The sequence below is a fragment of the Micromonospora sp. H33 genome, assembly GCF_052068455.1.
Classification (GTDB): Bacteria; Actinomycetota; Actinomycetes; order Mycobacteriales; family Micromonosporaceae; genus Micromonospora.
The window spans coordinates 1-53729 of the sequence record NZ_JBQHDE010000011.1; the positions used below are offsets into that span (position 1 = coordinate 1).

Genomic DNA, 53729 nt, shown 5'->3' on the forward strand with positions numbered 1-53729 from the left:
GTGGTGGTGTCGTGGTTCAGCGGACCGGCAGCGAGACCACCGGCGACAGCCAGACCAGCGATACCGAGAACGCTCTTACGCAGCATCGTGTTCATCAGAAAAGCTCCATTCGGGGGAAAGGCGCCACCAGCCCAGAAAGGGGGAACGGGCGTGGTGACGCGAGCACCGTCCGGCGCCCAAAGACTTGAGGGATTTCCGTCGTGCCAGGGCCCAGGGGGTGGACCTTCTCGACGGGGTGAATCAAAAGCCGGCGACCAGAAGCCGGGGGGCCACACCCGCGGGGACGGGCTGACCGGGAACCGGGGGCCACACCCGCGGGGCGGGCTGCTCTCGTGGTGCCGGGTCTAGATGTAACGACCGCCGGCCCGCCATCATTCCGGCCAAGCCCGACCGGCCGCATCCCGCCCGCACGGGCGGGGGCCCTGCTCGATCGTCCAGGTGATGTAACGACCCCGTCCCCGCCACGATTCCGACCCTGGGATGCCGCCGGTCACACCCCGAAACCGGACACCCGGCCCGAGACCACCCCGGTGATCCGGACAAAGCGCTCAGCGCACGCACGGCGCGTGGAGATCTTGGAAGATTTGGGCCCCTCGAGGGGCCGTTTGCTTCCAAGATCTGCGCGGGGACGGGGTTGAGTCGGCGCGCCCCGGCGGACCGGGACCAGGTCAGGGGTGTGAGCCGGCACGCCCGGGCGGACCGGGACCAGGTCAGGGGTGTGGCCCGCCGTGACCGGCGCAGGGATCAAGCCTGACCGCCCGGAGCCGGGCACGGCGGGCCACACCCCCCAACCGCAACCACAAAAACACCCCAGGCGACACAGCCCGCCGCAACCAACAGAAACAGCCCAAGCGACACAGCCCACCCGCAACCCCGCGACCAGCCGCGCGAAGACGAAGCGACCGCCAAGCCGCGCCACTTCTACGTCAGGTCGCAGGCGTCCAGGGACTTCTCGTAGCCGCGGAAGAACGCGTCGGTGCGCTGCTCGGCGGTGCCGTGGGAATCCTCGGCGAACCAGGGCTGGTCCGGGTCGTCGCCGACGGCGAGCAGCCCGTCGCGGAACTCCTCCAGGTCGCCGTCGTCCAGGCGCAACGTCCCCGACCGCACCGAGTCTCCGAGGAACGCGCCGGCCATGCAGTCCGCCTGCAGTTCCTGCTGGATGGTGAAGTTGTAGCGGATGCCGAGGCGGGTCTGGATGCCGTGGGCGTACTCGTGGCCGAGCAGGTAGAACACGAACGCGTCACCGATCTGGCGGAAGGCCCCGAAGGACCAGTTGACGTCGTACGCGATGTAGTCGCTGGCCGTGCAGTAGACCGCGTTGTTGCGGGGGATCTCCTGCCCGCCGCAGGTCACTTCGCCGCTGCGCCGGTACGGGATGACCCGGCGGATCGGCTGGAACCCCTGCCCCGAGGCGCGGAACTGCGCCGCCCAGTACCGCTCGGCGATGCTGCGTGCGTCGGCGACGTCCTGCTGGAACTCCTCGACGCTGTTCGTACCGTCGGCGCGGGTGGCGTCCGCACCGGGCGTACCGGATGACGCGGGCTGCTCGGGCGCCGGCGCTCCCCCGGGTTCGGATGCTCCCCCCACCATGCAGCCGGCCGCCGCCACCAGCGCCACCGCCAGGCCCACCAGCGAGGCACCCGGCCGCCGTCCCACCCGCGTCGTCACTTGGCCTCCCCGCCGTCGGCGATGCGGCGTGCAGTACCCCGGCGGTACGCGCGTCATGCCGATCGGAGGTATCTACGCCCCGCGAACCCGTGCGGTTCAGGCGCCCGCCGCGGGCGCTGAACGCCGCCGGGCACCGCCGGGCTGCCGTACGCTCGGCGACCACCGCCTCCGATGTCCGGACCGTGGCGGCGGCTTCGACGTCTCGGGTGAGCGGCGCCGACCGGCGTCGGGACGAGGAGAGACACCGTGAAGTACATGATCCTGCTCCACGGCTCGCAGCAGGACTACGACGCGATGGCCGGTCGGCCGGGCGGCAAGCCGCCGATGTCGCCCGAGCAGGTCGCCGCGATGCACGCCCACATGGTGGCGGTCCACGAGAAGCTGGTCGCCTCCGGCGAGCTGGTCGACGCCCAGGGCCTGGTGGCTCCGGCGCACACCCGCCGCGTCCAGCTGGAGGGCGGCGTGCCGGTGGTGACCGACGGCCCGTACCCGGAGACGCAGGAGGTGCTCGCCGGCTACACCGTGGTCGACTGCGCGAGCGTCGACCGGGCGATCGAGATCGCCGCCCAGTTCGTGAACCCGGACGTCCCCGGGGAGTACGTGGACGTCCGGCCGGTCGCCGAGGGCATCGAGAACCTCGACGGCTGAGGTGGGCGCGGTGACCGGCGAGACCGTCGAGGGCCTGCTGCGCCGCCTGGCGCCGCAGGTTCTCGGCGCGCTCGGTCACCGTGGCCGCGCGGCGGCTGACCGACCTGCTGCGCCGCGAGCAGGCCCGCCGGCGCCGCGAGGAGACGGTGGCCCGGTGGGTGCTGCCGGCCGACCGGCTGGCGTCGCCCGCGGACCGGGACGCCGCCGACGCCGACGACACGCTGGTGCTGCTCCTGCTCTGCTGCCATCCCGCGCTGTCGCCCGCGTCGCAGATCGCGCTCACCCTGCGCGCGGTCGGCGGGCTGACCACCGCCGAGGTCGCCCGGGCGTTCCTGGTGCCGGAGGCGACGATGACCCGGCGGATCAGCCGCGGCAAGCAGCGCATCCGAGACAGCGGTGTGCCGTTCCGGATGCCCGCCGGGCCCGAACGGGACGCCCGACTCGCGGCCGTCCGCCACGTGCTCTACCTGATCTTCAACGAGGGGTACGCGGCGACGACCGGACCGGCCCTGCTGCGGACCGACCTCTGCGCCGAGGCGATCCGGCTGACCCGCCTCCTGCACCGACTCCTGCCCGACGACCCGGAGGTGGCCGGGCTGCTGGCGCTGATGCTGCTGACCGACGCGCGGGCGCCCGCCCGGGTCGACTCGGCGGGCGAGCTGGTGCCGATGGCGGAGCAGGACCGTGGCCGGTGGAAGGCCGACCAGATCACCGAGGGCGTCGCCCTGGTCAGTGCCGCGCTCCCGCGCGGGCCGGTCGGGCCGTACCAGGTGCAGGCCGCGATCGCCGCCCTGCACGACGAGGCGCCGAGTGCCGCCGACACCGACTGGGCGCAGATCACCGCCCTGTACGAGGTGCTGACGGGGATGTCCGACAGCCCGGTGGTGGCGCTGAACCACGCGGTGGCGGTGGCGATGAGCCGCGGCCCGCGGGAGGGACTGTCCCTGGTGGACACGCTGGCCGCGCAGGGACGGCTCGACGCCGACCCGCGGCTGCCCGCCGTCCGCGCGCACCTGCTGGAACTGCTCGGCGACCGCGAGGGCGCGCGATCGGCGTACCTGTCGGCGGCGGAACGGTCGACGAACCTGACGCAGCAGCGCTACCTGCACGCCCGCGCCGGCCGCCTCACGCCCTGATCCCGGGCGGGACTGGTGGGGCATCCCGGGCGCGTGCCCGGTGGGCGTCACGGGCTGGCGGCGAGGAAGACGAACGCCGCGAGCAGCACCAGGTGCACGCCGCCCTGGAGCACGGTGGCGCGGCCGGGCACGACGGTGAGCACACCGGTCACGACGGTGAGCGCGAGCAGGGTCATCTGGGTGCCGCCGAGGCCGAGCAACAGCGGCCCCTCCAGCCAGATCGACGCGAGCGCGATCGCCGGAATCGTCAGGCCGATGCTCGCCATCGCCGAACCCAACGCCAGGTTGAGGCTGATCTGCACCCGGTTCCGCCGGGCGGCGCGCGTCGCGGCGAGCGTCTCCGGGAGCAGGACCAGCAGCGCGATGACCACACCGACGAAGGACTGCGGCAGGTTCACCCGGGCGACGACGGCCTCGATGGTGGGCGAGACGGTCTTGGCGTCCCCGACGACGGCGACCAGGGCGACGAGCAGCAGGCCGAGGCTGATCAGGGCGGTACGGGTGGAGGGCGGCTCGGCGTGCTCCTCGGCTTCGACCGGCCCTCCCTCGGCGGTGACCGGCAGGAAGTAGTCGCGGTGCCGGCCAGTCTGCACCATCACGAACAGCCCGTAGAGCGCCAGGGACGCCACGGCGGCGAACGTGAGCTGAGCCGGGCTGAACTCCGGGCCGGGCCGGCTGGTGGTGAAGCTCGGCACGACGAGACTGAGCACCGCCAGCGTCGCCACCGTCGCCAGGGCCCCGCCCGTGCCCTCGGAGTTGAACACCGCCACCCGGCGGCGCAGCGCGCCGAGCAGCAGCGACAGGCCCAGGATCCCGTTGCACGTGATCATCACGGCAGCGAAGACGGTGTCCCGGGCGAGGGACTGCGTCTCCGCACCACCGCTGATCATCAACGTGACGATCAGGGCGACCTCGATCACGGTCACCGCCACCGCGAGGACCAGCGACCCGAACGGCTCCCCCACCTTGTGGGCGACCACCTCGGCGTGGTGGACGGCCGCGAGCACCGCGCCGGCCAGCAGCACCGCCACCACCACGACGAGCGGGCCCGCGAGCTTCCGGTTCCACGTCAGAGCGAGCACCAGGACCGCGAGCAACGGTACGGCGACGGTCCAGTCGGTCAGGCGGGATCGCAGCGCGGTCATGCCCCCAACACTGCCAGCAAACCTGATCATGTGCCCACTCGTCGGGACGTTCAAATGCCGCAGCACGGGAATGCGATGCCGGCGGACGGCCGCCCGGCTCTACCCTCGACCGGTGACCATCTCCGAGGATCTCGCCCCGGCGCCGCCGGCAGCGGCTACCGACCTGCGGATCGGTGCGCCGGAGCGCGAAGCCGCCCGCGAGGCCCTCGACGAGCACCTGGCCGAGGAACGCCTCGACGCCGACGAGCACGCGCAGCGGTGGGCGGCCTGCCGGGTTGCCCGTACCCAGTCCGAGCTACGGCGGATCTTCCTCGACCTGCCCGCTCCCCACCCCGGCCTCCCCCGACCGCCGGCGCCGCCGACGGATGAGGACGTCGACATCCCACCGCTCGGTGCGGCGGTCTGCGTCGCCCTGATGCTGGGGCTTCCGGTGGCCGTGGTGCTCGGCTTCGTCCACGACACCTGGTGGGGCCTCGCCGTGCCGGTCACGGTCAGCGTGCTCCTGCTGTACGTCGAGCACCTGCTGAGGCGCGGGCGGGCCACCCGCGAGTAGACGGACACCTCGACCCTCGTCCTCGTCGGCTAGAAGGAGCAGCGACGACGTCGATCGAGGCGGGCGCAGCCTTCGTACCAGCGTCAGGGCATCAGGCCGAGCTGCGTCATGACGCCTGCCAGGTCGGGGTGAAGGCTGAGCTCCACGAACCGCCCATCCTTCACCCGAGCGAAGTACGCCCCCCGCCCGACGATCGTCTTGCCGGTCGGCGGCACCTGCCGCGAGCCCACCGCCATGGGACCGGTGTTGGTGCCGGTGAACTCCACCTCGGCGGCGACCCCATCATCATGATCGTCCACGAAGCGGCTGGTACGGCGAATCCGCATGTCCGGGAAGGCGGTCAACCATGCCCGCACGTATTCACGCGCGCCCTCCTTGATGGTGATCGGCGCGCCGATCGTGGTGTCGCGAAGCACGAAGTCATCGGCGAGCAGGCCGACGAAGGCATCGAGACGGTGGGTGTCCCATGCATCGAGCCGGGCGTCATCCAACCTCTTGAGGGCTTCCCTGTCGATCACGAACCTCCAGCTGACAACCTCGCACGCTCCTGGTCCATCCTGCCCGGGCACCGCCGCCCAGCCGTCGCGTATCGATCGTTCCGTACCCGACCACGGCGGTGACGTCGGCCGGCTACGACGTCGACCAGCACAACCTGCGGATCCTCCCGTGACACGGCCAAATCACGGGTAGCGTCCGGCGGTAGGAACAACGACGGCAGGAGTCGCTCCCGGTCCTCGGTCACACGTGGCGTTGATCGCGGCCTTGGTGACCGACAGTCGGCGTGACCCGGTGGTCCCAGGCCAGGACCGGGAGGTTCCCACAGTCGCGACAGACCAGCGGACGCGAAGCAGCGGCGCATTCCCACCGACGGCCGGAGGATCCACGTGAGCGGCACCGACACCTCGACGGAGACGCAGGAAGTGGGAACCGTCGACATGAAGCTCGAGGTCGTGACGTTGCCCGTCTCCGATGTCGATCGGGCGAAGAGCTTCTACCAGAGCCTCGGCTGGCGACTCGACGTCGACTTAGTCTTCAGCGAGGACGTCCGAGCGGTCCAGTTGACGCCCCCTCGCTCGGCCTGCTCGATCGCCTTCGGGAAGGGCCTCACCACAGCCGAGCCGGGCTCTGCGAAGCGCTTGGAGCTGGTGGTCTCCGACATCGAGGCGGCGCGTGAGGATCTCGTCCGCCGCGGCGTCGACGTCAGCGATGTGTTCCACCGGGACGGGGCGAGTCTCCTGCCCGGCCCGGATCCCCAACGTCGCTCCTACCTGTCGTACGCCTCGTTCAGTGATCCGGACGGCAACGAGTGGCTGCTTCAGGAGGTCACGACCCGGCTCCCGGGTCGGGAGTGGGACGACTGAACATGGACATCGACTCGCTCGCAACGCTGCTGCACGAGACAGCCGACCGGCACGGCCCGTTCGAGGCCGCGGCACCGCCGCACGACTGGTGGGACTGGTACGCCGCGTACATGCATGCCCGCGAAGAGGGGAACACGCCGGACGAGGCCTCCGCGGCCGCCGCGCGCTACATGGCGGACGTCAAGCACGTTGACGTCACGTCCGATTGACGCCCGCTGTCGCGCAGCCGTACGACGTTCAACGCCGGCGTCCGGAAGCCCGCGATCCGCGCCGGGGGCGTCATGATTCCGCCGCCCTCAGCGGTGACGAAAGTGCAGGCCAGTGCACCCGCCTTCGTCACTTGGCGTTGAAGTAGCTCGCCTCCGGGTGGTGGACGACGATCGCGTCGGTGGCCTGCTCCGGGACCAGCTGGAACTCCTCGGACAGCTGCACGCCGATCCGCTCCGCCCCCAGCAGGTCCACGATCTTGGCGCGGTCCTCCAGGTCCGGGCAGGCCGGGTAGCCGAACGCGTACCGGCAGCCGCGGTAGTCGGTGCGCAGCAGCCCGGCCAGGTCCGCCGGGTCGTCGGCCGCGACCGTGCGGCCGCCGGGCAGGGTCAGCTCGGCGCGGATCCGCCGGTGCCAGTACTCCGCGAGGGCCTCGGTCAGCTGCACGGACAGGCCGTGCACCTCCAGGTAGTCGCGGTACTCGTTGCGGGCGAACAGCTTCGCCGCGTACTCGCTGATCGGCTGGCCCACGGTGACCAGCTGCAACGCCACCACGTCCAGCTCCTCGCCACGAGGCCGGAAGAAGTCGGCGAGGCAGAGCCGCCGCTCCTGGCGCTGGCGGGGGAACGAGAACCGGGCCCGCTCGGAGTGGCCGTTCTCGTCCAGCACCACCAGGTCGTTGCCCTCCGAGTACGCCGGGAAGTAGCCGTACACGACGGCCGCCTCCAGCACCTGGTCGGCGATGAGCCGGTCCAGCCAGTAGCGCAGCCGCGGCCGGCCCTCGGTCTCCACCAGCTCCTCGTAGGACGGTCCCTGCCCGCCCCGCGCGCCGCGCAGCCCCCACTGCCCGAGGAACGTGGCCCGCTCGTCGAGCAGCGCCGCGTAGTCGGCCAGCGGAACGCCCTTGACGACCCGGGTGCCGAAGAACGGCGGGGTGGGCACCTCCACGTCGGCCGCCACGTCCGAGCGGACCGACGAGTCGTGCAGCTCCGGCAGGGACTCGGTGACGATCGCCCGCTGCCGCTCGCGCCGGGCCCGGCGGGCGGCCAGGGCGGCCTCCCGCTCCGCGTCGACCACGGGCGCGCCGCCCCGCTTGGCGGTCATCACCCGGTCCATGAGGGACAGGCCCTCGAACGCGTCCCGCGCGTAGTACACCTGCCCGGGGAACATCGACCGCAGGTCGTCCTCGACGTACGCCCGGGTCAGCGCCGCACCGCCGAGCAGGACCGGCCAGCGCTCCGCGACCCCGCGCGACGCCATCTCGGCCAGGTTCTCCTTCATGATGACCGTGCTCTTGACCAGCAGCCCGGACATGCCGATCGCGTCGGCGCGGTGCTGCTCGGCGGCGTCGAGGATGGCGTTGATCGGCTGCTTGATGCCGATGTTCACCACCTCGTAGCCGTTGTTGGACAGGATGATGTCCACCAGGTTCTTGCCGATGTCGTGCACGTCGCCCTTCACCGTGGCGAGCACGATGCGGCCCTTGCCGCCGTCGTCGGCCTTCTCCATGTGCGGTTCCAGGTACGCCACCGCGGTCTTCATCACCTCGGCGGACTGGAGCACGAACGGCAGCTGCATCTGGCCGGAGCCGAACAGCTCACCGACGACCTTCATCCCGTCGAGCAGGATGTCGTTGATGATGGACAGCGGCGCCCGGCCCTCGGCCATCGCCGTGTCCAGGTCGGCTTCCAGGCCGTTGCGCTCCCCGTCGATGATCCGCCGCTTGAGCCGCTCGTCCAGCGGCAGCGCCGCCAGTTCCTCGGCCCGGGTGGCGCGGGCCGACGCGGCGTCGACCCCCTCGAACAGCTCGATGTAGCGCTGCACCGGGTCGTACCCCTCGCGACGCCGGTCGTAGATCAGGTCGAGCGCGACCTCCCGCTGCTCCTCGGCGATCTTCGACATCGGCAGGATCTTGCTGGCGTGCACGATCGCCGAGGTCAGCCCGGCCTGCACGCACTCGTGCAGGAACACCGAGTTGAGCACCTGCCGCGCCGCCGGGTTGAGGCCGAACGAGACGTTGGAGATGCCCAGCGTGAAGTTGACCCCCGGGTACCGGGCGGCGATCTCCCGGATGGCCTCGATCGTCTCGATGCCGTCGCGGCGGGTCTCCTCCTGACCGGTGGCGATCGGGAAGGTCAGCGCGTCGATGAGGATGTCCGACCGCGACATCCCCCAGCGGCCGGTCAGGTCATCGATCAGCCGCGAGGCGACGCGGACCTTCCACTCCCGCGTGCGGGCCTGGCCCTCCTCGTCGATGAGCAGCGCGACCACGGCGGCGCCATGCTCCTTGACCACCGGCATCACGCGCCCGTAGCGGGAGTCGGGGCCGTCGCCGTCCTCGAAGTTCACCGAGTTGACCACGCACCGGCCGCCGAGCATCTCCAGCCCGGCCTCGACGACCGCCGGCTCGGTCGAGTCGAGCATGATCGGCAGGGTGGAGGCGGTCGCGAACCGGCCGGCCAGCTCGCGCATGTCCCGGGTGCCGTCGCGACCCACGTAGTCGACGCAGAGGTCCAGCAGGTGCGAGCCGTCGCGGGCCTGGCTCCGGGCGATCTCCACGCACGCCTGCCAGTCAGCGGCGATCATCGCCTCGCGGAACGCCTTGGAGCCGTTGGCGTTGGTCCGCTCCCCCACCATCAGCACGCTCGCGTCCTGCGCGAACGGCACGTGGTGGTAGATCGACGAGACGCCGGGCTCCGGCCGCGGCTCCCGGGCCACCGGCGTACGGCCGCGCAGCCGCTCCACCAGGACCCGGATGTGCTCCGGGGTGCTGCCGCAGCAGCCGCCCACCAGCGAGACGCCGTAGTCGGTGACGAACCGCTCCAGGGCGTCGGCCATCTCGACCGGGGTCAGCGGGAAGTACGCGCCCTCGGACGTCAGCACCGGCAGGCCGGCGTTCGGCATCACCGACAGCGGAACCCGGGCGTGCTGCGACAGGTAGCGCAGGTGCTCGCCCATCTCCGCCGGGCCGGTCGAGCAGTTCAGGCCGATCAGGTCCACGCCGAGCGGCTCGATCGCGGTCAGCGCCGCACCGATCTCGCTGCCCAGCAGCATGGTGCCGGTGGTCTCCACGGCGACGTGGCAGATGATCGGCACCTGCCGGCCCAGCTCCGCCATCGCCCGCTTCGACCCCACCACCGCCGCCTTGACCTGAAGCAGGTCCTGGCAGGTCTCGACGATCAGCGCGTCCGACCCGCCGGCGATCAGACCGGCGGCGTTCTCCTGGTACGCGTCCCGCAACGACGCGTACGCGGCGTGGCCGAGGGTCGGCAGCTTCGTGCCGGGACCGATCGAGCCGAGGACGAAGCGGGGCTGCTCCGGCGTGGCGTACGCGTCGGCGGCCTCGCGGGCCAGCCGGGCGCCCGCCTCGGACAGTTCGCGGATGCGCCCCTCGATGCCGTACTCGGCGAGGTTCGGCAGGTTGGCGCCGAAGGTGTTGGTCTCCACGCAGTCCGCGCCCGCGGCCAGGTACGCCTCGTGCACCCCGCGGACGACGTCCGGCCTGGTCACGTTGAGGATCTCGTTGCAACCCTCAAGGCCGTCGAAGTCGTCGAGGGTCAGGTCCGCCGCGTGCAGCATCGTCCCCATCGCCCCGTCGGCGATCAGGATCCGGTCCGCCAGCGCGTCGAGCAAAGAGATCCGCACGGGTTCAGGTTAGTGCCAGTGGTCGCGGCGTGGTCGACCCCGGCTCGCCGGTCCCACATTCTGTCACCGGGATCACCCTGTCCGGTTCACTGCCGTATGACCGGCCGGCGGCGGGCACGACCGGCGCGGCCGACGGGCCGGCTCCCGTCCCGGCACGTAGGCTGACGGACGTGAGGGACTACAGCGACACCACCGTGCACGGCGGGCGGCCGGTCGGGGACCACTCCGGCGCCGTCCCCGACGGGCAGGGCGAGGTGACGGCATGACCGAGTTCGACGGACTGCCGGTGCTGCGGTCCCCCGTGGCCATCGCCGCCTTCGAGGGCTGGAACGACGCCGCCGACGCGTCGACCGCGGCCGTCGAGCACCTGGAGCAGGTGTGGCAGGCCCGGCCGGTGACCGAGCTGGACCCGGAGGACTTCTACGACTTCCAGGTCAGCCGGCCCACCATCACCATGTCCGACGGGGAGACCCGCCGGGTGGAGTGGCCGACCACCCGCTTCATGGTCGCCAGCCCGGCCGGCACCGAACGGGACGTGGTGCTGATCCGCGGCATCGAGCCCAGCATGCGCTGGCGCACCTTCTGCGAGCAGGTGCTGGAGATCTGCCACAGCCTGGAGGTCGAGCGGGTGGTCCTGCTCGGCGCGCTGCTGGCCGACGTGCCGTACACCCGGCCGCTGCCGATCAGCGGCAGCGCCTCCGACAAGGACGCCGCCGAGCGCTACCAGCTCACCCCCACCCGCTACGACGGGCCGACCGGCATCGTCGGGGTGCTGCACGACGCCTGCGCCCGCGCCGAGGTGGACGCGGTGTCGTTCTGGGTGCACGTGCCGCACTACGCCAACAACCCGCCCTGCCCGAAGGCCACCCTCGCCCTGCTGCACCGGGTCGAGGAGGTGCTCGACCTGCCGGTCCCGATGTCCGACCTCGCCGAGGAGGCCGCCGAGTGGGAGCAGCGGGTGCGCAGCGCGGCCGAGCAGGACGCCGAGCTCGGTGAGTACGTCCGCGAGTTGGAGGAGCGGGTCGGCGACGCCGGCATCACCCCGCTGACCGGGGACGAGATCGCCCAGGAGTTCGAGAAGTACCTGCGCCGCCGCGGCGGCTCCGCCGGTCCCACCGCCGGCTCCTGGTGATTCCCACGCGTTGACCGGTGCCCCGGATCCGATCCGGGGCACCGGTCATCTCTCGCGCTGCGGGCATGCCTCGTGCCGGCGCCGCTCTCCGCGTGTCACGGGTGGCGCAGGCCACACCCTCTAGGGCATCCTAGGAACCTAGCTGTGATCGAGGAGGCGGGCATGCAGATCAACCCCGGCGCGGCCGAGTTCCCGCACCGGCAGATCGCCGCGCAGCTCAAGGCCCAGGTGCGCCGCGGCGACTGGGGGCCGGGCGAGCGGCTGCCGTCCATCCCGGCCATCGCCGAGATGTTCGGCGTCGCGAAGCAGACCGTGCAGCGCGCCGTCGACCAGCTGCGGGTCGAGGGCATCCTGATCACCAAACCCGGCTCGGGTACGTACGTCCGCGGCACCCGGCGCCGCCTCAACCGCCTCTCCCGGGGCCGGTACGGCGGCTTCCGCGGCTACCACACCGACCTCGCCGCCCGGTACCGCCAGCAACTCCTCTCCGTCGGCCGGGCACCCGCCCCGCCCGAGGTCGCCGACGCGTTCGGGGTCGCCGACGGCACCGACCTGCTCTGCCGCCGGCACCTGGTCCGCACCGAGGACTCCCCGGTCGAGGTCGGCGCCTCCTGGTTCCTGCCCGCCGACACCGCCGGGACCTCCCTGGAGCGCGCCGAGGCGTTCGGCCGGCCGCTCTACCAGGAGGCCGAGGAGGCGACCGGCCGGCGGTACGTCACCGCCACCGACACGATCAGCGCCCGCCAGCCCAGCCGGGAGGAGGCGGAGATCCTCCAGATCCGCCCGGACACGCCGGTGCTGCACCTGCTGCACGTCGCGTACGACGGGCACCGCAAGCCCATCGAGGTAGCCCAGGCCACCTGGCCCGGCCCGGTCACCACCCTGACCGAGGAGTACCGCGTCCCCGCCCCGACGCCGGACGCGGACCCGGACGTCGGCCTCGTCCTGGGCTGACCGCCGCCCGCGAACCGGAGGGCGCACTTTCGGCGAAAGAGTGGCTGTCCGAGCGGGAACAGCCACTCCTTCCGTGAAACTGCGCGGATCTTGGCCCGTGGGGCTGGGGTCAGAGGCGGATGCCGAGGAGGGCGTCGATCGTGTCGGTGAAGAGGGTCGGGGCGGCGGGGTCGCCGCCGGTGCCGGCGAGCGCCTGATCGGCCCAGGCGTCGGCCAGGGCGAGCGCGCCCGGAGTGTCGAGATCGTCGGCGAGGCGCTCGCGTACGCCGGCCAGGAAGGCCGCGCCGGACGGGCCGGACGGCGCGGCGGCGGCCCGCCGCCAGCGACCCAGCCGCTCCTGCGCGGCGGCGAGCAGGTCGTCGGTCCACGAGCGGTCGGTGCGGTACTGGCCGCTCATCAGGGCCAGCCGGACCGCCATCGGGTCCACCTTGTCGGCCCGCAGCCGGGAGACGAAGACCAGGTTGCCCCGGGACTTCGACATCTTCTCGCCGTCCAGACCGATCATGCCCGCGTGCACGTAGTGCGCGGCGAACGGCGCCTGCCCGGTCAGCCGTTCGGCGTGCGCGGCGGAGCACTCGTGGTGCGGGAAGAGCAGGTCGTTGCCGCCGCCCTGCACGTCGATCTGGTCGCCCAGCAGGTTGAGCGCGATGACCGCGCACTCGATGTGCCAGCCGGGGCGGCCCGGGCCCAGGTCACCGCCCGGCCACGACGGCTCGCCCTCCCGGGCGCCGCGCCACAGCAGCGGGTCGAGCGGGTCGCGCTTGCCGGCCCGGTCCGGGTCGCCGCCGCGCTCCGGGAAGATCTCCAGCATCTGCTCCCGGGTCAGGTTGGACTCGTACCCGAAGCGGGGCGCGGCGGAGATGTCGAAGTAGATGTCCCCGGTGCCGTCGTCCAGCCGGTACGCGGCGCCCTCCTTGAGCAGCACGAGGACCTTCTCGGCGATGTCCGGGATCGACTCCACCGCACCGACGTAGTGCGCCGGCGGGATGATCCGCAGCGCCTCCATGTCCTCCCGGAACAGGGCGGTCTCCCGCATCGCCAGGACCTTCCAGTCGTCGCCGTCCCGGGCCGCCCGCTCCAGCAGCGGGTCGTCGATGTCGGTGACGTTCTGCACGTACGTCACGTCGAGCCCGGCGTCCCGCCACATCCGCTGCACCAGGTCGAACGTGATCATCGTGGCGGCATGGCCGAGGTGGGTGGCGTCGTACGGGGTGATGCCGCAGACGTACATCGTGCCCGTGCCGGTCGGGGTGCTGGGCGACACTCCCTGCCGCGCCGAGTCGAACAACGTCAGCGGGCCGCCCCTGCCGGGCAGCCGTGGCACCTCATGCCCCACCCAAGACTCCATGACCGCCAGCCTAACCAGCCGCGGGGCGGCCCCGGGCCGCGCCACCGGTGATCAACGTGACAGCCGCTCACATGGGCGGCCAGGGCACCGCCGGCCAGTCCTGCGACGGCTGCGGGAACCGGCCGGTGGCGCGCAGCCGCTCGATCCGGGCGGTCAGCTCGGCGACCTCGCGGAGGGTGAGATGCTCGGCCAGCTCCTCGCCGAGATCACCGGCGACCCGGCCGGCGAGCGCGTCGAGCACCGCCACCGCGTCCGGCGGCAGCGCGCGGCCGGCCCAACCCCACAGGACCGTCCGCAGCTTCTCCTCCACGTGGAAGCTCACGCCGTGGTCCACGCCGTAGATCCGGTCGTCCGGGCCGAGCAGCACGTGCCCGCCCTTGCGGTCGCCGTTGTTGATGACCGCGTCGAGCACGGCGAGCCGGGCCAGCCGCGGGTCGTCGGCGTGAGCGAGGGCGTACGGGACGCCGTCGTCGTCCCGGGCGGCGGCGATCGGGAACCAGCGGGGCGGCAGCGCGTCGACCGGCACGAACCCGACCAGCGCCTCGCCCTCGGCCGGCTCGTCGATCCAGAGCTGGCAGGAACCGGGGCCCAGCGGGCCGTCCCGGAGCACCGTCGGCGGCACCAGGTCCCACCCGGTGGCGCGGGACACCAGGTACGCGGCGACCTCCCGGCCGGCGAGCGTGCCGTCGGGGAAGTCCCAGAGCGGCCGCTCGCCCCGCACCGGCTTGTAGACGCAGCGGGCGGTCACCCCGTCCAGGGTCAGCACCCCCCGCAAGGTGGTGTTCGACGCGTCCACCAGCCGGCCCTCCAGGTCCAGCGTGCCGTCCCGGAGCAGCCGGAGCGCCGCGTCGCCGTCCTGGCGGGGTTGCAGGTCGGACGAGGTCACCGGTGGTAACCGTTGTGGCGCGGGCAGAGGTGACCCGCGGGGTCCAGCGGCTGGCCGCACAGCGGGCAGGGCGGACGGCCGGCGTTGACCACCCGCCGGGCCCGTTCGATGAACTGGCGGGTCGCCTCCGGGGTCAGCCGCACCCGGAGCCGGTCCAAGTCGTCGTCCGGCTCGTCGTCGTCGGACTCCTCGTCGTCCGGCTCGCCGAGCTCGACCTCGGCCTCGGCCTCACCGACGGCGATCGCCTCGATCACCACCGTCTCGGTGTCGACGTCGAAGGCCAGCCCCAGCGTGCCGACGCGGAACTCCTCGTCGACCGGCGTGTCCAGCGGGTCGTTGTCGCCGAGCGTGGCGCTCGGCTCGGGGACCTTCACCCCGAACCGGCGCTGGGCCTCGGAGAGCAGCTCCTCCAGCTTCTCGGCCAGCAGCGAGACCTGGACCTTCTCCAGCGCGACGCTGACCAGCCGGCCGCCACCGCGCGCCTGGAGGAAGAACGTCCGATCCCCTGGCGGCCCGACGGTCCCGGCGACGAACCGCTCCGGCGGCTCGAAGGCGTGCACCTGGTGGGTCATACCACGACCCTATCCGGCGCGCCCACACGGCGCGCACCCCACCGACCCGAATCGCCGCCCGCGCGGCACGCCCGGCCCACCGGTCGGGCAACCGGGCGCGGCGGGCCGCCCACCCGGCCCAGGGTCCCGCCGGCCGGGTCTCACCGAGCGGCCGCTCCCGCGCCGCCGCCGACCGCCGCGTCCGAGTCCGTCACGCCGGGCGCCCGCCGGCGCCGCTTCCGCGGCGGCGGGACCAGCCCCGCCAGGTCACCGCCGGTGTCGTTGAGCCGCAGCAGGAACGGCCGCAGCGGGGTGTAGCGGATCGCCGTGACCGACGCCGGGTCCGCGACGATGCGCTGGAAGAGATCCAGGTGTACGCCGAGCGCGTCCGCCACGATCGCCTTGATCACGTCGCCGTGCGTGCAGGCCAGCCACACCGCCTCGGCGCCGTGCTCGGCGGTCACCCGCGCGTCCCAGCCGCGCACCGCGGCGACCGCCCGCGCCGCCATCGCGGCCATCGCCTCACCCTCGGGAAAGACCGCGGCACTCGGATGCTGCTGGACGACCGGCCACAGCGGCTCCTTCGCCAGCTTCTTCAGCGGCTGCCCCTCCCAGCTGCCGTACCCGCACTCGATCAGCCCCTCCTCCACCACCGGGGTGGCCTCCGGCAGCGCCAGCTCGAGGGTCTGCCGGCAGCGGACCAGCGGGCTGGTCACCACGGCCGCGAGGGGCACCGGCTTGAGCCGCTCCCCGACCGCCGTGGCCTGCGCCCGGCCGGTCTCGTCCAGCTCGACCGGCTGCCGGCCGGCCAGCCCGCCGTCCGCGTTCGCGGTCGTCCGGCCGTGTCGCAGAAGCAGAAGGGTCGCCACGATGACCACCCTAGGCGGTGTCGTGGTGGCGGTGTCGCCCCGCGCCGCCGTGCGGTCGCGGCTGCGAGGCGTGGCCCGCGGGAACGCCGCTGGCCGGCACCCGACCCCGGGTGCCGGCCAGCGGCGTACGTCCTCGTGCCCGGGTCAGGTGGCGGTGATCGTGCCGGTCATCAGCAGGGCGAGCACCAGGGTGCCCAGCGCCACCCGGTACAGCACGAAGACGTACAGGGTGTGGTGGGCGACGTAGCGCAGCAGCCAGGCGATGGCCGCGTAACCGATCGCGAACGCGATGATCGTGGCCACGACCATCTGCGCGACGCTCGGGACCGAGGTGCCCGGTGCCGCCGGTTCGAAGACGTCCCCGAGGCTGAAGATGCCCGACATGACCACCGCCGGGATGGCCAGCAGGAACGAGTAGCGGGCCGCCGTCTCCCGGGTCAGGTTGAGCAGCAGGCCGGCGGTGAGCGTGCCGCCGGAGCGGGACACGCCGGGGATCAGCGCCATCGCCTGCGCGAAGCCCATGACCACGCCGTCGCGCATCCGGAAGTTCTCCAGCGTGCGGGTCTGGCGGCCCCAGTACTCGGCGAACGCCAGCACGAACGCGAACACGATCAGCGTCGTGGCGACCAGCCACAGGTTCCGGCCGGCGGTGCGGATCTGGTCCTTGAACAGGAAGCCGAACAAGCCGATCGGGATCGAGCCGACGATCACGTACCAGGCCATGCGGTAGTCGAGGCTGGAGCGCACGGACCGGTCCCACAGGCCGACGATCCAGGTGCGGCCGATCCGCCAGATGTCCTTGGCGAAGTAGATCAGCACGGCCGCCTCGGTGCCGAGCTGCGTCACCGCGGTGAACGACGCACCGGCATCGCGGTCGAAGAAGATCGCCGACGTGATCCGCAGGTGCCCGGAGGAGCTGACCGGCAGGAACTCGGTGAGCCCCTGAACGATGCCCAGGACGATGGCTTCGACCCAGGTCACTCCCCGACTCCCGAGAGGTCCAGCGCCTCGGCGACCGTACGCAGCGTCTGCACGCCGCTCTCACGGTCGGCGGCGAACAGCGTCACCGACAGGGTGGTGACGCCGGCGGCCGCGTACTCCCGCATCCGCTCGGCGATGCGCTCCTTCGGGCCGAGCAGCGAGGTCCGGTCGATGAACTCCATCGGCACCGCGGCCGCCGCGTCGCGCTGCCGCTTGGCCAGGTAGAGATCCTGCACCTCGCGGGCGGCGTCGCCGTACCCCATCCGGGTGGCGAGCTGGTTGTAGAAGTTCTGCTGCCGGCTGCCCATGCCGCCCACATAGAGGGCCGCGTAGTAGCGGACCAGCTCGGCGCAGGACGCGACGTCGTCGCCGACGACGACCGGCACCGACGGCACCACGTCGAACCCGGCCAGCTCCTTGCCGACCTTCGCCCGGCCGGCGCGGACGCTGGCCAGCTGCTCCTCGGCGAACTCCGGGGCGTAGAAGACGGCCAGCCAGCCGTCGGCGATCTCCCCGGCGAGTTCCAGGTTCTTCGGGCCGACCGCGGCCAGGTAGATCGGGATGTGCTCGCGCGGCGGGTGGAAGCCCAGGCGCAGCGCCTTGCCCGGCCCGTCGGGCAGCGGCAGCGTGTAGAACTCGCCGTCGTAGGCGACCTCCTTGCGGGCCACCGCCAGCTTCACGATGTCGACGAACTCGCGGGTCCGCGCGAGCGGCTTGCCGAACCGTACGCCGTGCCAGCCCTCGGAGACCTGCGGCCCGGACACGCCCAGGCCGAGCCGGAACCGGCCGCCGGACAGCGCGTCGATGGTCGCCGCGGTCATCGCCGTCATCGCCGGCGTCCGCCCGGGGATCTGCATGACCGCGCTGCCCAGGTCGATCCGCTGGGTCTGGCCGGCCATCCAGGCGAGCATGCTCGGCGAGTCGGAGCCGTAGGCCTCCGCCGCCCACACCACCGAGTAGCCGAGCCGGTCCGCCTCCTGGGCCAGCGCCAGGTGGTCGGCCGGCGTGCTCCACGCCGTCTGGTATCCGAGGCTGAGCCCGAGTCGCACTAGTCCTCCCCCATCCGCACCACAGGTCGCACCAGGTTACGCAATGCCGCCGCGACACCCGATCACCGGCTCACGAAAAACCGGCCTGAGCGGGGGTGCGACGACCCGGGCGAGCGGATCCGGGGACGGGCCGGCAGACTTGACGGGAGCGAGGATATCGGTGCGGCCCCGTTGGAAATAAGGTTCACGCATGCAACAGCGACCGCTCGGCCGAAGCGGGCTGGCGGTTTCGCGGCTCGCGCTCGGCACCATGACCTGGGGCCGGGACACCGACGCCGACGATGCGGCCGCCCAGCTGAAGAGCTACCTCGACGCCGGCGGCAACCTGATCGACACCGCCGACGTCTACGGCGACGGCGACGCCGAGTCGGTGATCGGCTCCCTGCTGGGCACCCTGGTCCCCCGCGAGGAGCTGCTGATCGCCACCAAGGCGGGGCTGCGGCCGGGCAGCGGCCGGCGCCGCGACGGCTCCCGCAGGCACCTGCTGCGGACGCTGGACGCGTCGCTGCGCCGGCTCGGCACCGACCACGTCGACCTGTTCCAGGTGCACGGGTACGACCCCGACACGCCGCTGGAGGAGACCCTCTCGGCGCTGGACCACGCGGTGGCCAGCGGGCGCGTCCGCTACGTGGGTGTGTCGAACTTCTCCGGCTGGCAGACCGCCCGCGCCGCCGCGTGGCAGGCCGCCTGGCCCGGCCGCGCCCCGGTGGTCGCCGCACAGGTGGAGTACTCGCTGCTGGAACGCGGCATCGAGCGGGAGGTCCTACCGGCCTGCGCGGCGCTCGGGCTGGGCGTCCTGCCCTGGTCGCCGCTCGGGCGGGGCGTGCTCACCGGCAAGTACCGGCACGGCCGGCCCGCCGACTCCCGGGCCGCCTCGCCGCACTTCGAACGGTTCGTCGCCACCTACCTGGAGCCGCGCTGCTCCAGCATCGTGGAGGCGGTCGCCACCGCCGCGGGCGGCCTCGGGGTCTCCCCGATGGAGGTCGCGCTCGCCTGGGTCCGCGACCGGCCGGGCGTGGTCGCGCCGATCCTGGGCGCGCGGACGGTCGGGCAACTGCTCGGCGCGCTCCAGGTCGAGCGGATGACGCTGCCCGACGAGATCGTGACGGCGCTCGACGACGTCTCGGCGGTGGAGGTCGGGTACCCGGAACGCGACGGCTGACCGGGGCCGGGCGGGGTGTGGCTGCCCTGCCGCGGGTCAGGGCGTCGGACGCTCACCGGGGATGTCGTGGACGGCGGCGAGGAAGCGCGACTGGTCGTCCCGGGTCGCCGGGTTGACGATGCGGATCCACGACCCGTCGTCGAAGACGATGGTCGACGGGAACTGCATGAGCCGGGCGCCGCCCTCGGAGTCGATGCGGGCGATCCGGTGCCGCTCGACGCTCCACAGCACCTGCGGCCGGCGGCGGTCCGGCCGGCCCTCGTCGGGCCGGCGGCCCATCCGCAGCAGGAGCAGGTGGGTGTCGGTCACCGCGAGCGGAGTGCCGGTGTAGCGCTCCAGGAACAGCAGCAGGCTGCCGGCGAGGGTCGCGAGGTCGCCGCTGAAGACGTACCGCCGGCGGTAGGCGATCTCGGCGAGCTGGTCGGCCAGCGGACGGTAGCGGCTGAGCCGGAACAGCGTGCGGAAGGCCTCCTGCTCGGGGGTCAGCGGCAGGGGCTCGCGCGGCTCGGCGGCCTGCGGCGGGGCGGGACGCTCCGGCCGGTCACCGGCGCTCTCGGGCAGCCCGGCGGCGACGGCGGCGGCCTTGCCCGGCAGCAGCAGGAAACCGGCGGCGATCCGGACCGGCGCCAGCACCGCCTCCACCCAGGCCACCGGGTTGACGATGTTGAGCAGCCCGAACAGGGCACGGGGATCGAGAGCCTCGGCGACCTCGGCGCCGACCCGGTCGGCGAGCTGGCTGCCTGCCCGGTGCGTCTCCGGCGTGCGCACCGGCGCCAGGCCGACGTAGCGGAGCTCCTGGTCGGGCACGAGCGGGGCGACCAGGGCTCGTTCCGGTTCGTCGCTGGTGCGGAACTCGTCGCGCAGCTCGCGGGCCTTGTCCCGGGCGGCCCGGGCGCCACCGAGCACCGCGTCGGTCAGCCGACCGAGTCGACCTCGTGCTCCGGTCACGCCGTACCTCCTCGATCGGCCCTCACCGGCCGGCCGGTTGCGTCGCGGGCGGCTGCCCGAACACATTCTGGTCGATCCAGTCCGCGCCGTCCCGCACCGCCTCGTCGATCTGGTCGCCGACCTGCTCAGTGCCCGGTACCGAGAGGCCGCTGACCACGGCGACGCTGCCCCAGGTGACGCCGTGCACCACCGAGTTCGGGACGTTCCACGGCAGGTTGGTGGCCAAGTCCCGGCCGATCATCCGCGCCCCGTCGCTGAGGCCGTGCGCCCGCAGCGCGCCGAGGCGCTCGAAGGTGCTCATGTCGAACGGCGACCCGGACTTGCCGAGCTTCCAGGTGCCCTTCGTCGGGTCGAGGTACTTGTGGAACCACTTGTCGGCCTCGCCGGCGAGGCGCCGCTTGTCGGCGTACTTCAGGCCGGTGCGCAGCGCCTTCTGCTTGTCGACCAGCTTGTCCAGGTGGTTGCGCAGCTTGCGCAGGTGGTAGAGGACCCGTTGCAGCAGCTTGATGACCTTCTGCAGGTGCGCGGCCAGGGGCCGGATCACCTTGAGCATCCGGGCGAGGGCGATCATGCCCCGGGTGACCCCGAGGGCCAGGCCGGCCGCCCAGGACGCGCCGGCGGTGAACGGCGCCATCAGCAGCGCGGTCACCAGCGTGACGAGCAGGAAGTTGACGAACTCGACGCAGATGTCGACCAGCACGTCGTGCACGGTCTGCAGGGCGTCGGCCGTGCCGCGCAGGTACTCCGCCGTGGCGGCGAACTGCTCGGCCACGTCCAGCAGCTGCTGCTCCACCTCGGCCAGCCGCGTGCCGTACGCCTCGCCCGCCGGCGAGCGCCAGCCGGCCTGCTCGGCCTCGCGGACACCGCGGTGGCTCATCGCCAGCTCGCGCACCTCGGCGGCGAGCGCGTCCCACTCGGTGGCCTTGGCGCGCAGCGCGGCCGGCTCACCGTCGACGAGGTCGACGAGCTGGATCAGCGGCCAGGCGAGGGTGCGGCAGACGCTGTCCACCGCGCGGTCCACCCCGGACAGAGCGTTGTCGAGGCCGTTCCACAGCTCGACGGCGGTGCCGGCGGGCCCGCTCACCGGGCCATCCCGCTGCCGATCGCGCGGAAGCCCGCGTCGATGTCCTGCTCGTTGCGCTCGTACGTCTCCGCCGTCGCGCCCAGGGCGGTGCCGACCCGCTCGAACGCGTCCCGGCCGGAGCGGAACAGCTCCATTCCCCCGCTGACCTGCTCGGCGTACTTCGCGCGGAGGATGTCGCTGGCGAACGGCAGGTGGCCGAACGCGTCGTCGGGCAGGTCGCCCGCGGACACGACGCGGCTCTCCAGCGCGCCGAGCGACGCGGCCACCCGTTTCGCTGCCGCCTCCAACCGTCGTACCGCGTGCACGTCGACGTCGATGTCCGCCATGCGTTCCTCCCCCACCCGTTGCGGGCGCTCCGACGATACGATCACGCCGCCGTCGGTCGCCACCCCGCCCGGCGCCGCACAGGGGAAGGTTTCGCATGAGTGACCCGCTGTCCGCGTTCGACGCGCTCGCCGGACGGATCGCCGACATCCAACGCCGCTTCGCCGGGCTCCAGGAGGATCTCGCCGAGCTCAGCGGCACCGCCATGGACGACTCCGGCCTGGTCACGGCCACTGTGGACGCCGCTGGCGAGCTGACCGGCCTGACCTTCGCACCCGCCGCGCTCCGCGCCGGCACGGAGGAGCTGGCGGCGATGGTGCTCGCCGCGTACCGGCAGGCCCGGTTGGCGGCGGCGGAGCGGCTCACCGACCGGACCGAGGGCCTGGAGGCGACGCTCGGCGCAGGTCTCGGCGACCTCTTCGGCGAGCCCGGCGACTTCTCCGCGCAGGGCCGCCGCCTGGAGGAGGCCATCGACCGGCTCGGCCGCCTGGATGGCCGGCTGCCGGGGCCGCCGGCATGACGTCGGGCTGGCCCGACCTGGTCGCCGGGCTGCACGACACGCTGAGCCGGTGCGACCGGGACACCGACCTGGACCTGGCCGCCGGCGACCGCCGGCTGCACCTGATGGTGCGACGGGACACCGTCCGCGGGGTGTGCCCGGGGTACGACGCGGGTCGGCTGGCCGGTCTCGGCTGGCAGGCGCCCGGTACCGGCGGCGGCTGGTGGTTCGAGACGCCGCGCACCCCGCCCGCGCTGCGGTGGTGGAGCGACTTCGCGGTGCGGACCGCGGCGGCGGTGCTGACCGATGACCCGGGTGAGCTCTCGTGCCGGGTGACACCGCCAGCGTCGGACGGGGCGGTCCGGGAGCGCCTGGCGGAGGCCGCCGGACGCCGGGACCTGGCCGGCTACCTGGCGGTGCTCGCCGGGGCGGTGGTGTGCGTGCCGCTGACGGCGGAGCCGTCCCCGGAGCGGGGCTTCCCCTGGGCGGTCGTCACCGACCCCGGCGGGGCGCCGCTGCTGCCGGTGTTCACCTCGCCGGACGCGCTGACCGCGTTCGCCGGTTCGGGGGTGCCGTTCGTGGCCGTACCCGGTGCCGAGCTGCTCGCCGACTGGCCGGACGGGCGGTGGGGGCTGGCGGTGGACGCCGGCGGGCCGACGGCCCTCGCGCTGGCCGCGCCGGCCCTGACCGCGCTGCTGGCGGCGAACGTCCCGACCGCGTAGCGGCGGGTGCGGCGGTCCGCCGGACACAGCGGCGCGGGTCACCCGCCGGGGGGTGGCGCCGGACCGCCGGGCTGGGCAGCATAGATCCCATGGACTACGAGTACGCGCCGCTGCGGTTGCCGCCGAATGTCGACCGGTTGACCGCCGCGGCGCAGCTGGCGATCCAGGCGGAGTTCTCCGGATGGGAATTGGCCCGGGTGCGGCTGTTCCGGGACGGTACGCGGCAGGTGGTGCTGCGCCGTCGGCGGATCAACCAGCCGCAGCCGGGCCTGTCGTACTGAGGGGCCCACCCGCCCCGCCGCGCCCGGGGCCCGCACCGCTCGGTCGGGCCCCGGGGCGTCGCCGCCTGGCCGGTCGCCCGGTCAGTGGGCGTGGTCGTGCTCCTCGTCCTCGAGCTCGAGGAACGGGTGCTCGTCGAGCCGGCCGACGAGGCGGTCGTCGGGGGCCGGCTGGAACGGGCCGACCGGGTCGTCGTCGTCGAAGGACTCCAGGTCGACCGGGGCGGCCACCTCGCTGACCATCACGACGCCGTCGAGCGGCTCCAGCTCCGGGACGTCCAGCGCGGCGAGCGAACCGTCCCCGCTCTGCAGCAGCTCCAGCACGGCCTCGCCGACGCCCTCGACGGGCGCGGGCTCGTCCTCGGCGGGAGTGCCGGCACGGCGGGCCGCCTCGGCGGCGCGGATGAGCGCCGAGACGCTCGGCACCCGGTAGTCGCGCCGCTGGCGCACCGAGATGACCTGGGGGTGCGGGTCGGTCGCCTCGACCGCCTCGAGGCCGCCGAAACGCTGGTCGGCCTCGTTCGGGTCGATCGACTCCACGTCCCAGGGGGTGACCTCGCCGAAGGCGTCCATCATTTGCTCGTCGTAGGCGTACGACGCGTTGTTCAACGCCACGTACGCCTGCCAGACGTCGTCGTCGTCGATGCGGCCCTGCGCGGCGCGTACGGCGGCCAGGTGGTGGCGGGCCGCTTCGATGACGCGTTCGAGGGCGGCGTCCAGCTCACCGTGCTGGTCGGTCATGTGTGGCGTCCCTTCGATGTTCGGGGAGATACCGCGCCGGGAATCGGGCGCGGGTCAGCAGTTGCGGAGGAACCGGTCGAGAACCCGCACGCCGAACTGTAGTCCGTCCACCGGAACCCGCTCGTCGATGCCGTGGAACAGCGCGGAGAAGTTCAGGTCGGCCGGCAGCCGCAGCGGCGCGAAACCGAAGCAGCGGATCCCGAGCTGGGAGAACGCCTTCGCGTCGGTGCCGCCGGAGAGCATGTACGGCACCGGCCGGGCACCCGGGTCCTCGGCGCGCAGCGCGGCGGACATCGCCTCGACCAGGTCGCCGTCGAAGGTGGTCTCCAGCGCCGGCTGGCGCTGGACGTACTCGATGGCGATGTCCGGCCCGACCAGCTCGCGCAGCTGCCGCTCCAGCAGCTCCGACTGGCCGGGCAGGCTGCGGCAGTCGATGGTGGCGGTGGCCCGCCCGGGGATCACGTTGTCCTTGTACCCGGCGGCGAGCCGGGTCGGGTTGGCGGTGTTGCGGATGGTCGCCCCGATGATGTTGGCGATCGGGCCGAGCTTGGCGATGGCGGTTTCCGGGTCGTCCGGGTCCAGCTCGATGCCGAGCACCTCCGACACCTGCTCCAGGAACGCCCGCACCGTGTCGGTGACCACCACCGGGAAGCGGTGCCGACCCACGCGGGCGACGGCCTCGGCGAGCGCCGTGACGGCATTGTCGTCGTGCACCATCGAGCCGTGGCCGGGGCGGCCCTTCGCGTGCAGGCGCAGCCAGTCGATGCCCTTCTGGGCGGTTTCGATCAGGTAGAGCCGCCGGCTGTCGTCCACCGTGTACGAGAAGCCCCCGACCTCGCCGATCGCCTCGGTGCAGCCGTCGAAGAGGTCCGGATGCCGCTCCACCAGGAAGTGCGCGCCGTAGTCGCTGCCGGCCTCCTCGTCGGCGGTGTACGCGAGCACGATGTCCCGGGGCGGGCGGACGCCGGTGCGCTGCCAGTGCCGCACCACGGCGAGCACCATCGCGTCGAAGTCCTTCATGTCGATCGCGCCGCGGCCCCACAGGTAGCCGTCGCGCAGCTCACCGGAGAACGGGTGCACCGACCACTCGTCGGCGTCGGCGGGCACCACGTCCAGGTGGCCGTGCACGAGCAGGGCGGGGCGGCCCGGGTCGGCGCCGGGGATGCGGGCGACCACGTTCGCCCGGCCGGGGGCCGACTCGTGGAGCACCGACTCCACGCCGACCTCGGCGAGCTTCTCCGCCACGTACTCGGCCGCGCGGCGCTCGCCGGCGCTGGTGGCGTTGTCGCCGGTGTTGGTGGTGTCGATGCGCAGCAGGTCCCGACAGAGGTCGACGACCTCGTCGGTGGGCGAGGGGTGGGCGGAGGCGGCGTCGCTCGTCATCGGTTCTTCATACCGCACGACCTGGGCCGGTCGTCCCGGGGGCGGCCGGCCACGCCGGGCCGGACCGGCCCGCCCGGACGGGGCGGGCGGTTTCACGATCACCGCGCTCGGGTACCGGCGGTCGGCGACGGCATCCCCGTGCTTCGCCCGCCGCCCGAAGGAGGGCCCCATGACCGTTCCCCTGCCCCCGCTGCCGCCCACCGGCGAGGACGAGCACTACCGGCCCGGCGGGCGCAGCATCGCCGACATCGTCGACACCGAACACCGGCAGCTGTGCGAGCTGGTGCGGCGGCTGACCGACCCCGACCTGGAGCCGGCCCCCGAGGGCGGTCTGGAGGTGCTCACCGCCGCGCTGTCGCGGCACCTGTCCGCCGAGGAGCAGTACCTGCTGCCGGCCGTCCGGGCCGCCCGCCCGGAGGACACCGAGCGGGTCGACCGGGTGATCGAGGGGGACGCCGCGCTGCTCACCGCGCTCAAGGCGATGACCGCCGACCGGCTCGCCGACGTCGCCGGGCGGGTACGCCGGCACGTCGAGGAGGTGGGCGCGCTGGTGCGGGGCCTGCGGGAGGTGGCCACCACCGAGGAGCTGATCCGGCTGGGCAACCGCCTGGAGATCGCCGAGGAGGCGGCGCCGACGCGGCCCCATCCGGGCACCCCGGCCACCCCGCCGTGGAACCGGATCGTCGAGCCGGCCGTCGGCGTCGTCGACAAGCTGCGCGACGCGGTGACCGGACGGCCCACGTACCTGGGCGACCTGGCGGAGCCGACGCGCGAGTGAGTGGTCCTGCACACATCGCAAATCGTTGATCCGTCCGAACCCTTCCCCCGGCCGCCGCACCGCCCTACCGTCTGTCTATGAACCTGGAGCTCCGCCACCTCCGGGTGGTCTGCGCGATCGCCGAGACGGGCAGCGTGACCAAGGCGGCCTCGACGCTCGGCCTGGCACAGCCGGCGCTCACCGCCCAGCTCCAGCGCATCGAACGCACCCTGGGTGGGCCGCTGTTCGAGCGCGACCGGCGCGGCGCCCGCCCCACCGCGCTGGGCGAGCTGGTGCTCGCCCGGGCCCGGGTGCTGCTGCCGGCGATGAAGGGCCTGCAGGACGAGGCGGCCCGGCTGGCCGGCGCCGGGGACGCGCCGCGCCGGTACCGGTTCGGCGGGGTCAACAGCCCCATCCTCGGCCGGCTGGTGCACCGGCTCGCCGCCGAGCAGCCGCACGCGCAGATCACCACGTACGCCTCGTGGTCGGTGGACGAGCTGGCCCAGCTCGTCGCCGGCGGCCGACTGGACTTCGCGCTCACCGGCGTCTGCGGTGACTCCGCCCCGTCCGGCGAGTTCGGGCTGTGCTGGCGGGAGGTGTCGATCGATCCGGTGCACGTGCTGCTGCCGGAGACGCATCCCCTGGCCGACCGGGACGAGATCCGCCTGGAGGACCTGCGGGACGAGCAGTGGGTGGCCGCGCCGGGCGACGGCTGCTTCGGCGACTGTTTCGCCGCCGCCTGCGCCCGCGCCGGGTTCACCCCGCGGAAGGTGTACGAGGCGGACGTGCGCGGCTGCCTGGACCTGGTGGACGCGGGCGAGGCGATCGCGCTGTGCCAGGCCACCTTCCGCCCGGTGGCCGGCCTGGTGACCCGGCGGCTGGCCAGGATTCCGCTGCGGTGGCGGCTGATGCTCGGCTGGCACCCCGACGCCCCCGCGGCCCTCGTCGCCGACCTGGTGCTGGAGACGGCGCTGGCCGCGTACACCGACTCGCTGGCGGCGCACCCGGCCTATCTGGCCTGGCTGCTGCGCAACCCCGGCTTCGGGACGCGGGGTCCGGCGGCCGCCGGACCGGTCGCGGGGGTGCGAACGGCCTGACGTCGGGTATCAGACGGGCATGACCGACCTGTACCCCGCCGCCGACGACCGCGAGATCCTGCGGCAGGCGGCCGCCGCGCACACCGCCGCCACCAGCGACGTGGAGGCGTTCCTGCGCCGCCTGCCCGAGGTGCCGAGCCCGGCCGACGTCACCGAGTACGCCAACCTGCTCACCCGCGAGCAGGAGACCCGCGCCGACCGGGACGCGGCGACGGACGCCGCCGGCCTGACGATCGCCAGCCTGGAGTCGGACCAGGGCTGAGCACGACGGCGGCGCCCGGTCACCCGGGCGCCGCCGTACCGGCTCAGCGCTCCACGAGGACGTCGTGCCCGAGGTCCAGCAGGGAGTGGCGCCACTCGTCGTCGGCGTTGCCGCGCGGCGGCTTGGCGTCCATCAGATCCTGGATCAGGTCGAGGGTGTCGCGCATCGTCTGGATGTCGTCCGGACTGAGGTCCACCTTGCGCTTGCCCAGGATGCGCAGGATGTGCCGGCCGGGCTCGGGCAGGTCGAGGTCCGGGTCCGGCCCGAACGCCTCCTCGCCGGAGCCCCGGATGAGCAGCCACTGCCGCAGCTGTTCGGACGGCATGTTCACCTGCTCGTGGAAGGCCTCCCAGAGCTCCTCCACCTCGGGTTCGACCCGCTGCTCGCTTACCATCAGCCCTCCTTCCCCCGGTGGTCGGACGCCGCCGGGTCCGGCTCGTCGGTCTGCGGGCCCAGGCCCTCCGGCGGCACCTGCACGCGCGCGGGGTTGGCCGTGGGCGGCGCCACGATCGGTTCGGTCGGTTCGGTGTCTTCCCGGCTCTCCTCCGGTTCGGTCATCTCCGCCTCCGGCTCATCGGGGGTGCGAGGTCGCGGCGGCGGTGTAGCCGCGCTCGCCCGCGGTGACGTCGAAGGTGAGCTGCCCGTCGCGGGCGTCCACCGTGACCTTCTGGCCCGGCGAGATCTCGTTCTCCAGCAGCATCCGGGAGAGCCGGTTGTCCACCTCGCGCTGGATGACCCGGCGCAGCGGCCGGGCGCCGAACTCCGGCTGGTAGCCGTGCTCGGCCAACCAGTCGATGCCGGCGGTGGTGAACTCCAACTGGATGTCCTGCGCGTGCAGCCGCCGGCGGGTCTCCTCCAGCAGCAGCCCGGTGATCTGGCGCAGCTGCGCGGCCTCCAGCCGGCGGAAGATGATGACCTCGTCGATGCGGTTGAGGAACTCCGGGCGGAAGTTCTCCTGGAGCCGGCGCATGAGCCGCTCCCGCAGGTCGTCGCTCTCCCCGCCGCCCGGCTCGCCGGCGCCGAAGCCGACCGCCCGCTGCGCGCCGGTGATCAGCTCCGAGCCGAGGTTGCTGGTCATGATCAGTACGGTGTTCTTGAAGTTCACCGTACGGCCCTGGCTGTCGGTGAGCCGCCCGTCGTCGAGCACCTGGAGCAGGATGTTGAACACGTCCTGGTGCGCCTTCTCGATCTCGTCGAGCAGCACCACCGCGTACGGGCGGCGGCGCACCGCCTCGGTCAACTGCCCGGCCTCCTCGTACCCGACGTAGCCGGGCGGCGCGCCGACGAGCCGGCTGACCGTGTGCCGCTCCTGGAACTCGCTCATGTCGACCCGGACCATCCGGTCGGCCTCCCCGAACAGCGCCTCGGCCAGCGCCCGCGCCAGTTCCGTCTTGCCGACGCCGGTGGGGCCGAGGAACAGGAAGCTGCCCATCGGCCGGTTCGGGTCGGCCAGGCCGGTCCGGGAGCGGCGCACCGCCTCGGCGACGGCGGTGACCGCGTCCTCCTGACCGACCACCTTCTCGTGCAGGAGGCCCTCCAGCCGCAGCAGCCGGTCCCGCTCCTCCTCGGTCAGCTGGTTGACCGGGATGCCGGTGGCCCGGGACACCACCTCGGCGATCTCCTTCGGTCCGACCTCCGGCACCTGGTTGGATTCCCCCTCGTCGCCGCGCGCGCGGCGGATCTGCTGCTCCAGCTCGGCGATCCGGTCGCGCAGCGTGGACGCCTTCTCGTACTGCTCGTCGGTGACGGCCTGCTCCTTGTCCCGGCGTACCTCGTCGAGCTGCTGCTCCAGCTCCCGCACGTCGGCGGCCGGTGTGCGGGTGCGCAGGCGAACCCGGGCGCCGGCCTGGTCGATGAGGTCGATGGCCTTGTCGGGCAGGAAGCGGTCGGTGATGTACCGGTCGGACAGTTCGGCGGCGGCCACCAGGGCCTCGTCGGTGAAGCGGACCTGGTGGTGGGCCTCGTAGCGGTCGCGCAGGCCGCGCAGGATGGCCACGGTGTCCTCGACGGTCGGCTCGGGCACGAAGACCGGCTGGAAGCGGCGGGCCAGCGCGGCGTCCTTCTCGATGCTGCGCCGGTACTCGTCCAGCGTGGTCGCGCCGATCACGCGCAGCTCGCCGCGGGCCAGCGCCGGCTTGAGCATGTTGGACGCGTCCATGCCGCCCTCGCTGCCGGCGCCGCCCGCCCCGACCAGGGTGTGGATCTCGTCCAGGAAGACGATGAGCTCCTCGCGGTGCGCGCGGATCTCGTCGATGACCTTCTTCAGCCGCTCCTCGAAGTCGCCCCGGTACCGGGTGCCGGCGACCAGGCCGGGGAGGTCGAGCTGGATCACCCGCTTGCCGAGCAGGGTCTGCGGCACGTCGCCGTCGCAGATGCGCTCGGCGAGGCCCTCCACGATCGCGGTCTTGCCGACGCCGGCCTCGCCGATCAGCACCGGGTTGTTCTTGGTCCGCCGGGAGAGGATCTCCACCGCCTGCTCGATCTCGTCGGCGCGCCCGATCACCGGGTCGATCTGGTCGTTGCGGGCGAGCTCGGTGAGGTCCTGGCCGTACTGGTCGAGGGTCGGGGTGCCCCGGTCGGGCCGCGGACCGGCCATCGGTCCGCGTTCGGCGTTGGCCGCCTGGAGCGACTCGGGCTGGATCCGGCCGGCGGCGAGCATCCGCCCGGCCGGCGACTCCGGGTTCAGCGGCAACGCCATCAGGATGTGCTCGGGACCGATGTAGTTGGCGCCCATGGCGCGGGAGAGCTGGTGGGCGTCCAGCAGTGCCCGCTTGGCGGCGGGGGTGAGCGAGAGGTTGGCCGGGACCTCGCCGCCGGGCGCCCCGTCCCCGCGCCCGCCGAGTGCGTTGAGCAGGGTGTCCGGGTCGGCGCCGGCCCTCCGGACCAGATCGCGCAGCGACTCGCGTTGCAGGGCGGCCCAGAGCAGGTGGTCGGTGTCCAGGTCGTTGCTGCGCTTCTGGGCCGCCCGCCGGGCGGCGTCGGCGAGCATCTCCCGGGCGTCGGCGGTCATCAGCCGGGTGATGTCGACCCGGTGTGCGGGCCGGCGCCCAGCCTCGCCCCGGCCGAAGTACCGGGCCAGGAACTCGTCCCAGGGGTCGGAGCCGAAGTCACCGGGTCCCATCATCTCTGTCCTCCGCTGGCTCGGGCGCGGCACGGTCGCCAGGGGCTACCCGGCGGTCGCCGGGACAAACTCCGCCGGGTGCCACGCCGGGGGTGCGCGGTGGCGGTGCCGCCGGGTGGCAGGCTGGCGGCATGGACGAGACGCCGCTGCTGATCGTGGACGCCGCCAACGTGGTCGGATCCCGGCCGAACGGGTGGTGGCGGGACCGGGCCGGGGCCACCGCCCGGCTGCGGGACAGCCTCGTTCCGCTGGCCACCTCCGGTGTCCTGCCGGAGCTGCCGCCGCCGGCGGAGGTGGTGCTGGTGGTCGAGGGGGCGGCCCGGGGCGTGCCCTCCGTGCCGGGGGTCCGCGTGGTGGCGGCCGACGGCTCCGGCGACGACGCGGTGGTCGACCTGGTCGCGGCCGCCCCGCAGCGCCGCCGACTGGTCGTCACCGCCGACCGTGAGCTGCGCGAACGCGTCGCGGAGCAGGGTGCGGAGGTGCACGGCCCGCGGTGGCTGACCGACCGGGACACCCGCTCCCGGGAGTCCCGTTAATCGGACTCCCGGAGCTTCCGGGCGGCAACCGGTCAGTAGGGAAGGAACACTGACAGGGCGGATGTTCTCTCCCCGCTGCCGATAGGCTCTAATGGAGACCTCCCCGCCCCCAGGAGGTTCCGCCGTGGCGAGCGTCGCCGAGCTCAAGGCAGCCATCGATGTCGCGCTCCAACAGATCGGCGACGGCCAGAGTGCCGTGCAGGCGGCCGGTGAGAAGCTGGCCGAGGCGCAGCAGACCCTGGCCGGCGCGCTGGAGGGCAGCGGGCACGAGACGGTCGAGGCCGCGCAGGCCTCGCTGACGCAGGCCGGCCAGGAGTTGGAGGAGTGCCTCGCCGCGACGCTCGTCGCGGTCGAGCAGGCGCAGCTGTACGTCGCGACCCTCTGAGCGCCGCCGTGTCCATCGTCGAGGATCTCGGCGCCCAGGTGCGCGCCGTCGCCGATGACCTGCCGCTGGGTCAGCTCTCCCAGGCCCTCGAACGGTTCGGGCTGGCCGCCGAGCGGCTGCGCTGGGTACGCCAGGAGTCGGCCGACCCGATGGGCGTCCCGGAGCTGTCCAGCGCGATCGAGCACGCCGAGACGGCCGGGTACGCCCTGCGCGTCGCCCAGGAGCAGCTGTCCGCGTACCTGGCGGCGATCGGGCTGTCCCCCGACGGCGCGCCCGCCCCCCGGACGGAGCCGGAGCAGCGGCGGCCGAGGCACGACGCGCCCGGCGCGGCGCCGCCGCTGGTGGTCGCCCCCGAGCTGGCGGCCGACGCGCCCGCGCCGCGCTGGTGGGCGGTGCGGGTGGCGGAGCTGACCGGCGGTGGCGCGGCGTCGGCGGACCGTCCGGACGGGACGGTCGGCGACCCGGGTGACCTGCTGCGCCGCGTGGTCCGCGAGGTGCGCTCGGGCGACCGGGACCGGCTGCGGGCCGAGCTGGGCCGCGCGCACGCCGACGTGGGCCTGGGCATGGCGGCGGTGGCGCCGCCGCTGCTGCGCGAGCTGGCCGGTGAGCTGCTCGGGCACCCGCCGCGCGCCGAGGATCTGCCCCGGCTGCGCCGTGAGCTGGACGGTCGGGTCCGCGACCTGCTGCCGGGCCTGCCGGCGCCGGTGCTGGACACCCTGCTGACCCGGGTCTGCCGGATGCCCCCGCCGCGCCGCGGCGACGGCGAGCAGCCGCACGCGGCCGACCCGGCGGTCACCGCCGGGGTGCTCGCCGGTGTCCTGCTGGACCGGCTCGGCCGCGAGCTGCCGACCGCCGACGAGCGGGAGCGCCGGGCCGAGGACGCGCGGGCCGGCCAGGCGGAGGCGGACGACCGGCGGCGGGCCGCCGGGGAGCGCGCGCGGGCGGCCGACGCCGAGTGGGAGCGCCGCGCCGCGGCGGCCCGGGAGCAGGCGGCGGCCGCCCGGGCGCGGGTCGCGGCCGCGCAGCAGCGCGCCGGCGACGTACGGCGGACCGCGCCACCGTCGGTCGGCCGTCCCGGCCCGGCGGGGACCCCGGCGTGGCGTACGCCGACCCGGCGGGACGCCGATGGCTGACCGGCGGGCGCAGCTCGCCGCCCGGGTCCGGCGGACGCTCGGCGAGGCCCTCGGCGCCACCCGGAGCCGGGTCGCCGCGGCGCAGGCGGAGCTGGCCGCCGAGCGGGACTGGCTGGCGCGGGTCAAGCGGGCCGCGGCGGCCGTGCCGGAGCGGGTCGGCGCGGAGCGGGACCGCCGCCTCACCGAGATCGACGGCCGGCACGCCGCCCGGATCGCCGAGCTGAGCCGCCGGGCGGCCGACGCGGCGCGGCGGGAGGCGCCCGGTGCCGCGTCCGCCGAGTGGGCGCGGTGGCGGCCGGCCCCCGCCGGCCGGGCGGAGCCGCCGGGCGCGCTGCGCGTGGGCACGCTCGCCGTGCCCGCCGCGGATCCCGTGCCCGCGCTGGTGCCGCTGCTCGACGCGGGTCACGTCGAGCTGACCGGGGACGACCGCGCGGCGAGCGAGGCGGTGGTGTCGGCGCTGCTGCTGCGCGCGGTCGGCCGCGCCGACCCGGGCGCGGTCCGGCTGACCGGGTACGACCCGGAGCACCTGGGCGGTGGCCTGGCCGGCTTCGCCCCGCTGGGCACCGCGGGGCTGCTGACGTCCGCCGGCCCGGGCGGGCTGGGCCGGCTGCTCGACGAGCTCGTCGAGCACATCCGCCGGATCAACTCGACGGTGCTCGCCGGTGAGCACGCCTCGCTGCGGGAGCTGGCCGCCGCCACCGGCCGCCGGCCCGAGCCGTGGCGGGTGGCGGTGCTGCTCGGCGGGGAGGAGCCGTCCCGGCACGAGCGCGGCCAGCTCGACCGGGTGGTCCGCACCGGCGCGGCGTGCGGCGTACACCTGGTGGTGCGCGGTCTGGCGCTGCCGGACGACCCCACGGTGACCCGGATCCGTGTGCAGCCGGGCCGTGCCTACCTGGCGGGCGCCCCGCCGGTCGACCTCGACCCGCCGCCCCCGGCGAGCCTGGTCACCGAGACCTGCCGGGACGTGGCCTCCCGGGTCAACGCCGGCCCGGCGCCGACGCCGTTCACCGACCTGCTCCCGCCGCCGGAGGAGATGTGGCGGGAGGACTCGGCGACCGCCCTGACCGCGCCGATCGGCGAGGGCCCGCACGGCCGGCCGGTGCTGCTCACCCTCGGCGACTACCCGCCGCACGCCCTGATCGGCGGCCCGTCCGGCACCGGCAAGACCAACCTGATCTTCGCCTGGATCGGCGCGCTCGCCGCCCGCTACTCCCCTGCCGAGCTGGAGTTCTACCTGCTGGACTTCAAGGAGGGGGTGTCGTTCGCCCGGTTCGCGCAGGGCCGGCGCGACCCGAGCTGGCTGCCGCACATGCGGCTGGTCGGCATCAACGTCAACACCGACCGGGAGTTCGGCCTCGCGTTGCTGCGCTTCCTCGCCGACGAGCTGCGCCGGCGCGCCGACGCCGCGAAGAAGCACGAGGTCACCAAGCTCGCCGAGCTGCGCGCGGTCGACCCGACCGGGCACTGGCCGCGGATCGTCGCGGTGGTCGACGAGTTCCAGATGCTGCTGGCCGGCCGCGACGCGGTCGCCCGCGAGGCCGCCGACCTGCTGGAGGACCTGGCCCGGCGCGGCCGTTCCCAGGGCATCCACCTGGTGCTCGCCTCGCAGGACGTCCGCGGCATCGAGGCGCTGTGGGGGCGGCCCGCCCTGGTCGCCCAGTTCACCCTGCGCATCGCCCTGCCGAAGGCGCTGCGGATCCTCGCCGAGCGCAACGACGCGGCGCAGTCGCTGCCCCGCCACCACGCCGTCGTGAACGCCGAGTCGGGCCTGGTCGAGGGCAACGAGATCGCCCGCATCCCGTCGGCGAGCGACTGGGAGACCTGGAGCGGGCTGCAGCACCGGCTGTGGCGGATGCGCCCGCCGGACGCCGCGCCCGCGCGGCTGTTCGACGGCGACGCGATCCCCCGGCTGGCCGACGCGCCGGACTTCCGGGCGCTGTCCGCCCCGGAGACCGGCACGCTGCGGGCGCCGGTGGCGCTGCTCGGCGAGATCATCGACGTGCAGGCCCGCTCGGCGGCGCTGCGGCTGCCCCGCGCGCCCGGCCGCAACCTCGCCGTGCTGGGCACCCGCGTCGACGAGGCCTGCGCCGTGCTGGACGCCGCCGCCCGCTCCCTCGCCCGGCAGCACCGCCCCGGGACCGCGCGGTTCTCCATCGCCTGCCTGGACCCGGACGCCGATCCCGCCGCCCGGGCCCTCTACGAGGACCTGGCCGACGACGCCGCCTGGTACGACGAGGAGAGCGTGACCGAACTGATGGCCGAGACCGCCGCCGGGCTGGGTGCCCCCGGCGCCGCCGGCACCCCGCACTACCTGCTGCTGTACGCGGTGGACGCCGCCGCCGGCGCCCTCGCCACCCGGACCGGCGGACGGACCGGGCTGGAGCATCTGCGCCGCATCCTGCACGACGGGCCGGAACGGCGTACGCACGTGCTGGCCTGGTGGCGGGGCGTGGCGCGGATGCGCGCCGACCTGGGCGGGCCGGCCGCGCGCACCGACCAGATCGGAGCCTGGGTGGCGCTGGACACGCACGGCGGGGAGCTGGGCTCCTCGCTGTACCCGGGCACCGGCGGGCCGGACTGGTATCCCCGCCCGTGGCGGGGCCTCTTCTTCGACCGGGCGGTGCACCGCACCGGTCAGACGATCATCCCGTACGGGCCGGAGCAGTGAACGAACCGGTGACGAGCGAGTCGTACGTCGCACAGGTACGACGGCTCGCCGAGCTGACCGAGCGCCTGTCGGCGCAGCGCGCCGAGGCGCACGACTGGTACGACCAGCAGTGCGCCGCCGCCCGCCGGGCGGTGGCCGACGCCGAGGACCAGGTACGCCGGGCCGAACGGGAACTGGCGGCGGCGCGCGAGCTGCAGGAGCGGGTCGACGCCGAGGCCACGGTGCTGTGGCAGGAGTTGCGCGGTCGGATGGCAGCGCGGCGGGTGGGCGGGCCGCCGGGCCCGGTCGCGGGTGCCGCCGGCGACCCGGTGGTGCTGCTGGCCGCGGTCCGGGACCTGCTGGCCCGCACCGGGCACCCCGGCGAGCTGCCGGGCTCGGTGAACCCGCTGCTCGCCCTCTGCGGGGTGGCCGGCGCGCTGGTGGCGTACGCCCTGGGCACCGCGGCCCGGGCGGCGGGCGACCGGTACGGCGGCGACCTGGCGGTCGGGCTGCCGGTGCTGGCGCTGGTCGTCACCCTGCTCGGGCCGCTGGCCGGCCTGGTGCCGGCGAAGGTGCTCGCCGACCGCCGGCACGCGCTGCTGGGCCCCCGCCCGGCGGCGATCGTCCTGATCGCCGGCCTGGTGACGACGGTCCTGCTGCTGACCCTGGCCCCGTGACCCGTAGCTAGGTGGGGACGGCCACCGCCTCGCGGAGCAGGCGGCGGGCGAGTGTCACCCGGTCGGCGTCGTCGTCCAGGCCGGGCAGGTCGCCGACGCGGGTGACCTCGCCGGCCAGCAGTGCCCGAAGGGCCGGCTCGCAGGTCCCGGGGAGGGTGATCGTGCGGTCGAAGACCCGCAGCGCGACCTTGTCCCCGACCGCGCTGAGCTGCCAGCGCAGGCCGGGACGGGGGGTGACACGGCTGTCCGGGCCCAGCGCGGCGAGCGCGGCGGCCTGGGCGAGGGGGCGGATCGGGGCGGGCCGGGCGGCCGGCCAGGCCCGCTGCCGCAGCCGGCCGGCCACCGCCGCCGGGTCGGCCCGCAGCAGCCAGTCCCGCAGCGCCTCGACGGTCTCGGTCAGCTCCGGTTCGATCGCGTCCGGATCGGACACGTCGGTCCCGAACGGCAGGGTGGCCCGCATCCGCTGGTCCTCGGCGGCGAGGGCGAGCAGCTCCTCGACCAGCGCGTACCGGGTCAACGCGCGGACGCCGACGGTCAGGTGCAGCGAGCTGGACTCCTGCGCCTGCGCGCTGTGCAGCCAGCCCCGCGGCAGGTAGAGCGCGTCGCCGGGGGCGAGCACCACGTCGAGCGCGGGGGCGCCGTCGGCGGTGGCGGAGACCTCGTCGGCCCGGCCGCCCCACGGCTGCTTCTCCAGCGGATCGGGCAGCACCGGCGGGTGGATCCGCCAGTGCTTGCGGCCGTCGACCTGGAGCACGAACACGTCGTGCGTGTCGTAGTGGGTGGCGAAGCCCTGGCTGCCGGCGGGCGTCAGGTAGGCGTTGACCTGTAACGGCTGCCCCACGGCGAGGCCGAGGTCGCCGGCGAAGTCGATCAGGGCGGGCCAGGTGCGGTGCAGACCCTGGAGCACCAGGGTGGCGCCGCCGGCGTACAGGTCGAGGACCTTCTCGTCGAGGACCTGGTCGCCGATCTCGGCGCCCGCGCCGCCGCCGCCGGTGTAGCGCGCCGCCGGCACCAGCGCGCCGTCCTTGGCGACCCGCAGGAAGGGGCTACGCAGACCGCGCCGGCTGAGCAGCTCGTCGGCGTCGGCGGGGCTGAGCAGGTCGGTGAAGCCGTGCGGGTTGGGCAGTTCGTCGGCGCGGGACAGCAGCGGGCTGCGTCCCCAGTGGGCGGCGGCGAACTTCGCCGGCTCGACCGAGACGCAGCGGGCCAGTGCCCGGCACTTCTGCCCGGGCCCTGGCGCGGCGGTGGACGGAACCGCCGGGCGGCCGTGGCCGCCCGGCGGGTCGAGGTGCGCCATGTCGTGCTGCTCAGGAGGCGCTGCCGTCGGCGCCGCCGTCCTGCTGGCCCGGGGTGGCACCACCGTCGGCCGGACCCTCCGCGCCACCGTCGGCGCCGCCGTCCTGCTGGCCCGGGGTCGCGCCGCCGTCGGCCGGACCCTCGGCGCCCCGGTCGGCGCCCCGCTCGGCACCGCGGTCGGCGCCACCGTCGGCGCCACCGTCCTGGTGACCCGGGGTCGCACCGCCGTCGGCCGGGCCCTCGAGGCCGCCACCGCCGGTGGTCGTCATGTCGTCGTCGTTGAGTGCCATGGGTGCTCCCTCGGATGTGCCGCCCCGCCGTACGCGCCGGGGATCGTCGTGCAGCGGGTGGTACCCCACGCCCGATCTCCTCTAACCACACCGTAGACGTCCGGAGTGTCCGGCACGGGCGGTTCGCACCCGGGGCTCGTTCCCGGCGGACAGCGGGCGACCGGCGACGGTGACAGGATGGGACGGACCGGACGAGGAGCTGCCGATGACCGACCTGACCGACGTCCCGGCGCTGGAACCGCTCGACGAGCAGTGGCAGCGGGCGCTGGCGATCGTGGCCCACCCGGACGACCTGGAGTTCGGGGCGGCGGCCGCCGTCGCCCGCTGGACCGGCCAGGGCAAGCGGATCACCTACTGCCTGGTGACCAGCGGCGAGGCCGGCATCGACGGGATGCCGCCGGAACACGCCCGGGTGGTCCGCGAGGCCGAGCAGCGGGAGTCCGCCGCCCTGGTCGGGGTCGACACGGTCGAGTTCCTCGGGCTGCCCGACGGGATCCTGGAGTACGGGGTGCCGCTGCGCCGGGAGCTGGCGGGCGTGGTCCGCAGGCACCGCCCAGAGATCGTGCTCACCACGAACTTCCGGGACACCTGGGACGGCGCGTACGCGCTGAACCAGGCCGACCACATCGCGACCGGCCGGGCGGTGCTGGACGCCGTTCGGGACGCCGGCAACCGCTGGGTCTTCCCGGAGCAGCTGGTCGACGGGGTGCAGCCGTGGAACGGCGTACGGCAGGTGTGGGCCGCCGCGTCGCCCCTCGCCGCGCACGGGGTGGACGTGACCGACACGTTCGAGAAGGGGGTCGCGTCGCTGCGGGCGCACGACGCGTACCTGACGGGGCTGGGCGACGGCAGCTTCGACGCCGAGGAGTTCCTGGAGGGACTGAGCCGACCGGTGGGCACCCGCCTCGGCGTCCGCTACGGCGCAGCGTTCGAGGTGTTCCGCTTCGACCTCTGGTAGGGGCGGCGATGATCCTGGTCGGCACCTCGGGCTGGCAGTACCGCGACTGGCGGGGCCGGTTCTACCCGGACAGGCTGCCGCAGCGGCTGTGGCTGGAGCACTTCGCCGCGCGGTTCGCCACCGTGGAGGTGAACAACGCCTTCTACCGGCTACCGGAGCGGGACACCTTCGCCGCCTGGCGGGCCCGGACGCCGGACGACTTCTGCGTGACGGTGAAGATGAGCCGCTACCTCACCCACATCAAGCGACTGCGGGACCCGGCCGAGCCGGTCGCCCGGTTCCTGGGCCGGGCCACCGCGCTCGGCGACCGGCTAGGGCCGGTGCTGCTGCAACTGCCGCCCAACCTGCCCGCCGACCCGGACACGCTGGACGCCACGCTGCGCCGGTTCCCCGCCGACGTGCGGGTCGCCGTCGAGCCACGCCACCCGTCGTGGTGGACGCCACCACCCGGGCGGTGCTGGAACGGCGGCGGGCGGCGCTGGTGTGGGCCGACCGGCTGGGCCGGCCGGTGGCGCCGCGCTGGCGCACCACCGACTTCGGCTACCTGCGGCTGCACGAGGGGCGGGCCCGGCCGCACCCCCGCTACGGGCGCGCAGCCCTCGCCTCCTAGATGCGGCGGCTCGCCGAGACCTTCGGAGACGACGAAGCCCTGTACGTCTACTTCAACAACGATCCCGGTGGCGCGGCGGTGGTCGACGCGGTCGCCTTCGCCGCACTGGCCGCGCGGGCGGGCCGACGGGTGAGTCGCGTTCCCTCGGCGGCGGAGGCCGGTGCCCGGGACGTCGGGGTCTGACCTGGGAGAAAATGACGCGGAACGGCTCGCTCCACCCGGTGGAGCGAGCCGTCGGACGCACCCGTCAGGGAAGCGTCCGGACCAGGTCCTTGGGCATGTTGTCCTTCACGTCATCCCACTGTCCCTGGGTCGTCACGTGATTGCGCAAGGCGTTCAACACCACCTGCACCAGGTTCTGGGTGCTGCCCTTGATGTCGTACGTGAATTGTCGCCGGACCTCCACGAGGAAGTCGTCCCGGTTCAGCTTGACCGGCACGTCCATCGGGCGCCAACCGTCGAAGTAGATCCCCCGCAGCACCACCGGCAACTGCGCGGCGAACTCCACGCTCTCCTGCACCGGCATCCGGTCGCGCAGCAGGTGCAGCACCGTACGCAGCGCGCAGTAGGACTGGTGGCGTTGTGACTTCGGCCAGCCGTAGGCCTCTTCGATGTCCTTGAGGATCAGGTTGGTCTTCTGCATCGAGGCGTCAACCGCCGATTGCAGCTGCTCAGGCATCTCTCCACCCCCGTACATCGGTTTCCCACCGTCGGTCGTCGTCCCGCCGCGGCGGCCCCACCGGGCCGCGCCACTGCCGGACCGGGCTGACCCGGCCGCTACGCGGCGGACGCCGGGTGTCCCCGGTCCCACCGACCACGTGCAGCACGGCCCCACGTCGCCGGTCCGCCACCACCCGTGTGGTCATGACGCCACCTCCGTGTCGGATGCGCGGTCGCCCATGCCGACGACCACGAGGCACCCCCCATGCTGCCGACGGAGGGGGTGAGGCCGGATCACCCGGTGAGGATGAGAACCGTCACACGTCGAGGAGCTTCGCGAGCGTGGCGGCGTTGGTCTGCGCATAATCCCGATAGCAGTTGTTCATGAGGACGTGCGTCTGCCCGGTCTGGTCGGCCAGCTCGCGCAGCTTCGGCGCCCAGTCCTTCAACTCCCGGTCGGAGTAGCGGTAGCCGAACTTCTCGTGGATGTCCGTGCTGGTCCACTTGTCGCTGTGCCCGTGGAAGCGCACCACCGCGAGGTCCGCGGTGGCGGCGAGCACCGGGGGCACCGACGAGCGGTGCCCCTGCGGCATGTCCACGCACACGAACGGCAGCCGGTGCTGGCGCAGGAAGGCGAGGGTCTCGTCGGCGTTGGCCCCGTCGAACCAGGAGGCGTGCCGGAACTCGAAGACCGGCCGCAGCGGCGCGCAGCGCGCCGCCACCTCCCGCAAGTACTGCTTGTTGTCCCGCTTGATGGTGAACCAGGACGGGAACTGGAAGAGCAGCGCGCCGAGCTTGCCCGCCTCGACCAGCGGGTCCAGCGCGCTGAGGAAGCGGGTCCAGACCTCCTCGTACGCCTGCGGCGTGAGGTCGTCCGGGTAGACGTTCCGCTTCTCCGTCTCCGGCCGCAGGTCCTTGTAGAGCGAGCTGACCTTGGTCGGGTGGCCGGTGAGCAGGCTGAACGCCTTGACGTTGAAGGTGAAACCGGCCGGGGTGCGCTCGGCCCACAGCCGGGCGGTGCGCTCGGCGGGCGGCGAGTAGTAGGTGGCGTCCACCTCGACCAGCGGGAACTGCCGGGCGTAGTACGCCAGGCGCTTCTCGGGTGTGTCCGCGGTCTGCGGATACCACCCCGAGTCGAGCAGCGTACGGTCGGTCCAGGAGGCGGTGCCCACCTTGATGTCGCCCATGGGTGGAGTCCACCGCGCCCCGGACCGACCGGCAACCGGTAAGGCCTCTTTCACAATGGCTTTGTGAAACCGGCCCTGATGGTCAGGCCGTCCGGCGCTCCCGGGTCTGCTTGCAGGTCACGCAGGTCGTGGCCGACGGAAAGATCTCCAGCCGCTCCACCGGGATCGGCGCCGAGCAGCCCTCGCAGAAGCCGTACGTGCCCTCGTCCAGCCGGGTCAGGGCGTGCTCGTACTGGGCCCGACGGTCGAGAATGGTCCGCAGCAGGGACTGCGCGGTGTCCCGCTCCGCGGTCTTGGTGCCGCTGTCGGCCTGGTCGTCGCCGGCGGTGTCACCCACCTCCACCAGGCGCAGGACCTGGCTCTGCACGACAGCCTGCTCGTACTCCGCCGTGAGCTCGTCGTAGCGGGCCCGCAGGGACTGCCGGATCTGGTCGGCCTCCGCCTGGGATCGGCCCGTGCCGACCGTGTCGTGGACGAGCATCGCTGCCTGCCTTTCTGAGAACCGCACGGTCCACCGGGGCCACCGGCCCCGGTCGTGGTCGTCGCTGCGCGGGTGGATCACCCGTGCTCTGTGAGCCGGGCGAATACCCCGCGGTCCCGTAGATCAAACCGGCGACTTTCCGCCGGATCGCCGGGCCTGTTCGCGAGGTTCCGCGGCCGCCGCCGGCCGGGCGGTCGGGTACCGCTCAGACCGGCCCCGGGTCCGCTTCGACCAGTGCCGGGTGGCGGGGGTCGTCGACCCGGACGACCACGTCGGCGAACGTCGCCGGAGCGACCTCGTCGGTGTAGCGGGCGAACGCCGGCAGCGTCCACCGCTGCTCCGGGTCGGTGCGCCGGTCCAGGCCGGCCGGGGAGAGCGCCAGGTGCACGGTGACGTCGAACGGCAGGCCGCCACCGAGCAGCAGCGCCCCGCTGACGAGGACGACCCCCTGCTCGGGAAGGTCGACGTACGCGGCGCGGCTGGCGCGGTCGGCGGTGGCGTCCCACAGCGAGGGCAGCACCCGTCCCGAGCCGTCCGGGCCGGCCGGGTCGAGCACCTCACGGCGCAGCCCGGCCTCGTCGACCCAGCCCTCGTAGTACGCGTCCGGGTTGGTGCGACCCTGTTCGAGCCGCACCGACGCCGGGCGGAGGAAGGCCTCCGCTCGCACGTGCAGCACCGGACGGCCCCGGGCCCGCAGCGGGTCGACCAGGGCGCCGGCCAGGGCGTCGGGGTCGGCCGCGGGCGGACCGTCGACGGCCACCCGCAACCGGCCGGCGACCGTGGTGCCGGCGAGCCGGTCGGCCAGCTCGGTGACGAGACGCTCGGGAGAGATCGGACGGACGCGCACGCCGACCATCGTGCCCGGTCGGGCCGCCGGAGCACCGGTCGGGCAACTCCTGTGCCCCCGACCGTCGCTCAGCCACTGCGGTCGATGGTGACCCGGGCGTCGTCGGCGAGCCGGTAGCCGACGCCGTAGACGGTGGTGACCAGCGGGACGTCCACCCCGACCTTGCCGCGCAGCCGGCGGACGTGCACGTCCACCGTGCGCACCCCGGCGTGCTCGTAGCCCCAGACGGCGTTGAGCAGCTGGAGGCGCGTGAAGACCCGGCGCGGGTGGGCGACCAGGTGCAGCAGCAGATCGAACTCCAGGCGGGTCAGCGACAGCGGCTCACCGTCGCGCAGCACCGACCGGGACGAGGCGAGGATGTGCAGTGTGGGGATGGTCGGGGCGAGCTGGCGGCCCGGGGAGCGACCGGCGGGGACCGGCTCGGCCCGGCGCTCCGCCCCGCCGGAACCGGCGGCGGTGATGGTGCCCTCGCCCCGCTCCAGGAGCTCGCGAGCGGCCTCCAGCAGCCGGCGTGCCGGCGGTGTGAGCGCCTCCTCGTTGGCCAGCGGGATCGACAGGGTCACCGTGAGCACCGGCGCGGCGTTGTTGGCGGGACGGCGCTGTCCACCCGGGGGTCGACCGGGAACAGCGGGCTGGGACGTATGCCATCCGGCGCGCGACGATGCAGGGCTGACCGACATGGTCCTCCTTGGCTGGTCCGGGTATCTCCCCACGGCCCGGGACGCCGCTTCATCGATGCTTCCCGGCGCCCGAGCGGGGGTCAAGGGGCGGCTGCGTTGCATGAATGTGACAATTGACGAACGCATCGGAGCCGGATGCTCGCTCTGCGTACGAGGTCTGATGATTACAGCAGAGTCGCCGAGTTGACCCGATACGGGGGGTGCCCGCCCGGTTCACATTCGCCGGACACGCGCACGGAACGTGGTTGACGAGCGTGATTCATGCCGAGGTGGCGCACCTGGGTGCGCTCCCATGTGGACGCTCTGCGTACCGGAGGTGTGACAACCGCTACGGGCCGAGGCACCCCCGGTCGGCGCGCCTCGGCCCGGTTAGGTTTCCGAACGGTTCAGTAGCTGTGGGCGACGAGGACGTGGGCCTCGTCGGCGAGGCGGTACCCCACGCCGTGGACCGTGGTCACGATCGCCGTGTCGAGCTTCGCGCGCAGCCGGCGCACGTGGACGTCCACGGTCCGGACCACGGCGTGTTCGTAGCCCCAGACGGCCGCCAGCAGTTGCAGCCGGGTGAAGACCGTACGCGGCCGCTCGGCCAGGAACAGCAGCAGGTCGTACTCTATCCGGGTCAGGGGCACGACCCGGCCGCGGTGCCGGACCACCCGGCTGCCGGCGAGGATGGTCACCGCGTCGGGGTGGGCCTCCGCCCGCCGTGGCTCCGCGACGGGCGCTGGCACCCGCCCCTCGCCCGACTCGAGCCGCCCCTCGCCCGACTCGGCGAGTTCGCCGAGCAGATCCAGCAGTCGCACGACCCGGGGACTCAGCGGGCCGGCGGCGAGGTCGACGGTGACGGTGACGGTGGCCCGCGAGCGGGACCGGGGTGGACCGGTGCCGTCGGGACGGGCGGCCGGCGGGGTGCGGACGGGGAGTGCGACGACGGACATGATTCCTCCTGCGATGACGGGTGCCGCCACGATCGGTGGAGCGTGGCGTCAGCGCCGCGCCCGGCCGGCGGTCACCGGGGGTGCGACGGGGTGGGTGCGGAGCAACGAGGTGGGGCCGAGGGCGGGCAGGCCGGCGATCCGCCAGGCGGCGAAGCCGCCCACCACGTCGGTGGCGCGGTGGAGCCCGAGATCCTGCAGAGCGGCGGCGGCCAGCGACGAGGTGTAGCCCTCCTGGCAGAGGACGACGACCGGCAGGTCGTACGAGTCGGCCCGCGGCAGCCGGGCCGGGCACCGCGGGTCGAACCGCCACTCGAGCACGTTGCGCTCGACGGCGATCGCCCCGGGCACGGTGCCGTGCGCGGCCCGCTGGGCGGCCGGCCGGATGTCGACCAGCAGCGCACCCTGCCGGTGGGCCACATGCGCCTCCTCCGGATCCAGCCGTCGCAGCCGGGCCCGGGCGTCGGCCAGGATCTCGTCGATCCCCCGGGATCCGGGCGGTGGGGGCGGACATGCGGCGGAGGAGTGGGTGTGCGGCATCTCAATCCTTCCGGGTCTGGAGTAGATCACCACGCGACCCCGGCCTCGGCCACCTCGGCGACGCGCAGGCGGCCGTCGGCGAGCAGGTAGCGGGTCATGCGGCGCAGGGCGGGCCGGTAGACGTGGACGCTGACCGCCGGCTCGGGGTCGCGGTTGGTCACCTGGTGAACGTGGCGGGGGCCGAAGCGGCGCGCGGTGCCGGCGGGAAGGCGGTGCGGGCGCAGCCGGCCCCCGGCCACCGTCTCCTCGGTCAGCGCCCCGGCGACGACCACGAACGCGCCGGAGCAGCCGCCATGGTCGTGCAGGTCGGTGCCCTGCCCGGGGAGCCAGCTCAGCCCCCACACCTCGTGGTCGTCGTCCCCGGCGAGCCGGGCGTACCACCGCTCGTCGGCGTCGAAGCGCAGCGGCACCGGCCAGGAGTCGAGGTCGGCGGCCCAGCGCCGGGCGACGGCGGACAGGTCGGTCAGGCGTGTGCTCATCACGGTTCCCCACGTATCGGGCGGCAGGTCCGGGGCCGAGCTTAGCCTGTAAATCCTATCGGTTTAGTAGGTAGTTCCGAAGTCTGGGACAGCGCTCCGGCCCGCGCACGGCGGCGCGCCACACCGGCCTGGGCTGACCGCCTCGCCGTAGCCTCACGAGCGCGGCCGGCGGAGCCCCGCAGCGGCCGGCCGTCGTGGTCGGCGGGAACGAGCGGCCGGCGCCGCCCGGGACTAGCCTGAGCCGGTGACTGAGGAACTGGACGCCGAGACCTTGGCGTTCGCGCACCGGATGTTCGACCTGGCGCGCGAGGGCGCCACCGACGAACTCACCGGGTACGTCGACGCGGGGCTGCCGGTCGACCTGACCAACGACAAGGGCGACATGCTGCTGATCCTGGCCGCGTACCACGCCCACCCGGACACCGTCGCCGCACTGCTGCGCCGAGGCGCGGACCACTTCCACACCAACGACCGGGGGCAGACCGCGCTCGCCGCGGCGGCGTTCCGCCGGAGCACGGGCACGGTCCGGGCGCTGCTCGACGCCGGCGCCGACCCCGACCACGGCAGTCCATCGGCGGTGGAAACCGCCCGCTTCTTCGACCTGCCCGACATGCTCGCCCTGCTCGGCGCGCGCCCGGCCGGCTGACGTTCCGCGGCGGGGTCACCCGTCGGGCCGGCACGTGCCCGGCTCGCCCGGTATACAGGGGCGGTGGAGGATCCACTGCCCGAACAGATGCGCGCCGCCGGCACGGCGCTGCTCGCCGCCCTGGACGGGCCCACCCGGGCCGGCGCGGCGTACCGGTTCGACGACGTCGCGGCGCGGCGCTGGCTGGAGTACCGGCCGCGACCCCGTCCCGGTGTGTGTCTCGCCGACCTCGACCGCACCGCCCGCAAGGCCGCCCACCGGCTGCTGGCGACCGCGTTGAGCCCGCCGGCGTACGCGCAGGCGATGGCGATCATCGCGCTGGAGGAGGTGCTCGACCGGGCCGAGGGGTGGCGGCGCGGCCGGCACAGCGACGACTACTGGGTGGCCGTCTTCGGCGACCCGGCCCGCGACGACGCGTGGGCGTGGCGGGTCGAGGGACACCACCTGTCGGTCAGCATGACCGTGGTGGACGACCAGGTCTCCCCCGCGCCCGTCTTCTTCGGCGCGAATCCGGCCGCCGTGCGGTGGGCCGGCCGCCCGGTGTCGCGCCCGCTCGGGCCGGAGGAGGACCTCGCCCGGGCGCTCCTCGACGCGATCGGCCCCGCCGGCCGGGCCGCGGCGATCGTCGCCGACGAGGCGCCGGCCGACATCGTCAGCGCCACCCGGCCCCGGGTCGACGCCCCGGTCGAGCCGCTCGGCGTGCCGGCCGACCGGCTCGGACCCACCGGCCGGGCCCTGCTGGACCAGCTCGTCGCCCTCTACCTGGACCGGCTCCCGCCGGAGCTGGCGAACCGGGAGGCGCTCCGCCTCGCCGGGTCACCGCTGCACTTCGCCTGGGCCGGGCCCACCCGTCCGGGGCAGCGCCACTACTACCGGGTGCAGGGCGACGACCTGCTGATCGAGTACGACAACACCACCGACGACGGCAACCACGCCCACACCGTGCTCCGCCGCCCGGCGAGCGACTTCGGCGAGGACGTCCTGGCTGCCCACCACGACGAGGCCCACTGACTCCCGTCAGGCCGGCCGGCTCGCCTCGATGAGGAAGCGGCGGGCGTGGGCCACGAACCGACCCTCGGCCTCGATCCGCCGGTGCAGCCGGGCCAGCGCGGGCCGGTGCCGCTCGACGTCGAACCCGGGCACGATCCAGACCACCTTGCGCAGGAACCAGACCACCGCGGCGACGTCGTGGAACACCGTCCGCAGGGTGGCCTCCCGCAGATCCACCACGGTCAGGCCGGCGGCGGTCGCGGCGGCCACCGCCTGCTCCGGGTGACGGTCCGCGGCAGGAGGCAGCGGGCCGAGGAACGCCTCGCTCAGCTCGCCTACGCTGCCGGGCCCCACCTGCTGGGACAGGAACGTCCCGCCGGGCCGCAGCACCCGGGCGGTCTCCGCCCAGTCGGTCCGGACCGGATGCCGGCTCACCACCAGGTCGAAGGAGGCGTCCGCGAACGGCAGCGGCGTGTCCGGCGTCACCGCCACCACGGTGGCGCCGACCCGGCGCAGCGTCCGGGCGGCGACCGGCACGTTCGGCGGCCACCCCTCGGTGGCGACCAGCAGGCGCGGCGGCGACGGGACCTCCGCCAGCACCTCTCCCCCGCCGGTGTCCACGTCCAGCGCGGCGTCCGCGACCGCCATCCGGGCGGCGACGAGGCGGGCGTATCCCCAGGGTGGCCGCTCCTCCGTCGCCCGTCCGGCGAGCCAGTCGAACGCCCAGCCGTCCACCGGAGCCGCCGCCCCCTCCGCGATCAGCTCGTCGAACCGTCCGTCCGTCGCCATCCGGGCAGCCTGCCCGGCCCGACCCGGGCCCGGCAACGGGAATTCACGGGCGCGGGCGGGCGATCTCCACGGTCTGGCCGGCGACGCCGGTCAGGGCGTCGAAGGTCGTGGCCTCGCGACGGCCGGCGTCGAACCGGCGCATCAGGCGGGCCCCCAGGGCGACGCCGTACCCGCCCACGGCGAGGGCGACCATCTCGGTGAGGAGCAGTACGACACCGGCGCCCCGCTGCGGGGCGTCCGCCCGGATCAGGCAGGCGATCAGGAACAGGCCGGCCATCGCGGCGTTGACCAGGTTGAACGTCACGGCCGTCCGCCGTGTCCCCCCGCCCGGCACGTCCCACAGATCGATCATGCCGGCGACGGTGGCCAGCGCGGCGGCGACGAGCGCGGCCACGGCCGTCGAGTACCCCACCTCGCCGAGGAACGCCGGTCCGCCGATCACGTCGGTCAGGTCGAACACCGCCGCGCTCACGAAGAGCCCGAACGGGAACGTCACCAGCATCGGTTGGATCGGGTGGCCCTGCACCCGCAGCCGGCTCTGCATCGCTTCTCCCCAGGTCGCGTCACCAGTCAAGGGTGCTACCCGGGCGCACACGGGGCGAAACGACGCGGTCAGCCGTCCCGGGGCCGGGAGACGGTGCTCACCAGTCGCTCGGCGACCTCGCGCAGCGGGATGGCGAGCGAGGTGGCGGCACTGCGCAACACCTCCAGGGCCTCCTCGGCCCGGCAGCCGCGCTGGGTCATGATGACGCCCACCGCCTGGCCGACCACCCCGTCGCCGAGCAGGGTGGCGTCGAGCCGGCCGGCCTCGGCGGCCGCTCGGGCCCGGTCCCGTACGGCGGCGAGCAGCAGCCCGGCGTGCTCGGCGAGCAGCATGGCGGTGAGCTGGTGCCGGGGGGTGAGCGCGCCGGTGGCGCCGGCGTAGAGGTTGAGCGAGCCGATCACCTGCTCGTCCACGTCGACCGGGGCGGAGATCACCCCGCGTACCCCGAACTCGCGGGCCCGCGGCGTCCAGTCCGGCCAGCGCGACTCGCGTCCCAGGCGCTCGGCGACCACCATCTCCCGCCGCCGGATCGCCTCCATGGCCGGCGAGTCCGGGCCGTGCCGCAGGTCGTCCAGACCGGCGAACCTCCCGTCGGACGCCGCCCCGCCGGCCGGCTCCCCGGCCCGCAGGGCGGTGAACCCGCACCAGCTGACTCCGGCCACCGCGTCGCGGGCGATCCGCACCAGGGCGGCCAACGCCTCGTCGAAGTCGTCGACGCCGATCAGCCCGGCGGTCAGCTCCCGCAGCAGGGCCGCGGTCTCCAGTACGCCGAGCGTCTCCGCGACCGGCTCCCGCATCTCCAGGTTCACCGGTCTCCCGCCCCCGCCGCGTCCGCGCGCGACACCGCGCGCCCCACCGGGGCCGCTTCCTGTTTCATTTTCTGATCTCTCCCGACTCTCCGGACCCGGGCTACTACCCGCGCAAACAGGGGTCGAAACGGCGCAAAAGGGGGCCCTTCCGGTGCCAGACGGTACCGGAAGGCCCCCGTAGCGTCAGCGGGAGGCGGAGCTGAGCCGGCGGCCCACCGAAGCGATGAGCCGGTCGAGCTCCGAGCCGAACGGGTTGTCGTGGACCAGGTACGTCCACGTGGCGCTCGGCCGGACCAGCTTGGCCTCGTCGGGCTCCCAGGTCTCGTCGAACTCGGTCTCGGTGAAGGTCTCGATGGTGCGCCGTTCGATCTCCGGGACCAGGTTGTTGAACGCGGGCACGGCGGCGCGGTGGAACTCGTCGAGCGGGTCCAGCCGGCCCAGCGCCCGCAGGTGCACGCCCTCGCGGACCTCGGACAGCTCGGCGAGGTGCTCGGCCCAGAGCCGGTCGAGGTGGAAGAGGGCGATCGACCGGGCGACCCGGGCGAGCAGGTCCTCGTCCATCTCGCCGGCCTTGTCCGGCATCTTGTCCAGCAGCATCAGCGCGGCGACGTCGGTGGTCAGCAGTCGCTCGCGGCGCTCGGCGAGGGCCTTGCGCTGCTGCTCGATCACCACGCTGTAGCGCCACGTGTTGCGGTGGATCTCGTGGTTGACACCCTCGGCGACCCGCTGGGCGTGCTCGACGGCGTAGTCGACCTGCGGGTCGGTGACCAGGCCGTCGGCGTTCATCCGGGGCGACGCCGGCACGATGTCGCCGGCGTGCCGGACGACCAGGTCGTCCTCCAGGCTGACGAAGAAGACCGACCCGCCCGGGTCGCCCTGCCGACCGGCCCGACCGCGCAGCTGGTCGTCGACGCGGCGGCTGTCGTGCCGGCCGCTGCCGATCACGTACAGGCCGCCGAGCTCGGCGACCCGGTCCCGGTCGGCCTGGTCGCTGCCGCCGAGGCGGATGTCGACACCCCGGCCGGCCATCTGGGTGGAGACGGTCACCGCGCCGTACGCGCCGGCCTCGGCGATGATCGCCGCCTCCTCGTCGTCGTTCTTGGCGTTGAGGACGACACACGGCACGCCGGCGGCGTTCAGGCCGGCGGCCAGCCCCTCGGACTCCTTGACGTCGAGGGTGCCGACCAGCACCGGCCGCCCGCGCTCGTGGTTGCGCCGGATCTCGTCGATCAGCGCCTCCTCCTTCTCGGCGCGGGTCGCGTAGATCCGGTCCGTCTCGTCCTCGCGGATGCACGGCGTGTTCGGCGGGATCACCGCCACCTCGAGGCCGAAGAACTCCCGGAGCTGGTCACCGACCAGCACGGCGGTGGCGGTCATGCCGCAGACCGTCGGGTAGAGGCCGATGTACGCCTGGACGGCGATCGTGCCGAGCACCTCGCCCTCGGCGGTGGCGTCGAGGCCCTCCTTGGCCTCCACGGCCGCCTGGAGGCCGTCGGGCCAGCGGCGCCGCTGGGCGACCCGGCCGCGCATCTCGTCGATCAGCTCGACCGTGCCCTCGCGGACGATGTAGTCCACGTCGCGGTGCAGCAGGGCGTGGGCGTGCAGCGCCACGTTGACCGCCGAGAGCTGGGCGACGTTCTCCTCGTCGTACAGGTCGATGCCGAGCTTGGCCTCGACGGCGGCGAGGCCGGCGGCGGTGAAGGCGACGCTGCGGCCGTCCTCGGCGACGGTGTAGTGCTTGCCCTTGCGCAGGCCGCGCACCAGCGCGGCGGCGGTGTGCACCGGGTCCTGCTCGCCGGGGACCCCACCGGCGAGCACCATCGGCACCCGCGCCTCGTCGATGAGGATCGAGTCGGCCTCGTCGACGATCGCGGTGCGCAGCGCGGGCTGCACCCGGTCGTCGATGTCGGTGACGAGCTGGTCGCGCAGGTAGTCGAAGCCGGCCTCGCTGACCGAGACGTACGTGACGTCGCAGGCGTACGCGTCGCGCCGCTCCTGCGGCGTGGACGCCTCGTTGACCCAGCCGACGGTGAGGCCGAGCAGGGTGTAGACGGGCTCCATCCACTGGGCGTCGCGGCGGGCCAGGTAGTCGTTGACGGTGAGCACGTGGACCGGGCCGTTGCCCACGCGGACGTGCCCGTACGCGGCGATCACGGCGGTCAGGGTCTTGCCCTCACCGGTCGCCATCTCGGCGACCTTGCCGGACAGCAGCGCCATCGCGCCGAGCAGCTGCACGTCGTACGGCCGCTGGTCGAGCCCCCGGCGGGCGGCCTCCCGGCCGATCGCGCAGATCTCCGCGTAGCCCTCGGCCTTGCCGGCGGCCTCGGTCAGCTCGGCGTCGTCGAGCGCCCGCAGCTCCTCCTCGCGCGCCTCGATGGCGGGCAGCAGCTTCTCCAGCGGGCCCAGGTCGACCGTCGTCCCGGGGCGCTGGAGGAACCGGCGGAACCTGGTCTTCAACCGTTGCGACACACCCATGAGCGGCAACGGTACGCGACCGTACCGATCTCCCGCGTCCCGCCCGCCCGCGCCCCGAACCCCCCGATCCCCGCGATCTTGCACTTCCTGCCCCGACAAATGCCGCATTCTTCCCAAAGCGAGGGCCGAAAGTGCAAGATCGCGGGACGGGGGCGGGGGGACCCGGTCAGCAGGCGAACACGACCTGCAACTCCTGGCGGCGGCGCTCGGCGAGGTCGAGGAGCAGTGCCGGCGCCTCCTCGAACGGCACCACCGCCGAGACCAGGTGCTTGCGGATCTCCTCGCCATACGCGCGGAGCAGGTCGATCGTCTCGGCGCTCAGCCGCTCCCGGTCCCAGGTTGGGGGGAGCCCCCGGGGCACCCGGCCGATCTGGGCGCAGCGCAGCGACAGCCCGTTGTGGTGGAACTCCTCGCCGAGCCGGACCGCGTCGGCGCCGGCCTGGTAGAACGCCAGGTCGATGACCGTGCCCTGCGGGCGCAGCAGGCGCAGCGCCAACTGCAACGCCCAGGCCTGGCCGCGGCACTGGAACACCACGTCGGCGCCCCGGTCCCCGGCGGTGTGCGCCCACCGGGTCTTCAGCACCACCGCCGGGTCGTCCGCCTCGGGGTCGAGGGTCTCCAGCCCCAGTGCCTCGGCGACCGCCCGGCGCTGCGGCGTCGGGTCGAGCACCACCACCGACCCGGCGCCGTGCCGCTTGGCGAACAGGGCCGTGAGCAGCGCCACCACGCCGCTGCCGACCACCGCGACACGCCGGCCGCGCACCCCGTCGGCGAGCGAGCGCACGTCGGTGCCGTGCAGGTCGGCGGCGGCGTGCAGAATGCCGTTGGCGCAGATCGGCCCCATGTGCGCGACGTACACGCCGAGCAGCGGGTCGAGGTCGTCGGGCAGCGGGACGAACCGCTCCTTGACCGGGTCGGCGACGTAACCGGTGCGGTGCCCGTACGTCATGGCGCCCACCGTGCCCACGGCGATGGCCGGGGTGGCGCTCTCCACCACCCGCCCGACCTGCATGTAGCCGAGCCGGGTCACCGGGTACGGAGTGCTCGCGTCCCCGGGCTGGAACAGGCCGAGGTCGGCGTTCCAGGTGACGTTCAGGTACGGGTTGGTGCCCTTGACGAAGCTCAGCTCGGTGCCGGCGGATACACCGCTGTAGAGCGTCTCCACCCGGAAGGTGCCCTCCGCCAGGGGGGCGCGGTCCTGCTCGACCAGCTCCACCTGCCCGGGGGCGGTGACGGCCACGATCCGGTCACGCATCGACGGTCACCCCCGTCGCGAAGGTCGGCGCGGTGGCCGGGGCGGTCAGGTGCACGGTCCGGCCGGCGCGCGCGGAGTCGGCCACCGCGACCGCGAGCCGCTGGGTGCCGAGCGCCTCGGCGTACGGCACGCGCACGTCGTCACCGACGCCCCGCACGGCGTCGACGAACGCCCGGTCCACGGCCACCCGGGCGGCGTCCGGGTCGGCGGCGAACGACCGCTCACCGTCCGCGTCGCGGACCACCAGACCGTCCTCGGTCAGCGCCAGGGCGAGCCCGTCGGCGAGGATCTCCAGGCCGGCCCGGTGCTTCCAGCCGAGCACGCAGGCGGCGGTGAGGGTGCCGACGGCGCCGGAGGCGAACCGCAGCGCGGCGGTGGTCACCGAGTCGATGTCGGCGCCGTCGACCGGCGGCGGCGTCCCGTTCCCATACGCGGTCACCTCGGTGACCTCGCCGACCAGGACGCGGATCAGGTCCAGCACGTGCGCGGCCTGCTCGACCACCGGCCCGCCGGAGTGGTCGCGCCGCGACCACCACGCCACCGGGGGCACCTTGTCCAGCCAGGACCCGGCGACCATCCGCACCGGACGGTCGGCCAGCAGGTCGCGGGCTTGCTCGACGGTCGGCAGGTACCGCCAGTGGTGCCCGACGCCGGTGAGCAGACCCCGCGCGGCGACGAGGGCGGCGATCCGCTCGGCGGTGCCGAGGTCCACCGCGACCGGCTTCTCCACGAACATCGGCACGCCGGCCGTGATCACCGCCTCCTCCGCCGGTCCGTGGGCGAACGGCGGGACGCAGACGTACACCGCGTCCGGGCCGGCGGCCAGCAGGTCCTCGACGCCGGCGAAGGTCGGGACGCCGTACGTGCCGGCCAGCGCGGCGGCGGCCTCGGGCACCACGTCGGTCACGCCGAGCAGCTCGGCGTCGTCGAACCCGCTCAACACCCGGGCGTGGCGCTGGGCCACCCCGCCGGCCCCGATCATTCCCACCCGGCACGTGCGCATCTCATCACGCCTCTCCATGACGTTTCAGTGTTCCGCGCCAGCTCTCCCCCCGTGTGGTCGCAATCAAACGTTCATCCACCCGGAACGCGCCGTCACGAATTTTGTGATCACCCTGTTAGGCATGATCCGGTTAGCGCGAGCAAGGTAGTGGGAAAACCAGGGTCTGGTTCTTCCGCCACGATCAGGGGGTGCCTGTGCGGAATACGGAAACGATCGTCTCACCGGTTGTGGAGGCCTGGGCCACCTACCGGACGACGTCGGCCGCCGACTGGCCGGCGCGGCGCCTGCTGCGCGCCAAGGGGGACAGCCGGGTCAGCGTGGTGCTGCCCGCCCGCAACGAGGAGGCCACCGTCGGCGCGATCGTGTCGA

At 74.0% G+C, this 53729-nt stretch carries 58 protein-coding genes (1 of these 58 running past the window's edge); 24 read left to right on the forward strand and 34 right to left on the reverse strand.

Annotation, left to right across the window (positions count from 1 at the left end; all coding sequences use genetic code 11):
• Nucleotides 1–921: 921 nt before the first annotated feature.
• Nucleotides 922–1668, reverse strand: a complete 747-nt coding sequence (locus ACTMS0_RS21600) for a neutral zinc metallopeptidase (protein WP_441157062.1) — start codon at nucleotides 1666–1668, stop codon at nucleotides 922–924.
• A gap of 255 nt (nucleotides 1669–1923) precedes the next feature.
• Here ACTMS0_RS21600 and ACTMS0_RS21605 point away from each other — a divergent pair, with 255 nt between their 5' ends.
• Entirely contained in the window at nucleotides 1924–2316 is a 393-nt protein-coding gene (locus tag ACTMS0_RS21605) for a YciI family protein (protein WP_441157230.1), read from the forward strand.
• An 80-nt stretch (nucleotides 2317–2396) separates the two neighbouring features.
• On the forward strand, nucleotides 2397–3452 hold the full coding sequence (locus tag ACTMS0_RS21610; protein ID WP_441157063.1) for an RNA polymerase sigma factor: 1056 nt from the start codon (nucleotides 2397–2399) through the stop codon (nucleotides 3450–3452).
• A gap of 47 nt (nucleotides 3453–3499) precedes the next feature.
• Here the strand turns inward: ACTMS0_RS21610 and ACTMS0_RS21615 are convergent, their stop codons facing one another.
• A complete protein-coding gene (locus ACTMS0_RS21615; protein WP_441157064.1) occupies nucleotides 3500–4597 on the reverse strand; it encodes a calcium:proton antiporter in 1098 nt (365 codons plus the stop codon).
• Between the two features lie 112 nt (nucleotides 4598–4709).
• Here ACTMS0_RS21615 and ACTMS0_RS21620 point away from each other — a divergent pair, with 112 nt between their 5' ends.
• Complete coding sequence (locus tag ACTMS0_RS21620; protein ID WP_441157065.1) at nucleotides 4710–5150, forward strand: DUF1707 SHOCT-like domain-containing protein; 441 nt, start codon at nucleotides 4710–4712, stop codon at nucleotides 5148–5150.
• An 83-nt stretch (nucleotides 5151–5233) separates the two neighbouring features.
• Here ACTMS0_RS21620 and ACTMS0_RS21625 read toward each other — a convergent pair whose 3' ends face one another.
• The gene (locus ACTMS0_RS21625; protein WP_441157066.1) at nucleotides 5234–5668 is read right to left on the reverse strand and encodes an ester cyclase; all 435 of its coding nucleotides are present in this window, start codon (nucleotides 5666–5668) and stop codon (nucleotides 5234–5236) included.
• 366 nt (nucleotides 5669–6034) lie between these two features.
• Here ACTMS0_RS21625 and ACTMS0_RS21630 point away from each other — a divergent pair, with 366 nt between their 5' ends.
• Together ACTMS0_RS21630 and ACTMS0_RS21635 are read left to right on the forward strand one after the other, a co-directional pair.
• Nucleotides 6035–6511: a VOC family protein gene (locus ACTMS0_RS21630; protein ID WP_441157067.1), complete on the forward strand. Its 477-nt coding sequence runs from the start codon at nucleotides 6035–6037 to the stop codon at nucleotides 6509–6511.
• 2 nt (nucleotides 6512–6513) lie between these two features.
• Nucleotides 6514–6720: a bleomycin resistance protein gene (locus ACTMS0_RS21635; RefSeq protein ID WP_441157068.1), complete on the forward strand. Its 207-nt coding sequence runs from the start codon at nucleotides 6514–6516 to the stop codon at nucleotides 6718–6720.
• Nucleotides 6721–6847: 127 nt separating this feature from the next.
• Here ACTMS0_RS21635 and metH read toward each other — a convergent pair whose 3' ends face one another.
• Nucleotides 6848–10363, reverse strand: coding sequence for a methionine synthase (gene metH / locus ACTMS0_RS21640; RefSeq protein ID WP_441157069.1), 3516 nt, complete (start codon nucleotides 10361–10363; stop codon nucleotides 6848–6850).
• Between the two features lie 262 nt (nucleotides 10364–10625).
• On the opposite strand from metH, the gene ACTMS0_RS21645 reads away from it, so the two are divergent.
• Complete coding sequence (locus tag ACTMS0_RS21645) at nucleotides 10626–11495, forward strand: PAC2 family protein (RefSeq protein WP_441157070.1); 870 nt, start codon at nucleotides 10626–10628, stop codon at nucleotides 11493–11495.
• 162 nt (nucleotides 11496–11657) lie between these two features.
• Complete coding sequence (locus ACTMS0_RS21650; protein WP_441157071.1) at nucleotides 11658–12449, forward strand: GntR family transcriptional regulator; 792 nt, start codon at nucleotides 11658–11660, stop codon at nucleotides 12447–12449.
• Between the two features lie 109 nt (nucleotides 12450–12558).
• Here the strand turns inward: ACTMS0_RS21650 and mshC are convergent, their stop codons facing one another.
• The 6 genes from mshC to ACTMS0_RS21680 form a co-directional block, all read right to left on the reverse strand.
• On the reverse strand, nucleotides 12559–13797 hold the full coding sequence (mshC, locus tag ACTMS0_RS21655) for a cysteine--1-D-myo-inosityl 2-amino-2-deoxy-alpha-D-glucopyranoside ligase (RefSeq protein ID WP_441157072.1): 1239 nt from the start codon (nucleotides 13795–13797) through the stop codon (nucleotides 12559–12561).
• 67 nt (nucleotides 13798–13864) lie between these two features.
• Complete coding sequence (locus ACTMS0_RS21660) at nucleotides 13865–14683, reverse strand: SCO1664 family protein (RefSeq protein WP_441157073.1); 819 nt, start codon at nucleotides 14681–14683, stop codon at nucleotides 13865–13867.
• Nucleotides 14680–15255, reverse strand: a complete 576-nt coding sequence (locus ACTMS0_RS21665) for a DUF3090 domain-containing protein (RefSeq protein WP_441157074.1) — start codon at nucleotides 15253–15255, stop codon at nucleotides 14680–14682. The genes ACTMS0_RS21660 and ACTMS0_RS21665 overlap by 4 nt, the downstream gene beginning before the upstream one ends.
• 140 nt (nucleotides 15256–15395) lie before the next feature.
• Nucleotides 15396–16112: an MSMEG_4193 family putative phosphomutase gene (locus tag ACTMS0_RS21670; protein ID WP_441157075.1), complete on the reverse strand. Its 717-nt coding sequence runs from the start codon at nucleotides 16110–16112 to the stop codon at nucleotides 15396–15398.
• A 135-nt stretch (nucleotides 16113–16247) separates the two neighbouring features.
• Nucleotides 16248–17084, reverse strand: a complete 837-nt coding sequence (locus ACTMS0_RS21675; protein ID WP_441157076.1) for an undecaprenyl-diphosphate phosphatase — start codon at nucleotides 17082–17084, stop codon at nucleotides 16248–16250.
• Nucleotides 17081–18133 carry an LLM class F420-dependent oxidoreductase gene (locus tag ACTMS0_RS21680; protein ID WP_441157077.1) on the reverse strand — a complete coding sequence of 351 codons (1053 nt, stop codon included), beginning with the start codon at nucleotides 18131–18133 and terminating at the stop codon, nucleotides 17081–17083. Before ACTMS0_RS21680 ends, ACTMS0_RS21675 begins: the two co-directional genes overlap by 4 nt.
• Nucleotides 18134–18323: 190 nt before the next feature.
• On the opposite strand from ACTMS0_RS21680, the gene ACTMS0_RS21685 reads away from it, so the two are divergent.
• Nucleotides 18324–19295, forward strand: coding sequence for an aldo/keto reductase (locus ACTMS0_RS21685; RefSeq protein WP_441157078.1), 972 nt, complete (start codon nucleotides 18324–18326; stop codon nucleotides 19293–19295).
• A gap of 36 nt (nucleotides 19296–19331) precedes the next feature.
• On the opposite strand, the gene ACTMS0_RS21690 is transcribed toward ACTMS0_RS21685, so the two are convergent.
• From ACTMS0_RS21690 to ACTMS0_RS21700, 3 genes are read right to left on the reverse strand one after another with little or no spacing between them, the layout of a single operon-like run.
• Nucleotides 19332–20243 (reverse strand): hypothetical protein, encoded by a 912-nt coding sequence (locus ACTMS0_RS21690; protein WP_441157079.1) that lies wholly within the window; start codon nucleotides 20241–20243, stop codon nucleotides 19332–19334.
• Nucleotides 20244–20265: 22 nt separating this feature from the next.
• Nucleotides 20266–21327 (reverse strand): WXG100 family type VII secretion target, encoded by a 1062-nt coding sequence (locus ACTMS0_RS21695; RefSeq protein WP_441157080.1) that lies wholly within the window; start codon nucleotides 21325–21327, stop codon nucleotides 20266–20268.
• Nucleotides 21324–21653, reverse strand: coding sequence for a hypothetical protein (locus ACTMS0_RS21700; protein ID WP_441157081.1), 330 nt, complete (start codon nucleotides 21651–21653; stop codon nucleotides 21324–21326). Before ACTMS0_RS21700 ends, ACTMS0_RS21695 begins: the two co-directional genes overlap by 4 nt.
• A 95-nt stretch (nucleotides 21654–21748) precedes the next feature.
• On the opposite strand from ACTMS0_RS21700, the gene ACTMS0_RS21705 reads away from it, so the two are divergent.
• The 3 genes from ACTMS0_RS21705 to ACTMS0_RS21715 all read left to right on the forward strand — a co-directional run bounded on the left by ACTMS0_RS21705 (nucleotide 21749) and on the right by ACTMS0_RS21715 (nucleotide 23153).
• Nucleotides 21749–22171, forward strand: a complete 423-nt coding sequence (locus ACTMS0_RS21705; protein ID WP_441157082.1) for a YbaB/EbfC family nucleoid-associated protein — start codon at nucleotides 21749–21751, stop codon at nucleotides 22169–22171.
• On the forward strand, nucleotides 22168–22872 hold the full coding sequence (locus ACTMS0_RS21710) for an SseB family protein (RefSeq protein ID WP_441157083.1): 705 nt from the start codon (nucleotides 22168–22170) through the stop codon (nucleotides 22870–22872). Before ACTMS0_RS21705 ends, ACTMS0_RS21710 begins: the two co-directional genes overlap by 4 nt.
• Nucleotides 22873–22961: 89 nt before the next feature.
• Complete coding sequence (locus tag ACTMS0_RS21715) at nucleotides 22962–23153, forward strand: DUF5703 family protein (RefSeq protein ID WP_130400850.1); 192 nt, start codon at nucleotides 22962–22964, stop codon at nucleotides 23151–23153.
• Between the two features lie 81 nt (nucleotides 23154–23234).
• On the opposite strand, the gene ACTMS0_RS21720 is transcribed toward ACTMS0_RS21715, so the two are convergent.
• Nucleotides 23235–23891, reverse strand: coding sequence for a hypothetical protein (locus ACTMS0_RS21720; protein ID WP_441157084.1), 657 nt, complete (start codon nucleotides 23889–23891; stop codon nucleotides 23235–23237).
• A gap of 54 nt (nucleotides 23892–23945) precedes the next feature.
• Entirely contained in the window at nucleotides 23946–25274 is a 1329-nt protein-coding gene (locus ACTMS0_RS21725; protein ID WP_441157085.1) for a M20/M25/M40 family metallo-hydrolase, read from the reverse strand.
• Between the two features lie 169 nt (nucleotides 25275–25443).
• On the opposite strand from ACTMS0_RS21725, the gene ACTMS0_RS21730 reads away from it, so the two are divergent.
• The 3 genes from ACTMS0_RS21730 to ACTMS0_RS21740 all read left to right on the forward strand — a co-directional run bounded on the left by ACTMS0_RS21730 (nucleotide 25444) and on the right by ACTMS0_RS21740 (nucleotide 27390).
• Entirely contained in the window at nucleotides 25444–26052 is a 609-nt protein-coding gene (locus ACTMS0_RS21730) for a hemerythrin domain-containing protein (RefSeq protein ID WP_441157086.1), read from the forward strand.
• A 77-nt stretch (nucleotides 26053–26129) separates the two neighbouring features.
• On the forward strand, nucleotides 26130–27128 hold the full coding sequence (locus ACTMS0_RS21735) for a LysR substrate-binding domain-containing protein (RefSeq protein WP_441157087.1): 999 nt from the start codon (nucleotides 26130–26132) through the stop codon (nucleotides 27126–27128).
• A gap of 19 nt (nucleotides 27129–27147) precedes the next feature.
• Complete coding sequence (locus ACTMS0_RS21740; RefSeq protein ID WP_441157088.1) at nucleotides 27148–27390, forward strand: hypothetical protein; 243 nt, start codon at nucleotides 27148–27150, stop codon at nucleotides 27388–27390.
• A gap of 43 nt (nucleotides 27391–27433) precedes the next feature.
• Here ACTMS0_RS21740 and ACTMS0_RS21745 read toward each other — a convergent pair whose 3' ends face one another.
• The 3 genes from ACTMS0_RS21745 to ACTMS0_RS21755 are packed head-to-tail and all read right to left on the reverse strand — an operon-like array spanning nucleotide 27434 to nucleotide 30514.
• Nucleotides 27434–27784 carry a DUF3140 domain-containing protein gene (locus tag ACTMS0_RS21745; RefSeq protein WP_441157089.1) on the reverse strand — a complete coding sequence of 117 codons (351 nt, stop codon included), beginning with the start codon at nucleotides 27782–27784 and terminating at the stop codon, nucleotides 27434–27436.
• Nucleotides 27784–27948: a hypothetical protein gene (locus ACTMS0_RS21750; RefSeq protein WP_441157090.1), complete on the reverse strand. Its 165-nt coding sequence runs from the start codon at nucleotides 27946–27948 to the stop codon at nucleotides 27784–27786. Before ACTMS0_RS21750 ends, ACTMS0_RS21745 begins: the two co-directional genes overlap by 1 nt.
• Before the next feature lie 13 nt (nucleotides 27949–27961).
• Nucleotides 27962–30514: an ATP-dependent Clp protease ATP-binding subunit gene (locus ACTMS0_RS21755; RefSeq protein ID WP_441157091.1), complete on the reverse strand. Its 2553-nt coding sequence runs from the start codon at nucleotides 30512–30514 to the stop codon at nucleotides 27962–27964.
• 128 nt (nucleotides 30515–30642) lie between these two features.
• Here ACTMS0_RS21755 and ACTMS0_RS21760 point away from each other — a divergent pair, with 128 nt between their 5' ends.
• From ACTMS0_RS21760 to ACTMS0_RS21780, 5 genes are all read left to right on the forward strand, one after another.
• Entirely contained in the window at nucleotides 30643–31047 is a 405-nt protein-coding gene (locus tag ACTMS0_RS21760) for a hypothetical protein (RefSeq protein WP_441157092.1), read from the forward strand.
• A 124-nt stretch (nucleotides 31048–31171) separates the two neighbouring features.
• Nucleotides 31172–31432, forward strand: a complete 261-nt coding sequence (locus ACTMS0_RS21765) for a hypothetical protein (protein WP_168002926.1) — start codon at nucleotides 31172–31174, stop codon at nucleotides 31430–31432.
• Nucleotides 31433–31440: 8 nt separating this feature from the next.
• Nucleotides 31441–32565, forward strand: coding sequence for a hypothetical protein (locus ACTMS0_RS21770; RefSeq protein ID WP_441157093.1), 1125 nt, complete (start codon nucleotides 31441–31443; stop codon nucleotides 32563–32565).
• Nucleotides 32558–35233, forward strand: coding sequence for an FtsK/SpoIIIE domain-containing protein (locus ACTMS0_RS21775; protein WP_441157094.1), 2676 nt, complete (start codon nucleotides 32558–32560; stop codon nucleotides 35231–35233). The genes ACTMS0_RS21770 and ACTMS0_RS21775 overlap by 8 nt, the downstream gene beginning before the upstream one ends.
• Nucleotides 35230–35889 carry a hypothetical protein gene (locus ACTMS0_RS21780; protein WP_441157095.1) on the forward strand — a complete coding sequence of 220 codons (660 nt, stop codon included), beginning with the start codon at nucleotides 35230–35232 and terminating at the stop codon, nucleotides 35887–35889. The genes ACTMS0_RS21775 and ACTMS0_RS21780 overlap by 4 nt, the downstream gene beginning before the upstream one ends.
• A gap of 7 nt (nucleotides 35890–35896) precedes the next feature.
• Here the strand turns inward: ACTMS0_RS21780 and ACTMS0_RS21785 are convergent, their stop codons facing one another.
• Nucleotides 35897–37186 (reverse strand): cupin domain-containing protein, encoded by a 1290-nt coding sequence (locus ACTMS0_RS21785; protein ID WP_441157096.1) that lies wholly within the window; start codon nucleotides 37184–37186, stop codon nucleotides 35897–35899.
• A gap of 10 nt (nucleotides 37187–37196) precedes the next feature.
• Nucleotides 37197–37475, reverse strand: a complete 279-nt coding sequence (locus ACTMS0_RS21790; RefSeq protein ID WP_441157097.1) for a hypothetical protein — start codon at nucleotides 37473–37475, stop codon at nucleotides 37197–37199.
• A 205-nt stretch (nucleotides 37476–37680) separates the two neighbouring features.
• On the opposite strand from ACTMS0_RS21790, the gene ACTMS0_RS21795 reads away from it, so the two are divergent.
• Nucleotides 37681–38433 carry a PIG-L deacetylase family protein gene (locus ACTMS0_RS21795; protein ID WP_441157098.1) on the forward strand — a complete coding sequence of 251 codons (753 nt, stop codon included), beginning with the start codon at nucleotides 37681–37683 and terminating at the stop codon, nucleotides 38431–38433.
• A gap of 8 nt (nucleotides 38434–38441) precedes the next feature.
• Nucleotides 38442–39176 (forward strand): DUF72 domain-containing protein, encoded by a 735-nt coding sequence (locus ACTMS0_RS21800; RefSeq protein ID WP_441157099.1) that lies wholly within the window; start codon nucleotides 38442–38444, stop codon nucleotides 39174–39176.
• A gap of 114 nt (nucleotides 39177–39290) precedes the next feature.
• Here ACTMS0_RS21800 and ACTMS0_RS21805 read toward each other — a convergent pair whose 3' ends face one another.
• The 8 genes from ACTMS0_RS21805 to ACTMS0_RS21840 all read right to left on the reverse strand — a co-directional run bounded on the left by ACTMS0_RS21805 (nucleotide 39291) and on the right by ACTMS0_RS21840 (nucleotide 44849).
• Nucleotides 39291–39722, reverse strand: coding sequence for a DUF2267 domain-containing protein (locus ACTMS0_RS21805; RefSeq protein WP_441157100.1), 432 nt, complete (start codon nucleotides 39720–39722; stop codon nucleotides 39291–39293).
• A gap of 298 nt (nucleotides 39723–40020) precedes the next feature.
• Nucleotides 40021–40890, reverse strand: a complete 870-nt coding sequence (locus ACTMS0_RS21810; protein ID WP_441157101.1) for a DUF72 domain-containing protein — start codon at nucleotides 40888–40890, stop codon at nucleotides 40021–40023.
• Between the two features lie 82 nt (nucleotides 40891–40972).
• Nucleotides 40973–41371 carry a TraR/DksA family transcriptional regulator gene (locus tag ACTMS0_RS21815; RefSeq protein WP_441157102.1) on the reverse strand — a complete coding sequence of 133 codons (399 nt, stop codon included), beginning with the start codon at nucleotides 41369–41371 and terminating at the stop codon, nucleotides 40973–40975.
• Nucleotides 41372–41576: 205 nt separating this feature from the next.
• The gene (locus ACTMS0_RS21820; RefSeq protein ID WP_441157103.1) at nucleotides 41577–42218 is read right to left on the reverse strand and encodes a uridine kinase; all 642 of its coding nucleotides are present in this window, start codon (nucleotides 42216–42218) and stop codon (nucleotides 41577–41579) included.
• Between the two features lie 68 nt (nucleotides 42219–42286).
• The gene (locus ACTMS0_RS21825) at nucleotides 42287–42898 is read right to left on the reverse strand and encodes a winged helix-turn-helix domain-containing protein (protein WP_441157104.1); all 612 of its coding nucleotides are present in this window, start codon (nucleotides 42896–42898) and stop codon (nucleotides 42287–42289) included.
• Nucleotides 42899–43284: 386 nt separating this feature from the next.
• Nucleotides 43285–43833 carry a winged helix-turn-helix domain-containing protein gene (locus ACTMS0_RS21830; protein WP_441157105.1) on the reverse strand — a complete coding sequence of 183 codons (549 nt, stop codon included), beginning with the start codon at nucleotides 43831–43833 and terminating at the stop codon, nucleotides 43285–43287.
• Between the two features lie 48 nt (nucleotides 43834–43881).
• On the reverse strand, nucleotides 43882–44370 hold the full coding sequence (locus ACTMS0_RS21835) for a rhodanese-like domain-containing protein (protein WP_441157106.1): 489 nt from the start codon (nucleotides 44368–44370) through the stop codon (nucleotides 43882–43884).
• Between the two features lie 26 nt (nucleotides 44371–44396).
• The gene (locus tag ACTMS0_RS21840) at nucleotides 44397–44849 is read right to left on the reverse strand and encodes a cysteine dioxygenase (protein ID WP_441157107.1); all 453 of its coding nucleotides are present in this window, start codon (nucleotides 44847–44849) and stop codon (nucleotides 44397–44399) included.
• Between the two features lie 244 nt (nucleotides 44850–45093).
• Between ACTMS0_RS21840 and ACTMS0_RS21845 the strand changes: the two genes are divergently transcribed.
• Nucleotides 45094–45495, forward strand: coding sequence for an ankyrin repeat domain-containing protein (locus ACTMS0_RS21845; RefSeq protein WP_441157108.1), 402 nt, complete (start codon nucleotides 45094–45096; stop codon nucleotides 45493–45495).
• Nucleotides 45496–45558: 63 nt separating this feature from the next.
• Entirely contained in the window at nucleotides 45559–46506 is a 948-nt protein-coding gene (locus ACTMS0_RS21850; protein WP_441157109.1) for a DUF3500 domain-containing protein, read from the forward strand.
• 6 nt (nucleotides 46507–46512) lie between these two features.
• Here the strand turns inward: ACTMS0_RS21850 and ACTMS0_RS21855 are convergent, their stop codons facing one another.
• From ACTMS0_RS21855 to ACTMS0_RS21880, 6 genes are all read right to left on the reverse strand, one after another.
• Nucleotides 46513–47274, reverse strand: coding sequence for a class I SAM-dependent methyltransferase (locus tag ACTMS0_RS21855; RefSeq protein WP_441157110.1), 762 nt, complete (start codon nucleotides 47272–47274; stop codon nucleotides 46513–46515).
• Between the two features lie 43 nt (nucleotides 47275–47317).
• Nucleotides 47318–47818 (reverse strand): DUF2231 domain-containing protein, encoded by a 501-nt coding sequence (locus tag ACTMS0_RS21860; RefSeq protein WP_441157111.1) that lies wholly within the window; start codon nucleotides 47816–47818, stop codon nucleotides 47318–47320.
• Between the two features lie 68 nt (nucleotides 47819–47886).
• Nucleotides 47887–48627 (reverse strand): GAF and ANTAR domain-containing protein, encoded by a 741-nt coding sequence (locus tag ACTMS0_RS21865; RefSeq protein WP_441157112.1) that lies wholly within the window; start codon nucleotides 48625–48627, stop codon nucleotides 47887–47889.
• A 183-nt stretch (nucleotides 48628–48810) separates the two neighbouring features.
• Complete coding sequence (gene secA2 / locus ACTMS0_RS21870; RefSeq protein WP_441157113.1) at nucleotides 48811–51102, reverse strand: accessory Sec system translocase SecA2; 2292 nt, start codon at nucleotides 51100–51102, stop codon at nucleotides 48811–48813.
• A 166-nt stretch (nucleotides 51103–51268) separates the two neighbouring features.
• A complete protein-coding gene (locus ACTMS0_RS21875) occupies nucleotides 51269–52357 on the reverse strand; it encodes a zinc-binding dehydrogenase (RefSeq protein ID WP_441157114.1) in 1089 nt (362 codons plus the stop codon).
• Entirely contained in the window at nucleotides 52350–53360 is a 1011-nt protein-coding gene (locus ACTMS0_RS21880) for a Gfo/Idh/MocA family protein (protein WP_441157231.1), read from the reverse strand. The genes ACTMS0_RS21875 and ACTMS0_RS21880 overlap by 8 nt, the downstream gene beginning before the upstream one ends.
• A 227-nt stretch (nucleotides 53361–53587) precedes the next feature.
• Here ACTMS0_RS21880 and ACTMS0_RS21885 point away from each other — a divergent pair, with 227 nt between their 5' ends.
• On the forward strand, nucleotides 53588–53729 hold the 5' end (the start) of the coding sequence (locus ACTMS0_RS21885; protein ID WP_441157232.1) for a glucosyl-3-phosphoglycerate synthase. It continues 842 nt past the right edge of the window; the window shows 142 of its 984 coding nt (coding positions 1–142); its start codon is at nucleotides 53588–53590; the stop codon falls past the right edge of the window.

What these genes read in the sequence shown, in the direction of transcription:
- ACTMS0_RS21605 (WP_441157230.1), top strand. Translation starts at nt 1,924, where the DNA reads ATGATCCTGCTCCACGGCTCGCAGCAGGACTACGACGCGATGGCCGGT.
- ACTMS0_RS21615 (WP_441157064.1), bottom strand. Translation starts at nt 4,597, where the DNA reads ATGACCGCGCTGCGATCCCGCCTGACCGACTGGACCGTCGCCGTACCG.
- ACTMS0_RS21635 (WP_441157068.1), top strand. Translation starts at nt 6,514, where the DNA reads ATGGACATCGACTCGCTCGCAACGCTGCTGCACGAGACAGCCGACCGG.
- ACTMS0_RS21645 (WP_441157070.1), top strand. Translation starts at nt 10,626, where the DNA reads ATGACCGAGTTCGACGGACTGCCGGTGCTGCGGTCCCCCGTGGCCATC.
- ACTMS0_RS21650 (WP_441157071.1), top strand. Translation starts at nt 11,658, where the DNA reads ATGCAGATCAACCCCGGCGCGGCCGAGTTCCCGCACCGGCAGATCGCC.
- mshC (WP_441157072.1), bottom strand. Translation starts at nt 13,797, where the DNA reads ATGGAGTCTTGGGTGGGGCATGAGGTGCCACGGCTGCCCGGCAGGGGC.
- ACTMS0_RS21665 (WP_441157074.1), bottom strand. Translation starts at nt 15,255, where the DNA reads ATGACCCACCAGGTGCACGCCTTCGAGCCGCCGGAGCGGTTCGTCGCC.
- ACTMS0_RS21685 (WP_441157078.1), top strand. Translation starts at nt 18,324, where the DNA reads ATGCAACAGCGACCGCTCGGCCGAAGCGGGCTGGCGGTTTCGCGGCTC.
- ACTMS0_RS21700 (WP_441157081.1), bottom strand. Translation starts at nt 21,653, where the DNA reads ATGGCGGACATCGACGTCGACGTGCACGCGGTACGACGGTTGGAGGCG.
- ACTMS0_RS21705 (WP_441157082.1), top strand. Translation starts at nt 21,749, where the DNA reads ATGAGTGACCCGCTGTCCGCGTTCGACGCGCTCGCCGGACGGATCGCC.
- ACTMS0_RS21710 (WP_441157083.1), top strand. Translation starts at nt 22,168, where the DNA reads ATGACGTCGGGCTGGCCCGACCTGGTCGCCGGGCTGCACGACACGCTG.
- ACTMS0_RS21715 (WP_130400850.1), top strand. Translation starts at nt 22,962, where the DNA reads ATGGACTACGAGTACGCGCCGCTGCGGTTGCCGCCGAATGTCGACCGG.
- ACTMS0_RS21720 (WP_441157084.1), bottom strand. Translation starts at nt 23,891, where the DNA reads ATGACCGACCAGCACGGTGAGCTGGACGCCGCCCTCGAACGCGTCATC.
- ACTMS0_RS21725 (WP_441157085.1), bottom strand. Translation starts at nt 25,274, where the DNA reads ATGACGAGCGACGCCGCCTCCGCCCACCCCTCGCCCACCGACGAGGTC.
- ACTMS0_RS21730 (WP_441157086.1), top strand. Translation starts at nt 25,444, where the DNA reads ATGACCGTTCCCCTGCCCCCGCTGCCGCCCACCGGCGAGGACGAGCAC.
- ACTMS0_RS21735 (WP_441157087.1), top strand. Translation starts at nt 26,130, where the DNA reads ATGAACCTGGAGCTCCGCCACCTCCGGGTGGTCTGCGCGATCGCCGAG.
- ACTMS0_RS21740 (WP_441157088.1), top strand. Translation starts at nt 27,148, where the DNA reads ATGACCGACCTGTACCCCGCCGCCGACGACCGCGAGATCCTGCGGCAG.
- ACTMS0_RS21745 (WP_441157089.1), bottom strand. Translation starts at nt 27,784, where the DNA reads ATGGTAAGCGAGCAGCGGGTCGAACCCGAGGTGGAGGAGCTCTGGGAG.
- ACTMS0_RS21750 (WP_441157090.1), bottom strand. Translation starts at nt 27,948, where the DNA reads ATGACCGAACCGGAGGAGAGCCGGGAAGACACCGAACCGACCGAACCG.
- ACTMS0_RS21755 (WP_441157091.1), bottom strand. Translation starts at nt 30,514, where the DNA reads ATGATGGGACCCGGTGACTTCGGCTCCGACCCCTGGGACGAGTTCCTG.
- ACTMS0_RS21760 (WP_441157092.1), top strand. Translation starts at nt 30,643, where the DNA reads ATGGACGAGACGCCGCTGCTGATCGTGGACGCCGCCAACGTGGTCGGA.
- ACTMS0_RS21775 (WP_441157094.1), top strand. Translation starts at nt 32,558, where the DNA reads ATGGCTGACCGGCGGGCGCAGCTCGCCGCCCGGGTCCGGCGGACGCTC.
- ACTMS0_RS21785 (WP_441157096.1), bottom strand. Translation starts at nt 37,186, where the DNA reads ATGGCGCACCTCGACCCGCCGGGCGGCCACGGCCGCCCGGCGGTTCCG.
- ACTMS0_RS21790 (WP_441157097.1), bottom strand. Translation starts at nt 37,475, where the DNA reads ATGGCACTCAACGACGACGACATGACGACCACCGGCGGTGGCGGCCTC.
- ACTMS0_RS21795 (WP_441157098.1), top strand. Translation starts at nt 37,681, where the DNA reads ATGACCGACCTGACCGACGTCCCGGCGCTGGAACCGCTCGACGAGCAG.
- ACTMS0_RS21800 (WP_441157099.1), top strand. Translation starts at nt 38,442, where the DNA reads ATGATCCTGGTCGGCACCTCGGGCTGGCAGTACCGCGACTGGCGGGGC.
- ACTMS0_RS21805 (WP_441157100.1), bottom strand. Translation starts at nt 39,722, where the DNA reads ATGCCTGAGCAGCTGCAATCGGCGGTTGACGCCTCGATGCAGAAGACC.
- ACTMS0_RS21810 (WP_441157101.1), bottom strand. Translation starts at nt 40,890, where the DNA reads ATGGGCGACATCAAGGTGGGCACCGCCTCCTGGACCGACCGTACGCTG.
- ACTMS0_RS21815 (WP_441157102.1), bottom strand. Translation starts at nt 41,371, where the DNA reads ATGCTCGTCCACGACACGGTCGGCACGGGCCGATCCCAGGCGGAGGCC.
- ACTMS0_RS21825 (WP_441157104.1), bottom strand. Translation starts at nt 42,898, where the DNA reads ATGTCGGTCAGCCCTGCATCGTCGCGCGCCGGATGGCATACGTCCCAG.
- ACTMS0_RS21830 (WP_441157105.1), bottom strand. Translation starts at nt 43,833, where the DNA reads ATGTCCGTCGTCGCACTCCCCGTCCGCACCCCGCCGGCCGCCCGTCCC.
- ACTMS0_RS21835 (WP_441157106.1), bottom strand. Translation starts at nt 44,370, where the DNA reads ATGCCGCACACCCACTCCTCCGCCGCATGTCCGCCCCCACCGCCCGGA.
- ACTMS0_RS21840 (WP_441157107.1), bottom strand. Translation starts at nt 44,849, where the DNA reads ATGAGCACACGCCTGACCGACCTGTCCGCCGTCGCCCGGCGCTGGGCC.
- ACTMS0_RS21855 (WP_441157110.1), bottom strand. Translation starts at nt 47,274, where the DNA reads ATGGCGACGGACGGACGGTTCGACGAGCTGATCGCGGAGGGGGCGGCG.
- ACTMS0_RS21860 (WP_441157111.1), bottom strand. Translation starts at nt 47,818, where the DNA reads ATGCAGAGCCGGCTGCGGGTGCAGGGCCACCCGATCCAACCGATGCTG.
- secA2 (WP_441157113.1), bottom strand. Translation starts at nt 51,102, where the DNA reads ATGGGTGTGTCGCAACGGTTGAAGACCAGGTTCCGCCGGTTCCTCCAG.
- ACTMS0_RS21875 (WP_441157114.1), bottom strand. Translation starts at nt 52,357, where the DNA reads ATGCGTGACCGGATCGTGGCCGTCACCGCCCCCGGGCAGGTGGAGCTG.
- ACTMS0_RS21880 (WP_441157231.1), bottom strand. Translation starts at nt 53,360, where the DNA reads ATGCGCACGTGCCGGGTGGGAATGATCGGGGCCGGCGGGGTGGCCCAG.